Here is a 55,710-nt window from a genome sequence, read left to right as displayed (position 1 = left end):
CGGAGAGACGCTTGACCTCGGTGACCGGGAAATCGATTACGCGGTCGTCGCCGAAGGCTTTGCCGACCACCACGGTCTCCGACGGCGTGCCGCCGCACATCTCCATCACCAGCTTGGTCGCGAGCTCGAGCCCCGGCACCATGAAGGCCGGATCGACGCCGCGCTCGAAGCGGTAGCGCGCATCCGAATTGATGCCGAGCTTGCGGCCGGTCTGGGCGATGTTGATTTCGTTCCACAGCGCCGATTCGATCAGCACGTCGGTGGTGTTCTCGTCGCAGCCGGAAGCTTCGCCACCCATGATGCCGGCGAGCGATTCGACGCCGTGCTCGTCCGCGATCACGCAGATCGCGGGATCGAGATTGTAGGTGCGGCCGTCGAGCGCGAGCAGCGTCTCGCCCTCGCGGGCGCGGCGCACGACGAGGTTGCCCTTCACCTTCTTGGCGTCGAACACGTGCAGTGGCCGCGCGCGATCGAAGGTCATGAAATTGGTGATGTCGACCAGCGCGTTGATCGGGCGCAGCCCGATCGCGGTCAGCCGCTTCTGCAGCCATTCCGGCGATGGCCCGTTCTTGACGCCGCGCACGAGGCGCAGCGCGAAGCCCGGGCACAGCGTGGCGTCTTCGACCGTCACTTTCACGGGGCAGGGGAATTCACCCTTGATCGGCTTGATCGTGGGGTCCTTGAACTTGCCCATGTCGGCGGCGGCAAGGTCGCGCGCGATGCCGTGCACGCCGGTGCAGTCCTGCCGGTTCGGCGTCAGGTTGATCTCGACCACGGGATCGCCGAGCCCGGCCCATTCGGCATAGCCGGCGCCGATCGGGGCGCCCGCGGGCAATTCCATGATGCCATCATGGTCGTTGGAGATCTGCAGCTCGGCCGCCGAACACAGCATGCCGCGGCTCTCGACGCCGCGAATGGTGCCGACACCGAGCGTGATGTCCTTGCCGGGAATGTAGGTGCCGGGCGGCGAGAACACGCTGACGAGTCCTGCCCGCGCATTCGGCGCGCCGCACACGACCTGCACCGGCGCGCCGCCGTCACCGGTGTCGACCATGCAGACGCGCAGGCGATCCGCATTCGGATGCTGCTCAGCCGAGATCACCTTCGCAATGGTGAAGGGCTTGAGTGCCTTCGCCTTGTCCTCGATGTTCTCGACCTCGAGCCCGATCATGGTGAGCTTATCGGCGAGCTTGTCGAGCGGCTCGTCGGTCTCGAGATGATCCTTCAGCCAGGAGAGAGTGAATTTCATGGCTGTTTTTTCTCCGCAGGGACGGTCTGCTCCCTCTCCCGCTTGCGGGGGAGGGCTGGGGTGGGGGCTCTCTCCGCAACGGTAGCTGCGATTGTTTCGAGAACGCCGGCACGATTGGTCATGACATCGAGATTGCTGAAGCGAAGCACTTTGAAGCCCTTGGCTTCGATCAGAGCTGAGCGACGCGCATCGGCGCGCTCGCCTTCGTCCGAGAAGTGTTGGCCGCCGTCGAGCTCGATGACGAGCTTCGCTGAATGGCAAATGAAATCGGCGATATAGTTCTCGATCGGCACTTGGCGGCGAAAGCTGGCGCCATTCAGCTGGTTGCCGCGCAGCTCCGACCAGAGGATTCGCTCTGCATCGGTCGAGTTGCGCCTGAGCGCGCGCGCATTGGCGCGCAGTCTGGGTGACACTTTCCAGTCCGGATGCTTGGGATCAACCATCGGCAGCCCCATTGCGGAGAAACCCTCACCCCAACCCTCCCCCGCAAGCGGGGGAGGGAGTTCGACCTGTCGAGCAGACACAGAATACGTACCCATGAGACAAAGGCTACGCGCAGGCTCCATCCGTTCCCTCCCCCGCTTGCGGGGGAGGGGCAGGGAGAGGGTTCTCTCCACGGAGGGAACGGAGAGAGTCTTCCTGTGACCGAGCGTCGCCATCACGTGCTCAATCCTCCCGCCAGCGTCGGCACCTCCAGCGGCTTGAAGCCGTAATGGGATAGCCAGCGGACGTCGCTGTCGAACAGCTGGCGCAGATCGGCGATGCCGTATTTCAGCATGGCGATGCGGTCGATGCCCATGCCCCAGGCAAAGCCCTGGTACTCGTCGGGATCGATGCCGCAGGCGCGCAGCACGTTCGGATGCACCATGCCGCAGCCGAGAATCTCGAGCCAGTCCTCGCCCTCGCCGAAGCGGATCTCGCCCTTGTCGCGGCGGCACTGGATGTCGACTTCCAGCGACGGCTCGGTGAAGGGAAAGAACGACGGGCGGAAGCGCATGTTGATGTGGTCGACCTCGAAGAATGCCTTGCAGAACTCATGCAGGATCCATTTGAGGTGGCCGAGATGCGAGTGCTTGTCGATGACGAGGCCTTCGACCTGGTGGAATTGCGGCGTGTGGGTCGCGTCCGAATCGATGCGGTAGGTGCGGCCCGGGCAGATCACGCGGATCGGCGGCTTCTGGCTCAGCATGGTGCGTACCTGCACCGGCGAGGTGTGGGTCCGCAGCAGCATGCGCGAGCCATCTTCTTTCGGATGAAAGAAGAAGGTGTCGTGCATCTCGCGCGCGGGATGGCCTTCCGGGAAGTTCAGCTTGGTGAAGTTGTAGTCGTCGGTCTCGATGTCGGGACCTTCGGCGACCGAGAAGCCCATGTCGGCGAAGATCGTGGTCAGCTCGTCCCAAACCTGGCTCAGCGGATGGATGCGGCCGGCTTCAGCCGCCGCATCGCGCGGCGGCAGGGTAACGTCGATGGTCTCGGCAGCAAGCCGGGCATCGAGCGCCGCCGACTTCAAGACGTCGCGCCGCGACGCGAGCGCCTGGGTGACCTCGTCCTTGGCCTGGTTGATCGCGGCGCCCTGCGTCTTGCGCTCGTCCGGCGACATCTTGCCGAGCGTTGCGAGCAGCGCCGAGATCGAGCCCTTTTTGCCGAGGGCTGCGACGCGCACGGCCTCTAACGCCGCCTCGTCGGTGGCGGCGGCGATGTCGGCGGTGATCTGGGCTTGGAGCTGAGCAAGATCGGTCATGGCAATCCCTTTTGGCCAGGATGCTGAGCCGATGATCCTAGCCCGTCCCGCCCGGCACTCTGCCGGGCATCCACGTCGGAGAAGTGTGTTTGCGCAAGAGATGACGGCCGGGGCAGTAAAGCGCGAGACGCGCCGCTACCCGGGCTATCACAAGCTGAATGCTGCGCAGAGCACAGTGGAAGACGGCTTACGCCGCCAGCGCAGCTTTGGCCTTCTCGGCGATCGCCTGGAACGCGGCGGGCTCGCGGATCGCGAGATCCGACAGCACCTTGCGGTCCACGGTGATGCCCGACTTGGCAAGGCCGTCGATAAATCGGCTGTAGGTCAGGCCGAACGGACGCACCGCGGCGTTGAGACGCTGGATCCACAGCGCGCGGAAGGTGCGCTTGCGACGCTTGCGGTCGCGGAAGGCGTACTGCGCGGCCTTCTCCACGGCCGGCTTGGCGGCACGGATGGTGTTCTTGCGGCGGCCGTAGAAACCCTTGGCGGCCTTGTAGACTTTCTTGTGCTTGGCGTGGGCGGTCACACCGCGTTTGACGCGAGACATGACAGAAATCCTTCAGAGATGACTTGGTTTTCGGATCGCCGCGCGAATGCGGCGCGAGATGGCAGTGATCGTGGACGCGATCAGGCGTTCGGCAAGAAGTACTTCTTGACGTTGTCGCCGTCGGTCTTGAACAGCACGCGGGTGCCGCGGAGCTGACGGATCTGCTTCTTCGTCCGCTTGATCATGCCGTGACGCTTGCCGCGCTGGGCGTGCATCACTTTGCCGGTGGCAGTCACCTTGAAGCGCTTTTTAGCGCCCGATTTGGTCTTCAGCTTGGGCATTTGGCTCTCCTATGGCCACAACAGAAATCCGCCCGTGAAGGCGGCTGGCCGTCTAAAATGCTCGTTAGAGCGTTGATTGTGCTCAGGTTTTACGAACAAGCGCGAAACCCGCACGGTACACCGCCACGGCAGCCCTTAATCAGCCGGGCGATGAAGGCTGGGCTTATGACAGAGCGGGAGCCAAATGGCAACGATGAACCGCCGGAACCTGCCCGCCGACTATTTGAAGTTGCCACCCCCAATGTCCACGCCTTCATGTCCGGAGCAGGACCAAAATGGCCCATTTCCCGCAATCGATTTCCACCTTTGCCCGCCCGCGCCGCCTGGCGCTGCTCGCCGTGCTTGCCGCCGCCATGGTGCCGTCGACTGCCGATGCCGGCGCCGGCGGCTATGACGGCATCTGGAACGTCACCTTCGCCACCACGAGGGGCAATTGCAGTTCCGGCTACAGCGTTCCCTTCACCGTCACCGGCAGCCGGGTATCGTCTGCCGGCGGCGGCCGGGTGTCCGGCAAGATCAATCGCGGAGGCACTGTGGCGGTCCAGGTCTCGGTCGGCGCCTCCCACGCCAACGGCGGCGGCCGGCTCGCCGGCATGAACGGCGCCGGTTCGTGGAGGGGCATCATCTCCGGCGACCAGTGCAGCGGCACCTGGCAGGCGACGAGGACGTAGGCGCCAAGCGTTCGATGTGCTCCCTCCCCCGCTTGCGGGGGAGAGTTGGGGAGAGGGTGTTTCCGCAAGCGAGAACCCCCAAGAGGAAGAAGCCCTCACCCACGCCTTCGGCGCGACCTCTCCCCGCAAGCGGGAGAGGTTGCAGCAGCGCTCGCGGCTGGCACCTCGCCCCAAACAAAACGGCCCGCCGGAGATCCGGACGGGCCGTTGAACTCTCGATCCTAACAAGCCGGCGTTAGCGCGGCGCCAGCACCATCACGACCTGGCGGCCTTCGAACCTTGCGTCCTGCTCGACCTTGGCGAGCTCGGCGACGTCGGTCTTGATCTTGTCCAGAAGCTTGGTGCCGATCTCCTGGTGCGCCATTTCGCGACCACGATAGCGCAGCGTGATCTTGACCTTGTCGCCCTCTTCGAAGAACCGCTGCATCGCGCGCATCTTCACGTCGTAATCGTGATCGTCGATCATCGGGCGGAGCTTGATCTCCTTGATCTCGACGGTCTTCTGCCGCTTGCGGGCTTCGGCGGCTTTCTTCTGCGCGGAATACTTGTACTTCCCGTAGTCCATGATCTTGCAGACGGGAGGGCTAGTATTCGGCGAAATCTCGACCAGATCCATGCCCGCGTCCTGGGCCATCCGGATGGCGACGACGGTCTCGACCGTGCCTTTGTTCTCACCGGTCTGATCGATCAGCTGGATCTGCGCATTGCGAATATCATCATTGATGCGGGGCCCGTCTTTGCTGGCAGCGGGCGGAGCTTTATTAGGACGGCGAATGGGTGGTTCTCCAAAGTTGTGAAGGAAGCGGCCATTTTGAAGGAAGATGCGTTTGCCGGCAAGCAAGTCGCTCGTGCGAGACGCGAAAAACCCTCAAATGCGAGGCATTTTGGTCACGCCCGTTGGCACGCAGACGACATAGACACCTTGTTTCTGTTCCGCAAGCGTCCCAAAGGGCCAATGCCGACACCGAATTGAGCTGCGGGGCGCGACCAAACAGCTCAAACCGCACAGCCAGAGTAAACGTTCCATGACCAATGCAATTCCCGATACCGTGCTCGACTTCATTGATGTCGGCGAGGGCCCGTCCGCGCGCAGGATCGCGGTGCGCCGCCGTGGGGGAACGGTCCCCGGGCTGGTCTGGCTCGGTGGATTCAAATCGGACATGCAGGGCGGCAAAGCACTGGCGCTGGATGCGTGGGCCAGAGAGCACGGCCGCGCCGTGGTCCGGTTCGACTATTCCGGTCACGGCGAATCCGGCGGCGAGTTCGCCGATGGAACCATCGGGCGCTGGCTGGAGGAGAGCGTCGCGGTGTTCGAGCGCTTCTGCGACGGTCCGCAAATCCTGATCGGTTCCTCCATGGGCGGCTGGATGGCACTGCTGCTCGCGCGCGAGATCAAGAAGCGCCAAGAGCAACAGCAAGCCAAGGCCTCGCTGGCCGGTCTCGTCCTGATCGCGCCGGCGCCCGACTTCACCGAGGCGCTGATGTGGAAGAATTTCTCGCCCGCGGTGAAGAAGGAGATCGAGACCAAAGGCGTCTGGATGCGGCCGTCGGACTATGGCGACGGCTCGCCCTATCCGATCACGCGAAACCTGATCGAGGAGGGGCGCAATCACCTCGTGCTCGGCAGCGCCATCGATCTCGGCTGCCCCGTTCGCATCCTGCAAGGCGCGAAAGATCCCGATGTGCCGTGGCAGCACGCCTTCGCGCTGACGCATCGTCTGCCGGCCGACGACGTCGTGCTGACCATGATCCAGGACGGCGATCACCGCCTCTCCCGCCCACAGGACATCGCGCGCATTCTTGCAGCGGTCGCGGAGATCGAGTGAAGTTGTCTCTAAACACTCGGTGTCATCGTCCGCGAAAGCGGACGATCCAGTATTCCACCAGCGGTCGTTATTGAGCCGATGGGCCGCGGCGTACTGGATGCCCGCCTTCGCGGGCATGACAGAAATTGGGAGCAACGCCGATGACCACCACCGCCATGCTGCGCGCCTTCTGCGATGCCGTCGAGCAGCGCAACGGCAAGGCTTTCGCCGAACTGTTCACCGAGGACGGCATTTACCACGACGTGTTCTACGGTGCCTTCGCCGGTCGCGCCAAGATCGCCGAAATGATCGACGACTGGTTCTATCGCACGGCGACCGATTTCCGCTGGGACATGCACAATCCCGTATCGGACGGCACCACGCTCTACGCGCGCTACACCTTCAGCTATCGCTCGACCCTGCCGGAAGCGAACGGCGCGCGGGCGATGTTTGAGGGCGTGGCGATCATGACGCTGACGGGCAGCAAGATCGCCAGCTATCACGAGGTCGCCAACACCGCGCCTGCGTTTGTCGACCTGAAATTTGCGCCGGAACGGATTGTGAAGATCGTCGCCAAGCAGGGCGCCGAGCTGAAGGCGCGGCCGGAGATGCAGCGGCATCTTGGTTGAGCGCCGCTCTCTCCACTCGTCATTCCGGTGCGCGCTCCTACCGCTTCGACGGATTCACCATCGGCTTGCGCTGCGCCAGCGCCGCCACCGTCGCGGTGCCGATCGGGCCCTCTTCGTCATAGAGCCAGCATTCGCCGATTGCCACACCGTCGGTGGCGTGGTGATTCACCACCTCGAAGCCGATCCACTTCGTCACCGGCAGGCGGTGCAGATAGATCGTGACGTCGCTGTTGATGTAGCCGAGCCCCTTGTCGCCGGCGTTGGCAAAGGGGCTGGCGAAGTCGGCACCAACAGCGACATGGACGAACGGCGTCATCGGCACGCCCGCAACGAGCTCGCGCACCTCGCTCATCCAGAGCCGGCGCGGTCCGAGCGAGCCCATATGGCCGACGATCGGCCGCGTCGTCCATTTGCCGTTCATGCCGAGCTTGGGATCGGTCGGCTTTGGAATGTCGGCCGGTTTCGGCGCGTCCCAGTTCGGCGGCGACCAGACGTTGCCTTCCGGATTCTGCGTTCGCCGCAACAGCTGGCACGAGGCGCGCGCCATGCTGACGCCGCCGGAGACGAACTCCGCTTCCACCACGCGGATGCGCAGACCGTCGCGCACCAGCCGCGTCGTCACTTCGATCGGCCTGTCGATGGTCGGCAGCCGAAACATGTCGACGGTGAGCCGCGCCGGCACGAATTCGGGGCCGGAATAGCGCTCCTCGATGGCGAAACCGAGCAGGCCGATGATGACGCGCCCGTGCAGCGATTTCGGATCCCACGGGCCGTTGGCGACTTCCGTCGGATGGAATGTGTCGCCGTCGCGGGTGAAGAAAGGCATATTTGTCATGACGCGCGACTGTGCGGGAACAGGTGAGGAAATCAAGAGTGGGTGTCGCATGAGGGTCGGGTGCGCGCCGCTCAAGCCACAACAACCGCTGTCATCGCCCGACTTGATCGGGCGATCCAGTACTCCGAGACGGCAGTGATTGAGTCGAGAAGCCGCGGCGTACTGGATGCCCCGGTCAAGCCGGGCCATGACACCGAGAGTTAGGAGGCGGCGCGCCACTCCTCACGCACGCTATCGTCGGACTCTCCGCTCAACGCAGCGCTCTTCATCGCCGCAAGCTCCTCCTTCGACATCAACTGCGCTAGCGCCCACACCGCAGCTCCGCGCACCAGCGGGCTCGCATCCTGCAGCAATCGCCGCGCCTCCGCAGCCAGCGCCACCTCCCCGGAGTTGCCAATCGCGATCAGCACGTTGCGCACAAAACGATCGCGGCCGATGCGTTTCACGGGCGACTTTGTGAACAGCGCGCGAAACGCCGCATCGTCGAGCCGTGCCAGCTCAGCGAGGCCGGGTGCGCGTAATTCGTCGCGCGCGGCGAGCTTGGTCTCGCGCCCCTCCTGCGCGAACTTGTTCCAGGGGCAGGCGGCGAGGCAATCGTCGCAGCCATAGATGCGATTGCCGATGGCTTTGCGAAATTCGTGCGGGATCGGTCCCTTGTTCTCAATGGTGAGATATGAGATGCAGCGCCGCGCATCGAGCTTATAGGGCGCGGGGAACGCCGCGGTAGGGCAGATGTCGAGACAGGCGCGGCACGAGCCGCAATGATCGATCTCCGCATCGTCGCGCGGCAGCTCCAGCGTGGTGTAGATCGCGCCGAGGAACAGCCAGGAGCCGAACTCGCGCGAGACGAGATTGGTGTGCTTGCCCTGCCAGCCCAGATGTGCGGCTTGCGCCAAGGGTTTCTCCATCACCGCCGCGGTGTCGACGAACACCTTCACGTCGGACGGCGCGGTCGCGACCAGCCAGCGCGCCAGCGCCTTCAGCCGCTTCTTGATGAGGTCGTGATAGTCATCGCCCTGCGCATAGACCGAGATTGCCGCGCGTGTGCTCTGCTTGAGGATCGCAAGCGGATCCTGGTCGGGGCCGTAATTGACGCCGAGCATGATCACCGAGCGCACGTCCTGCCACAGCCCGCGCGGATCGACGCGGCGTTCAGGGCTTGCGGCAAGCCAGTCCATGTCGCCATGACCGCCCGAGGCGATGAATTCGAGGAAATATTTTCCAGCGCTCTCGATCGTGCCCGGTGCGGTGATGCCGATGCAGTCGAAGCCGAGCGCGCGGGCTTCGCGCGTAAGCGCCGTCTTCAGTTCAGCCGGATCGGAGCTCAGAAATCCAGGTCCACGTAAGTCCGCGACGCCGGCACGCCGGCCAGCCATTCGCTGAGGAGCGGACGGAACGACGGGCGGGATTTCACCCGCGCGTACCACGCCTTTGCTGCGTCGTCCTCGCCCCATGGCACGTCGCCCAGATAGTCGATCGCCGAGAGATGCGCCGCGGCGGCGAGATCCGCGTAGGTGAGCCGGTCGCCCGCGAGGAAGTTACGCGTCTGCGCCAGCCAGCCGATATAAGCCAGATGATAGCGCACATTGGCCTTGGCGGCGCGCATCACGTCGGCCGAAGGCGGGCCGCCGCCGTCCTCCTCGCTCATGAACCGCTTGTAGATGCGCTCGGTGACGAGAGGGTGCGAGACCTCCTCGAAGAATTTTTCGTTGAACCAGGCCATCAGCCGGCGCACCTCGACCCGCTCGCCGATCGTTTGCGGCATCAGGCGCTTGGGTCCCATCTCGGCGCCATGGGCCTCATCGACATATTCGGCGATGATCGCCGCGCCCGGTATGGGCGGCTGCTCATCGTCCACCAGAACCGGCGTCGTGCCGGCCGCATTGAGCAGCAGAAACGCCTCGCGCCGCTCCCAGCTGCGCTCTTCGACCAGCTTCAGGTCGAGCCCGTATTCGCCCGCGATCAGGCGGATGAAGCGCGAATGCGGGCAGAACGGATGATGAAACAGCGTAAACATGAAGCCTTTGACTATTTGATGGTGCTTAAGAATCCATCAATGTTTGTGCGGCGCCACACTAGTTCCTCAAAACCGCGAAGCAAGGGCGTGATGTCGCATTTTGCGATTGCGGCATGGGGGCGAATAGGCGAGAAGAGCCCCGCTTTTCCAGCCGAAATGGACCGTAAATATGTCAGATGTAATACGGGCAGTGATCCTCGGCATCATCGAGGGTGTGACCGAGTTCCTTCCCGTGTCCTCGACCGGCCACCTCTTGCTTGCCGAGCGCTTCTTCCACCTCGGCGAAGGAGCCTTCTGGGATTCGTTTACGGTTCTGATCCAGCTGGGTGCGATCCTCGCGATCGTCGGGCTCTACTTCAAGAAGCTCTGGGACGTCGCGATTGGCCTGTTCACGGGCGATGCCTATGCGCGCCGCTTCGTGATCGGCGTGCTGGTGGCGTTCCTGCCGGCCGTGATCGTCGGCCTCGTCGCCGGCAAGTACATCAAGCTCATGCTGTTCAATCCGTGGGTCGTGTGCTTCACGCTGATCGTCGGCGGCGCCATCCTGCTCTGGGTCGACAGGCTCGAGCTCAAGCCGCGCGAGTATGATGCCACCAAGTTTCCGCTGTTGATGTATCTCTATATCGGCATCGCGCAGTGCGTGGCGATGATCCCGGGCGTGTCACGTTCCGGCGCCAGCATCGTGGCCGCCATGCTGCTCGGTGCGGACAAGCGCGCGGCGGCGGAGTTCTCGTTCTTCCTCGCCATCCCCACCATGATCGGCGCGTTCGCCTACGATTTCTATAAGAACCGCTCCGAGATGACGATGGACCACATGAACATCGTCGCGATCGGCTTCGTGGTGTCGTTCATCACAGCGATCATCGTGGTCAAGACGTTTTTGACCTACGTCACTCGGCACGGTTTCATGCTGTTCGCCTGGTGGCGCGTCATCGTCGGCACGCTCGGCCTGATCGCGCTGGCGCTGGGGCACTAAAGCGCCTGGCTGTAGCCCGGATGGAGCGCAAGCGTAATCCGGGGCCGGCGTCGCTTGCTGCACGATCCCGGATTGCGCCATCGGGTGGCGCTTCGCGCCGATGCGCCAGCTCCATCCGGGCTACGCCGCGAGGCTGGAAGAGCGTTTTCAACGCAAAATAAGCTTTTGATCGGTAGTCAGTTTCTAGCGCCGGGCGGAGCCTGGCACAGGAGCTGAACCATGACCCTCGTCAGCGGCTGGGGGCGTTTCCCGGTCGTCGATAGCGATGTGCTGCGGCCGCGCTCGTTCGCGGCGGTCGGCGAGGCCGTCTCGGCCGGCACCGTCGCGCGCGGCAATGGCCGCGCCTATGGCGATGCCGCGATCGGCGCCGCCAGGACCGTCGCGATGACGGGGTTCGACCGGGTCAGGTGGTTCGACCCGGCGACCGGACGCATCCGCCTCGAGGCCGGCGTGCTGCTGTCGGACCTGATCGAGACCTTCGGCCCGCGCGGCTTCCTGCCCTTCGTCGTGCCCGGCACGCGCTTCGTGTCGATCGGCGGCGCGATTGCGGCCGACGTGCATGGCAAGAACCATCATTGTGAGGGCGGCTTCGGCCGCTATGTCGAGAGTATTTTGCTGCGAACCGGACAGGGCGAGGTGATCGAAGCCTCGCGCGAGCAGAACTCCGATGCGTTCTTTGCGACTATCGGCGGCATGGGCCTGACCGGAATCATCCTCGAGGCGACCATGCGGTTGCGGCCGGCCGAAACGGGATGGATCCGCGAGCGGGTGATCTCCGCATCCGACCTCGACGCGGCGATGCGCGCGCTCGATGCGAGCGATTCCGCGACCTATTCGGTGGCCTGGATCGATTGTGTCGCGCGCGGCAAGGATCTCGGCCGCGCGCTGATTTATCTCGGCGAGCACGCCGGCAAAGACGAGCTCGCCGCTGGCGCCGCTGCATTTCCCGTCGGCAAAGAGCCCGGCCTCCGTGTGCCAGTCGATCTGCCCTCGATGACGCTGAACCGCATCAGCATCCGCGCCTTCAATGAGCTGTACTACCGCATGGGCGCGCGGCGCGCCGGCGGCAGCCAGGTGGTCTCGCTCTATCCGTATTTCTTTCCGCTCGACAGCCTCAAAGACTGGAATCGCATCTATGGCAAGCGCGGCTTCCTGCAGCATCAATGCGTGATCCCGGAGCAGGGCGCGCGCGCCGTGCTCGGCGACATCCTCGAGCGCGTCGCAAGGCGCGGTGATGCCTCCTTCCTCGCCGTGCTCAAGAAGCTCGGGCAAGGCGACGGCATCCTGTCGTTTCCGCTGCCCGGCTACACGCTGGCGCTGGATTTCCCGCTGAAGGGCGACATCCTGAATTTCCTCGACGAGATCGATCGCCTGGTCGTCGCTGCCGGCGGCCGGCTGTATCTCGCCAAGGATGCGCGCCAGTCGCGCGCGACGTTCGCGGCCGGCTATCCGGCCTTGTCGCGCTTCAATGCGATCCGCAAATCGCTCGATCCCGCGGGGACCATCCGCTCGAAACTTTCACAACGCCTGTTTGATGAGGTCTAGGCCGTGACGTCACGCAAGTCCGTATTGGTGCTGGGTGGTTCCTCCGATATCGGCCGCGCCGCCGCGCGCGCCTTTGCCAAAGCGGGATACGATGTCGGCCTCGCCGGCCGCGACGTCGCCTTGCTGGAGCCTGATGCCGCCGATCTGCGCGCGCGCTACACCATCGAGGTCGGACTCCATAAATTCGATGTGCTCGACACTGCGTCGTTCGAGAGCTTTGTCGGCGGCCTGTCGGCGTTGCCGGACGTCGTTGTCTCGATCGTCGGCCTGCTCGGCGTGCAGGAGAAGGCCGAGAGCGATCTCGCCCACGCCACCACGATCATGCGCTCCAACTACGAAGGCCCGTCGCTGATCCTCGGCCTGTTCGCCGAAAAGTTTTTAGGCCGCGGCAATGGCACGATCGTCGGCGTGTCGTCCGTTGCCGGCGATCGCGGCCGCGCCTCGAACTATGTCTATGGCTCGGCCAAGGCCGGCTTCTCCGCGTTCCTGTCGGGCCTGCGTGCCCGCGCCAGCCGCGGTGGCGTGCACGTCGTCACCGTCAAGCCCGGCTTCGTCCGCACCAAGATGACGGAAGGCATGAAGCTGATCGGCCCGCTCACGGTCGAAGCGTCGGTGGTCGGCGATGCGATCCTTCAAGCCGTCGAGAGCAAAACCGACGTCGTCTATGTCAGCGGCAAATGGCGCCTCGTGATGCTGATCATCAAGACGCTGCCGGAAGCGGTCTTCAAGAAGCTGAAGTTTTGACGTTGTCGCCGCACCGGCGGTCTGCTCCCTCCCCCGCTTGCGGGGGAGGGTCGGGGAGAGGGTGTCTCCACAGAGAGACTCCCGATGACGAGAAAGCCCTCACCCGCCGCTTCGCGGCGACCTCTCCCGCAAGCGGGAGAGGTGTCAACCTCACGCGCTCTTGCGCTGAAACTGGCCCGCCGCGCGGAAACGCCAGAGATATTGCGGGGCAATGGTGTCGAGCGAATCGGGGGTGATGCCGAGCCCTTCCAGCGTCAGGCCCGCCGCCTTCGCCGCATCCGACACGACATTGTCGAGCTCGAGCATCGTGACCTGGTCCGGCGTCAGCTTCAGCGCGCCCGGCGCAAATTGCAGGAAGTTGGCCTTGAAGCGGGCGAGCCCGAACGGCAGCGGGATCAGCATCCGCTCGCGATTGGTGATTGCGAGGATGGCCTCGATGATCTCGCGCATGGTCAGCACGTCCGGCCCGCCGAGCTCGTAGGTCGCGCCCGGCTTGGCCTTGCCGTCGACGGCATCGGCGATCGCGGTGGCGACGTCGGCGACATAGACCGGCTGTACCTTGGTCTCGCCGCCGATCAGCGGCAGCACCGGCGAAATCCGGGCCAGCGCGGCAAAGCGGTTGGTGAACTGGTCCTCGGGCCCGAACATCAAGGAGGGACGGAAGATCGTCGCCGACGGCACGGCTGCCCTTACCGCCTCCTCCCCGGCCGCCTTGGCCTTGGCATAGCGCGAGGGCGATTTGGCGTCGGCGCCGATGGCGGAGACATGCACCAGGCTGGCGCCGGCGGCCGCCGCCGCCTTGGCGACGGTTTCGGCACCCTTGGCCTGGACGGCGTCAAAGGTTTGCTGGCCGCCCTCGGTGAGGACGCCCACGAGGTTGATCACGACATGCGAATCACGCAGCGCGGCCTCGACCGAGGTCGGGTAGCGTAAGTTCGCCTGCACGGTGTGGACCTGCCCGACCTTGCCGGAGGGCTGGAGGTATCCGGCCAGTTCCGGCCGCCGCACCGCCACCCGGATCCGGTAATCGCGCTTGCACAGGGCGCGGACGACATTCCGGCCCAAAAACCCCGATCCGCCGAAAACCGTGACGAGCGTGTCCAGATTCGATGCCATGGGGTAGGTTCCTGCAGGTGGGGTAACGTGTTGTCAGGCCTTGTATCGGGCCGGTTTGCGATGCGCAATCGGCATCCCGAAGCAGCCTTCACGCATGAATTGACAACGGCGTCACCGAACCGTAGTAACCGCCTCCGTGCCCCAAACGGCATGCCCAGGTGGTGGAATTGGTAGACGCGCTGGCTTCAGGTGCCAGTGGCTTAACGGCCGTGAAGGTTCGAGTCCTTTCCTGGGCACCACCCCCAACCCAAGTGGTTGAAATCGCTCATTTGCAGGGAAATTGAGCCGCTGACCGGTACCCGTCACCGGGGACACAGCGTTTATGGACTCTAAGGAGTCCCGGATCTCCAATTTCATCATCATTGCCTTTCGGAAACCGGGGAGTCCGGCAATTCCGGACGTAAGCGGGGCGGATCGATCGAGAGCGAGGTCGCGGGCGGTCCTCAGACCTTTGCCTTGGCGTCGAAGCGACCGGCTGGGCGGGCGCGGAATCGGCCCTTCATCTTAAAGCCATCCCGCATATTGAGACCGAGAAGAACGATGTTGGTCGCGCCGGCAAGCAGTTCGAGCGCCTGCACCGCGTAGAACGTGGAGTCGAACTCGGCGGCCTTCGCCTTGGAAGCTAGAAACAGGGCGGCGGGAATGAGGACCAAGACGCCGTTGCCGGCGATGAACGGCATCCGTTTGATCTTCGCACCGATCAGGCCAGCGCGCCGCTCCTTGGCGAGGAAGAACCCCGAGCCTCCCGTCACTGCCAGCGCCGGAACCAACAACAGGAAGCCCCATGGGATGGCCGTTTTGACCATGGTCACGCTCGCGTGTGACGCGAGCATCTCCGCGAAAACCGTGGAAAGCCAGAAGGTCGCAACAGTCGTCAGTGCGACCGCGCCCGCTATCGGGTGGATGATCTTGGTCATCGGGTCCTGCCGTTTTCGAAGCGAGCTACGCGACGCAGATGCCGGGCACGGCGACCTTCTGGAACAGGTGCGGAGAGGCGACGGCGGACGAGGGATAGGCCGAGATCTTCGATCTGAACTCAGGGTGCGTGAACGCAGCCCGGAAGTGGGCGGTCGATTCCCAGACGGCATAGTTCAGATAGGTCGGGCTGTCGCCGATCGCGCGGTGAAGCTGGGTGGAGATGAAGCCCGGCTGCCGCTTCATGAAGGCGGCATCGTCCTGCCAGACCTGGAGGAATCTTTGCTCGTCGGCCTTGTCGAGCGTGAAGACATTCACCAGCACGACAGGGCTGGCATCGATGCCGAGCTGACGGTCGATCGGAAAGGCGGGGTCCAGTGGGCGTAGGTGCGACATGAAGCCTCCGGGAGGTTGGTTGCATGATGTCATTATGGTACGATGCTATATGCCAACTTGACATTATAATGTCAATACAGGCCTATGGTGACATATGCTGAAATCCGAACGAACGCCAGCCGGCGATGCCCTGACCAACCTCATGCTCGACTTGTTCCGGCTGAACAGCCTGCTCTTGACCGCAGGCGACCGGTTGGTGGCCCGCCTCGGGCTCACCAGCGCCCGCTGGCAAATTCTCGGCGCCATCGTGCACGCAGAGCGCCCCCAGCCAGTCGCATGGCTTGCCCGCGATCTGGGTGCCAATCGCCAGAACGTGCAGCGGATCGTCAACGACCTTCTCGCGGAAGGGCTTGTGGCGTTCGAGGCCAACCCGCATCACCGGCGAGCGCAACTTGTCGTCCTGACCGATAAGGGACGGCGCACTTTCGACGCTGCCATGGCTTTGCAGGCGCCATGGGCCAACGGCCTTTCGGAAGGGCTCGCAATCAAGGACCTGCAAGCCGTTCACCGTGTCGTCACGGCGCTACGGAAGAAACTGGAGAGCAACGATGAGCCTGAAGAGCGAGGCTAGTCCAGCGGTTCGGACGATGACTTATTGGGATTGCCGAAGTATCGCCGCCACAACGGTGTCTCTGTAGGACGAATCAGCCCGTCCGCCCTCACACCACCCGCTTCCCCGCCCGCTCCGCCACCGCCTTCTGCACAAAATACATCGCGACCAGCGAGACGATCGAGGTCGCGACGACGATGTAGCCTAGGCGATCGAAATGGATCAGCGAGCCGTCCGCCTGCTGCGCGATGATGGCGGCGGCGAGCACCGAGCCGAGCCCGCCGGAGAGCTGCTGCAGCGAGGCGCTGACCGCGCTGAACGAGCCGCGCTGGCTCGGATCGGGGATCGCCGACATCAAGGCCTGCGACGGGATCATGCGCGAGAAGATGCCGACGAACATCAAGACGTTGACGAGGATCGCGGTCGCCAGCGAGACGTGGCCGAGATGGGTATAGATCAGCACCATGATGACCGACACCACGCTGCCGAACACAAAGGTCGGGTATTTGCCGAACGCGTCGCTCGCCCTGCCGACCAGCGGCCCGGTGACGATGCTGAACAGGCCGGAGACGAGATAGATCGTCGGCAGGTGCGTAATGTCGATGCCGAGATTGTGCACGGTGAAGGCGCTGGAGAACGGCATCAGCATGTAGCCGCCGGTCGCCAGCAGCGTCGTGACGGCGAAGGCCAGCGTATAGCGCGTCTGTCCGATCGTCGCGATCAGATGGCGGAACGGGTTTCTGTCCTGCTTCAATTTCAGGTGCGCATCGACCGGCTCCATGACCAGGGCGATGATCGCGATCGCGGCGATCGACACCACGACGATCGCAGCGAAGCAGACATGCCAGTTCCAGTGATTGGCGAGAAACAGCCCGGCCGGAATGCCGAGCACCTGGCTCGCGGCAAACGCGGTCTGGATGAAGCCCATCACGCGGCCGCGCAGGTGCAGCGGAAACAGGTCGGTGACGATGGCGAGCACGACCGAGCCGATCACGCCGCCGAACAATCCGGTCACGATCCTGCCGAGCAGCAGCACATGGTAAGTCTGCGCGGCGGCGCAGAGCATCGTTCCGAGCGTGAAGCCGACATAGAAGAACAAGAGCAGGCGCTTGCGATCGAAGCGATCGGCAAAGCCGGCGGCCAGGATGCCCGAGATCCCCGCGCTGAACGCGTAGGCAGACACCGCGACGCCGAACTGCCCGGCCGTGATGTTGAGCGAGGGCATCAGGATGGCGCCGAGCGGCGACATGATGATGAAATCGAGGATGATCGTGAACTGCGTGAACGCGAGCAGCGCGATCAGGAGCGCCTGATAGCGCGAAAAGCCGCGTTGGCGTTCCCTTGGGTCGTCGACGGGCGCGGCGAGCGTCTGTTCGGTCATGGCACCTGATTCAGGGTGAGGGCGAAGGGGGCGCGAGAAACTGGCAGATAGGGTGGACGGGGACGATGTCCACGGGGCGCAAGGCAAAAGCTCTGCCGGAACAGGACGCGCGCGCGGGTTGTGGGATTTGGGCAACAGGGCCTTCGGCGGGAGACCGTTCGCCCCCTCTCACGCTGAGTTAAGCCGCCCTTAGCGAATGCCCCTTAGGCTCGCGGCCGTCCATTTCCCCTGCTCCCCGGCCTCCCCAGCCTTTGGGCCGGTCATTTGGCGGCAAGTAAGAGCATTTTCGGATGGAGCAGCCTGCCTGGCAGCATGATTCTGGCGCCCCGGCACCGTCGGCGATTGCGGCGGCTGGGCGGACGCTTGTCGTCGATCTGGAAGGCGCGCTGCTGCGTTCCGAACTGCTGATGGAAGCGCTGTTCAGCGCGCCCGGCCGCATGCTGGCCCGCTTCGGCGCAGGCGGACGGGCGGGGATGGCGGCGCTCACGGAAATCCTGGCGCGGGCCGAGATCGACTATGCCCATCTGCCCTATGATTCCGACGTGATGAACCGGGCGCTGGCGGCGCGGGCGCGGGGCGCGAAGATCTATCTCGTCGCCGGGCGTTTCGCCGATCATGCGGCGGGCATTGCCGCGCATCTTGGTTTTGACGGCGTCGTGACGCCGGCCGATCTTGCTGCGGGCAATACGCTGCCGTTCGATCGCGGCGCGGCCGAGCGCATCGACGACCGAGGCGGAAGTCGCGTCAGCCTAAAAACCTGGGCCAAGGCGCTGCGCGTCTATCAATATGCCAAGAACACGCTGGTGTTCGTGCCGGCGCTCACCGCGCATCAGATGAATCTTCCGACGCTCGGCCATGCGCTGCTGGCGTTCATGGCGTTCTCGGCCTGCGCGTCGGGCGCCTATCTGATGAACGACCTCCTGGATCTCGCGGCCGACCGGCAGCATCCGACCAAGCGCCATCGCGCGCTCGCGGCCGGCGATTTGCCGATCTCCTCCGCGCTAACAGCGATTCCTGCGCTGTGGCTGTTCGCGCTCGTCGCCGGCCTCTGCATCTCGCCCCTCTTCCTCGGCGTGCTCGGCGCCTACCTCGTCACCACGATCGCCTATTCGCTCGCGCTCAAGCGCAAGATGCTGGTCGACGTGGTGACGCTGGCGGGCCTCTACAGCTTGCGCATCATCGCCGGCGCCGTCGGCGTCGGCGTGGTGCTGTCGGAATGGCTGTTGATCTTCTCGCTGTTCGTGTTCACCTCGCTGGCGCTGATCAAGCGCTTCAGCGAGCTCAGCATGCGCGAGAGCGCGGGCCTCGCCGATCCCTCCAACCGCGACTACAGGATCACCGATCTGCATGTCATCGCCGCGATGGCGGCGGCGAGCGCGATGAACGCGGTGACCGTGTTCTCGCTCTACGTCTCCTCTTCCGCGGTGACGCCGCTCTACAGTCGCCCCTGGATGCTGTGGCTGCTCAACCCGCTGCTGCTCTACTGGTTCGGCCGCGCCCTGATGATGGCGCATCGCCGCGAGATGCCTGACGATCCGATTCTGTACGCTTTCCGCGACGGTCCCAGCCGCATCACGGTGGCGGCGATGATCTGCATCATGCTGGCGGCGATCTGACCGGGCCCGTAAGGTCACGGCCGGCGCTTGCGCGGCGTGCTGCGAGTGGATACATCGCGGGTAATCCCGATTAGCCTATTCTGCCGACAGACCGATTCGAGGTTTTGAAACGCCATGACCGTACGCCTGCATCGCGGCGACCTGCCCGACCTGTCCCGCTACACCGGAGCGGTGGCGATCGACACCGAGACCATGGGGCTGAACCCGCACCGCGACCGGCTCTGCGTGGTGCAGCTCTCGCCCGGCGACGGCAGTGCCGACGTGGTGCAGATCCCCAAGGGCCACACCGATGCGCCGAATCTGAAGGCGCTGCTGGCCAATCCCGCCATCACCAAGATCTTCCACTTTGCGCGGTTCGACATCGCGGTGCTGTACCAGACCTTCGGGATCATGACCGGGCCGATCTACTGCACCAAGATCGCCTCCCGCCTGACCCGCACCTATACCGACCGCCACGGCCTGAAAGACCTCGTGCGCGAGGTGCTCAACATCGACCTCTCCAAGCAGCAGCAGTCCAGCGACTGGGGCTCCGACAGCCTGACCGAGCCGCAGCTCGCCTATGCCGCCTCCGACGTGCTGCATCTGCACGGCTTGCGCGAGCGGCTCGATGCCATGCTGGTGCGGGAAGGCCGCACCCAGCTGGCGCAGGCCTGTTTCGACTTCCTGCCGACCCGCGCCCTGCTCGACCTGCAGGGCTGGGCGGAAGAGGACATTTTCGCGCATTCCTGACGCCTCCTGTGGTCGCCAGGTTCAGGGCTGCCGCCCCGTTTCGGACACTTTCGTAACGGCCTGTCGCCGGCTGCATATTTCGGCGGCGCCGGGTACAATGGGGCGCCTTCGACTGGACAAGGTTAGCGACACGCTGGAGCAGCGGTGAACTCGGCACAGAATCCTACCTACGACGCCGCGCTTGCGGCGAAGTTCGCCAGCGCGGCGCGCCACAGCCGCCTGGTGCGGATTCTGCGTGTCGCGGTGCCGGGCGCGGTGCTGTTGTCCATGGCCGCCATCGTCGGTGTGTCGGTGTTCAATCCGTTCCGCATGCTGATGCCGAAACTGCCGCTCGATTCCGGAAACATGGTGGTGTCGGGCACCAAGATCACGATGGAATCGCCGCATCTCGCCGGCTTCACCCCGGACCAGCGGCCCTACGAGCTCTGGGCCAAGACCGCGACGCAGGACATCACCGACCCCGATCATGTCGATCTTTCCGATCTGCGCGCGAAGGTGCTCATGGAGGATCAATCCACCCTGTTCCTCGACGCTCGCACCGGCCGTTTCGACAACAAGCAGCAGCAGCTCGATCTGCACAAGGACATCTTGCTGCGTACCTCCACCGGCTACGAGGCGCGGCTGAACTCCGCCTTCGTCGACATGAACAAGGGCACGGTCACTTCCGACGAACGCGTCGACGTCAAGCTGACCAACGGCACGCTGACGGCGGACCGGCTGCGAATCACGGAGGGCGGCGATCTCATCCGCTTCGAGGGCAACGTGGTGATGCACCTCGACAAGCTGGACGACAGCGCCGCCGCGCAGCCTGCGCCGGTCGAGCCAGCGCCGCCGGCAAAGACACGCACGCCCCAGAACAAATCTGCCAATTCAAGATGATTTCCATGATCAGGTTTTTTCCGCGCAACGACAACAAGCGCAGTGTCATCATCCGTGCGGCTGTGCTGGGCCTCGGTCTCTTAATCGCAGCCAATGCGGCGCGTGCACAGAGCTCGGCGAACGCGCCGAACAACGCGCTGCAGGGCTTCTCGCAAAATCGCGATCAGCCGATTCAGATCGAAGCGGCCTCGCTCGAGATGCGCGACAAGAAGAAGGAGGCGACCTTCTCCGGCAATGTGAAGGTCATCCAGGGCGACACCACCATGACCTCGAAGACGCTGGTGGTGTTTTACGAGTCGAGCGGCGGCGATAAGCCGGCGACACCGCAGCAGCCCGCGGCGAAGGGCGCGAAGTCGACCACGCCGATGCAGTCGGCGACGCCGGGGCCGGGCGGCAGCTCCGCGATCAAGCGGCTGGAGGCGCACGGCAATGTCGTGGTCACCCAGAAGGACCAGGTGGTGACAGGCGAGTCTGCCATCTTCGACACCAAGACCAATCTCATCACCATGTTCGGCGGCGGCGCGGGCCAGGTGGTGATGACGCAGTGCAAGAACGTGATGCGTGGCGATCGGCTGAAGGTCGACATGACGACCGGCGTGTCGCGGGTGGAATCTGATAGCGGCCGGGTTCAGGTCTTGCTGCCGCAGGGTGGCGGCAGTGATTGCGGCCAGGGCGCCAAACCCGGCACGGCGCCGCCTTTGCAGTTACCGGGCGCAAGTAAACAAAAGTAAATTCAATCACTTGTCTCGGATGCTCCGGATCCGAGGTTGAAGCTTGCCCGGCAAGACTGTATCTAGCGCGAAGGGCTTTCGAAGCGAGGTTCGCCGCTTTTCGGGCGTGTTTCACTGGGCATGAGACATCCCTTCACCCATGCTGCACCGGCGGATCACAAGGCCGGGGTGGCAGATCGCGGGATCACGCGCGGATCATCGTGCAGGATTGTCGTGCAGGATCGTCGTGAAAGGCTAGAAGGCGGGGATGGTCGATCTCTTCAGCATGTTCCGTCGGCGCCCCGCCAAACGCGGCCGGCCAGGGTTTGCGCGTCAAGACATCACCGCACTCGGTGACAACGTCGGCGGTCTCGTGACCAGCCCGGTACGGGACGCGCCGCCGCTCGCCCGTGACCAGGCGATGCGGGCGGCCGACCAGTTCCAGGGTGACTACCAGGCCGACTATCAAGCCGAGCCGCCGCGGCCGCAGGCGGTTCACCCCGTCAGGGCCGCCACCAGGTCCAATGGCACAGGCGGGCCGCAGCTGCTGCGGCGGCCCGGCTTCCTGGCTGTGCATAGCGTGGAAAAGGCCTTCGGCAGCCGTCAGGTCGTGCGCGGTGTCAGCATCTATGTGCGCCGTGGCGAAGCGGTCGGCCTGCTCGGTCCGAACGGCGCCGGCAAGACCACCGTGTTCTACATGATCACCGGCCTGATCAAGGCCGATCGCGGTGCCATCGAGCTCGACGGCCACGACGTCACGAAACTCCCGATGTATCAGCGCGCGCGGCTCGGCATCGGCTATCTGCCGCAGGAGGCCTCGATCTTCCGCGGCCTCACCGTCGAGCAGAACATCCGCGCCGTGCTCGAAGTGGTTGAGCCCTCGCGCAAGAAGCGCGAGCAGCAGCTCGATTCACTGCTCGACGAGTTCAACATCACGCGCCTCAGGAAATCACCGTCGATCGCGCTATCAGGCGGTGAGCGCCGCCGCGTCGAGATCGCGCGCGCGCTGGCGACGCGGCCGAACTACATGCTGCTCGACGAGCCCTTCGCCGGCATCGATCCGATCGCGGTCGGCGACATCCAGGACCTCGTCCGCCATCTCACCAATCGCGGCATCGGCGTCTTGATCACCGACCACAATGTGCGCGAGACGCTCGGCCTCACCGATCGCGCCTACATCGTCTATGCCGGTGAAATCCTGACCGAGGGTACTCCGGATGAAATCGTCGCCGATCCGGACGTGCGCCGGCTTTACCTTGGCGAGGAATTCCGCCTCTAGCCCGTTTTTGCGTTCGTCAAGACGTGTACATCGGGGCCGGACTAGGATAAGCAAAAATCGGACCAATTTTTAGGAACGGTTCTTGCTTCATGGCGCTCACGCAGAGATTAGAGTTCCGGCAATCGCAGTCGCTGGTCATGACGCCGCAGCTGATGCAGGCGATCAAGCTGCTGCAATTGTCCAATCTCGATCTCACGACCTTCGTGGAGGAGGAACTCGAGCGTAACCCCCTGCTGGAGCGGGCCAATGACGAGGCCGGCGGCGGCGAAGTTCCTTCCGAGGCCGGCCAGTTCAGCGATGGCGACGAGGCCGGCGGCCAAGGCGATGGTAACGGCGACAGTTTTGGCGACGACGGCTTTGGTGGCAGCGCGGAGGCCTTCGAGCCCGGCCAGGAAGAATGGATGAGCAAGGATCTCGGCACCCGCGCCGAGATCGAGCAGACCCTGGACACCGGCCTCGACAACGTCTTCTCCGAGGAGCCGGCCGAGGCGGCTGCGCGCAATGCCCAGGACGCCGCGCCGAGCGTCTACACCGAGTGGGGCGGCGGCGCCTCCGGGGATGAAGACTACAATCTCGAGGCCTTCGTCGCCGCCGAGATGACGCTCGCCGACCATCTCGCCGAGCAGCTCTCGGTCGCCTTCACCGCGCCGGCGCAGCGCATGATCGGCCAGTACCTGATCGACCTCGTCGATGAGGCCGGCTATCTGCCGCCGGATCTCGGCCAGGCCGCCGAGCGTCTCGGCGCATCGCAACAGGACGTCGAGGACGTCCTTGCCGTGCTGCAAAAATTCGATCCGCCCGGCGTCTGTGCGCGCAATTTGAGCGAATGCCTGGCGATCCAGCTGCGCGAGCTCGACCGCTACGATCCGGCCATGCAGGCGCTGGTCGAGCATCTCGATCTCCTCGCCAAGCGCGACATCGCGTCCTTGCGCAAGCTCTGCGGCGTCGACGACGAGGACATCGCCGACATGATCGGCGAGATCCGCCGCCTCAATCCCAAGCCCGGCATGAAGTTCGGCTCGGCGCGGCTCCAGACCATGGTGCCCGATGTCTATGTCCGCCCGGGTCCCGACGGCGGCTGGCACGTCGAGCTCAACAGCGACACCCTGCCGCGCGTGCTGGTCAACCAGACCTACTATTCCGAGCTGTCGAAGAAGATCGGCAAGGACGGCGACAAGTCCTACTTCACCGATGCGCTTCAGAACGCGACCTGGCTGGTGCGCGCGCTCGACCAGCGCGCCCGCACCATCCTGAAAGTTGCAACCGAGATCGTGCGCCAGCAGGACGGCTTCTTCACCCATGGCGTGGCACACTTGCGGCCGCTCAATCTCAAGGCCGTCGCTGACGCCATCCAGATGCATGAATCCACGGTGTCGCGCGTCACCGCCAACAAATACATGGCGACCAATCGCGGCACGTTCGAGCTGAAATATTTCTTCACGGCCTCGATCGCCTCGGCCGACGGCGGCGAGGCGCATTCCGCCGAAGCCGTTCGCCACCACATCAAGCAGCTGATCGATGCGGAAGAGCCCACGGCGATCCTGTCGGATGACACCATCGTGGAACGCTTGCGCGCCTCGGGCATTGATATTGCCCGCCGCACGGTCGCGAAGTACCGCGAAGCCATGCGTATACCCTCCTCGGTGCAACGTCGCCGCGACAAGCAGAGCGCTCTTGGTAACGTCCTCTCCACCGCAATGTCCGATCGTTCCCGCAACACCGAGCCGGCCTGATTGCGCCGGGGCGAAATCGCGCTACTCTCACCTCCCCATTGAGACCGATCCAAGCATGCGCATGAACCGGAAAAGTGCACAGCGGTTTTCCCTCCCGACAAATGCGGAACGCGTTTGCGGGAAGATCATGCGCAGGGAACAACTTCAGCTGCGGTGACCCGTCATCGCAGCTGAGGCGCAAACCAAGCGAGGCATCACATGACTCTCCGGATTTCGGGCAAGAGCATCAGCGTCGGCGACGCCCTGCGCGGCCGCGTTGCCGACCGCACCGACGAGGTGCTGCGCAAATATTTCGACGGCAACTATTCCGGCCACATCACGCTGAGCAAGGACGGCTTCGGCTTCCGCACCGATTGCGCGCTGCACCTCGATTCGGGAATCACCCTGGAAGCCGATTCGAACGCGCCCGATGCCTATGCCAGCGCCGACCAGGCGCTGCTGATGATCGAGAAGCGGCTGCGCCGCTACAAGAACCGCCTCAAGGACCGTTCCGCCCGCAAGGCCCATGCCGCCACCGAGGCGATGGCTGCGCTCAATGCCACGAGCTATGTGCTCGAGGCGCCCGAGGGCGAGGACGAGGTCTCCGGCTACAGCCCCGTGATCATCGCGGAGCAAACCACCTCGCTCAAGTCGCTGTCGGTCAGCGAGGCCGTCATGGAACTCGATCTGAGCGGGGCGCCTTGCCTGGTCTTCCAGCACGGTTCCTCGGGCCGGGTGAACATCATATACCGTCGGGCAGACGGCAATGTGGGCTGGATCGACCCTCCGGGCGGCAAAACAGACCGCAAGGTGGACGGTTAATGGTTCCGGCCCCTCCGCAAGCCTTAACAATGACCGTGGGCAAAGCCGCACGCGGGAGTTGGCACCGGGATTGCGTTGGAGTAGAAGCGCCCCACATCAGGACCGGGGCTAAGTCCTCCTCCTGCTTCATGTTATTGACGCCGGCTCAGCTTGGTCTTCCAAGATGGCCAAATCGGAACTGACGGTTTAATTCACCTCGGAAAGCTTCCATGCCGATTACCGATCTGGTCGCACCCGAGGCGATTCTCCCGGCATTGAAAGTCAACAGCAAGAAGCAAGCCTTGCAGGAACTCGCGGCCAAGGCCGCCGAGTTGACCGGGCAGAACGAGCGCTCCGTCTTCGAAGTGCTGCTTCAGCGCGAGAAGCTCGGCACCACCGCAGTCGGCTACGGCGTCGCCATTCCCCACGGCAAGCTGCCCAAGCTGGACAAGATCTTCGGCCTGTTCGCGCGCCTCGATCGCCCGATCGATTTCGAATCGATGGATGGCCAGCCGGTCGATCTCGTCTTCCTGCTGCTCGCCCCCGAAGGCGCCGGCGCCGACCACCTCAAAGCCCTCGCCCGCATCGCCCGCCTGCTGCGCGACCAGGACATCGCCAAAAAACTCCGCGCCTCGCGCGACGCGCAGGCGATCTACTCCGTGCTGGCCTTGCCGCCCGCGACGGCGGCCTGATCTCTCGTCATTGCCGACTGTGAGAGAGTGAGCCTCGCAAGTCGCTCTCATGCCCCGGACGCAGCGCAGCGCTTCCCTCGCGATGCGAAGCATCGTCGAGTGCGGTGCGCTGCAGAGCCGAGGCCCATGTCTCCACATTGTGCGTGTTGCTTTCTGGGTCCCGACTCTGCGCCGCAACGCTTCGCGCTGCACTGCGTCCGGGACACGAGAGTTGGGCACCCTGTAGCCTCACACTTCGTCATTGCGAGCGAAGCGAAGCAATCCAGAATCTCTCCGCGGAGGGATTCTGGATTGCTTCGTCGCAAGTGCTCCTCGCAATGACAATGCGGAAACACTATCGCTGCAAAAAGCAAAACGGGCATGCCTTCTTGCGAAGGCATGCCCGCTTGAAACTCTATTCGTGCGAACGCGCTGCGCTCAGTGCACGCTCACCGCTTGCAGCTCGTTGCTCCAGGCGTTGGCGATCGCGGCTTCCCGGCTGTCGGTCAGCATGATCGGCGTGCCGTCGGCGGCGTGGAGCGCGAAGAGCTTGAGGCCCGGCGCAATCTTGGGCGCCTCGGGGAACAGGTCCGGCACGTCCTCGGAGCGGATCTGCTTCACATAGGCGATATGACCTTCGCCGAGGGTTGCCAGCGTCTCCGGAGAGACATTCTTGGCTTCATATTCGAACGCAACGTGACCTTCACTCATGGTCTCGACTCCTCTGGAACACTAAGCGGTCGAGTCCGCTACTCGTTCCATTATTCGTGCTCATTGATAGCGATTGTCTTAACGATCCTCTCCGGTTCAGGCCGGGCCAGATCGATCGACAACAGCCCGTTCTTCAGATCCGCGCCCAGCACCTGCATCCCCTCCGCCAGCACGAAGGTGCGCTGGAAGTGGCGCGCGGCGATGCCGCGATGGATGTATTGCCGGGTCTTGTCGTCCTGCTGCCGCCCGCGGATCACGAGCTGGTTTTCCTCAATGGTTACATCGAGTTGGTCGCGGGTGAATCCGGCGACCGCCAGCGTGATGCGCAAACGCTCGGGCTGGCCATCCGCGCGGTCGCACCTCTCGATATTGTAGGGAGGATAGCCGTCGGCGCCTTTGACGACCCGATCGAGCACGCGCTCGATCTCGTCGAAGCCCAGCAGAAAGGGACTGGAGAGCGTTGGAACACGAGACATAGTTTACAAAGTCCTCGCAGAAGCGACTTTGGTGTTTCAGGGCCCGGAAGCGGCACCCCTTGGTCAGCAATATGGGCATATCCCCGAGGCGGTTCAAGCAGGTAGCCGGGGAGGCTGTGGATGCCCTGTTTCCGCGCGTGACCAGCACGGCGAATTTGCGGACGATTTATCCCAACGAAAACAAGCCCCTTCTACTGTGCATGGGGTTGTTTTCGCACTTTTTGGTTGGCCGGCCCCTGGAACCGGTCAGGCCTCGATCCGCTTGCGCCCGTCGCCGCTGAACAGGTGCAGCTTCGACCGCACCGCCGCGACGCGGATGTGCTGGCCGATCGCTGGCGCTTCGGTTCCGGGAATGCGGACGATGACCTCGCCCGGCGGCAGCTCGCCGGGAGTGGCGGCGACGCGCTGCTCCTCCTGCTGGCGCGAACCGTAGACGAAGGTTTCGGCGCCGACGCGTTCGATCGCTTCCACCGTCAGCGGCAGCGCGACGCCGCCGGCGGGCGTCTGGTCGGTGATGACGAAATCCTCCGGGCGGATGCCGAGGATGCCGACCTCGCCTGCACCATTGAGCTGCGATCTGATCTCGTCAGGGCGCGTCGACATCAAATTCATCGGTGGTGCCCCGATGAAGGAGGCGACGAAGGTGGTGGCCGGCTTCTCGTAGATCGCGAGGGGATTGCCGACCTGCTCGACCTGGCCGCCATTCATCACCACCAGGATGTCGGCGAGCGTCATCGCCTCGAGCTGGTCATGGGTGACGTAGATCGACGTGGTGTTGAGGCGGCGCTGCAATTTGCGGATCTCGACCCGCATCGCGATGCGCAGTTTTGCGTCGAGATTGGAGAGCGGCTCGTCGAACAGGAACACTTTTGGCTGGCGCACGATGGCGCGGCCCATGGCGACGCGCTGGCGCTGGCCGCCGGAGAGCTGGCGCGGCTTGCGCTCCAGCATGGCGGAGAGTTCGAGCACACGCGCGGCTTCCTCGACGCGGGTCTTGATCTCGGCTTCCGCCATGCCGCGATTGCGCAGGCCGTAAGCCATGTTGTTGTAGACGCTCATATGCGGATAGAGCGCGTAGTTCTGAAACACCATCGCGATGTCGCGATCGGCCGGCTCGATCTGGTTGACGACGCGGCCGCCGATGTCGATCTCGCCGCCGGTGACGGTCTCCAGCCCCGCGACCATGCGCAGCAATGTGGACTTGCCGCAGCCGCTTGGTCCGACCAGCACGCAGAACTGGCCGTCGCCGACATCGACGTCGACGCCCTTGATGGCTTCGAAGCCGCCGGGATAGGTCTTGCGGACGCTGCGCAGGGTGACGTTAGCCATGAAAACTCATTTCCAAGAACCTACTTTTCCGTCTCGACCAGGCCGCGCACGAACAGCTTCTGCATGGCGACGACGACGAACACCGGCGGCAGCATGGCCAACACGGCGGTTGCCATCACGATCGGCCATTCGGTGAGTGCGTCGGTGGTGGTGATCATCTTGCGGATGCCGATCTGGATCGTCTGCATGTCGTCGCGGGTGGTGATCAGCAGCGGCCAGAGATATTGATTCCAACCGAGGATGAACAGGATCACGAACAGCGCCGCCATGTTGGTGCGCGACAGCGGCAGCAGCGTGTCCCAGAAGAAGCGGAAGGGACCGGCGCCGTCGATGCGTGACGCCTCCAGCAGTTCGTCCGGCACCGTCATGAAGAACTGTCGGAACAGCAGCGTCGCGGTGGCGGATGCGATCAGCGGCAGCGACAGGCCGGCATAGCTGTCGAGCATGTGCAGATCGGCGACGATCTTGTAGGTCGGATAGATGCGCACCTCGACCGGTAGCATCAGGGTGATGAAGATGAGCCAGAAGATCGGCATCCGGAACGGAAAGCGGAAATACACGATCGCATAGGCCGAGATGATCGAGATCGCGATCTTGCCGACCGCGATCAGCAGCGCCGTTATCAGCGAGTTCAGCATCATGTTGCCGACCGGCTCGCGGGTCGATCCGCTCGTGCCGACGAAGATGGTCTGATAGTAGGTCTGGAAGAAATGGCCGCCGGGCAGCAGCGACATCTGCCCGTTCGCGATCAGCGCGTTGTCCTGGGTCGAGGCGACGATCGCGATGTAGACGGGAAACGCGACGATCGCGATCCCGATCCAGAGGATGATGTGCGCGACGTAGCGCCGAAAGCCTTCTTCCTCGACCATCAGTAGGTCACCTTGCGTTCGACGAAGCGGAACTGGATCCCCGTCAGCACGATCACCATGATCATCAGGATCACCGATTGCGCCGCCGAGCTACCGAGATTGCCGCCGAGCAGGCCGTCGGAATAGACCTTGTAGACCAGCGTTTCCGTCGACTTGCCGGGACCACCGCGGGTCATGGTATCGATGATGCCGAAGGTATCGAAGAAGGCGTAGACGATGTTGACGACCAGCAGGAAGAAGATGGTCGGCGACAGCAGCGGGAAGGTCACGGTCCAGAACCTGCGCATCGGGCGCGCGCCGTCGATCGCGGCCGCCTCGAGCACGCTTCGGGGGATGCTCTGCAGGCCGGCGAGGAAGAACAGGAAGTTGTAGGAGATCTGCTTCCAGGCGGCGGCGAGGATGATCAGCGTTGCGGCCTGGTCGCCGTCGAGCAGCGGATTCCAGTCGACGCCGAGGGCGCGCAAGTACCGCGAGAGCACGCCCAGCGAGGGGTGCAGCATGAAGATCCAGAGCACGCCGACGACCGGCGGCGCCACCGCATAGGGCCAGATCAAGAGCGTGCGGTACAGCATCGAGCCGCGCAGCGGCTTGTCCGCCATCACCGCGAGCAGCAGTGCAAACGACAGCGACGAGACTGCGATGGCGAACGAGAAGAAGAAGGTCCGCACGATCGCCTCGAAATAGGCGCGGTCCTTCAGAAGCTCGAGATAATTGTCGAACCAGACGAAGCTGGTCGAAAGACCGAAGGCGTCCTGGAGCAGGAAGGACTGGATCACCGCCTGCCAGGCCGGCCAGTAGAAGAAAATCAGGACGATCGCGAGCTGCGGCGCAACCAGCGCGTAGGGCAATAGCTTCGATTGGAAAATGGCTTGCTTTTGCATGATGCCCGCAGGAGCGGCAGGCCGGGTTACCAGCCTGCCGCTGATCGCCTCACTTGACGGCGGTCTTTTCGAACTGGCGCAGCATCGTGTTGCCGCGCTCGACGGCGGCATCCAGCGCCTGCTTGGCGGTCTTCTTGCCGGCGAGCGCCTGCTCGATCTCTTCCGACCAGACGTCACGGAGCTGAACCATGTTGCCGAGGCGCAGGCCGCGGGAGTTCGCGGTCGGCTCCTTGTTGGTCAGCTCGAGCAGCGGGGTCTCGAGATAGGGCTGATCCTTGTAGAAGCCTTCGGCCTTGGCCTTCTCATAGGCCGCCTTGGTGATCGGCAGATAGCCCGAGGCCTTGTGGATGTAGACTTGGCGATCGGTGTCGGAGAGGAAGCTCAGGAATTTCGCGACACCCTTATAATCGTCGGCCGACTTGCCACCCATGACCCAGAGCGAGGCACCGCCGATGATCGAGTTCTGCGGCGCGCCCTTCACGTCGGGATAATAGGGCATCGGGACGGCGGTGAAGTTGAACTTGGCCTGCGCCTTGACGTTGCCGAAGAATGCCGAGGAGGTCAGATAGAGCGGGCATTCGCCTGACGTGAAGCGGCCCTCGCCGGTGTTGGTGCGGCCGGCATAGTCGTAGGTCTTGTCCTTCTGGAGCTCGACCAGCTTCTCGAGGTGCTTGACCTGGACCGGGCTGTTGAATTCGAGCACGGTGTCGAAGCCGTCGAGGCCGTTGGCCTTGGTCGACAGCGGCACGTTGTGCCAGGCGGAGAGCTGCTCGAGATTGACCCAGGTGACCCAGGAGTTGGAGAAGCCGCAGGTCGGATGGCCGTTGTCATGCAGCTTCTTGGCGGCGTCGAACACCTGAGGCCAGGTCTTCGGGATCTCGACATTGGCCTTCTTCAGCTCGTCGAGGTTGACCCACATCACCGTCGACGACGAGTTGAAGGGGAAGGACAGCATCTCGCCCTTCGAGGTCGAGTAGTAGCCGGTGATCGCGGGCAGATAGGCCTTCGGATCGAATTTCTCGCCGGTCTCGGCCATCAGCTTGTACACCGGCTTCACGGCGCCGGTCGCGGCCATCATGGTCGCGGTGCCGACCTCGAACACCTGCATGATGTGCGGGGCGTTGCCGGCGCGGAAGGCGGCGATGCCGGCGTTCATCGTGTCGGCGTAATTGCCTTTGTAGGTCGGGATCACCTTGTAATCGCTCTGCGATGCGTTGAAGTCGTTCGCGAGCTTGACGATGACGTCGTTGTTGGCGCCGGTCATCGCGTGCCACCACTGGATTTCAGTCACGGCCAGGGCCGGCGAGGCCGACACGCCAATCGTGATTGCAACAGCCGCAGCCGCACCAAAATGTCGAAGAGCCATCAAGAAAACCTCCCTTGCCCGTCAATAAAGAAGCGCTTGCGCTAGCAGCGCCATATGACGTTCACATGACTGTGTAAGCGGCCGAAACGAAAGCGGCAAGCGCTGGAAAAGGGAAGCCGGAAAATAGGCGAAGACGTGCGTGTGACCGCGCCGCAGCATTTGGTTGGCGGCGAGCGGATCGATCAGCAGAGCTGGTAGCTCGTGGGCAATGCGTGCGGCCGCAAACTCGAAAACCTCTCCCGCTTGCGGGAGAGGTCGCGCCGAAGGCGCGGGTGAGGGCTCTCTCCGCTTGGGGATTGTCCCGTTTTGGAGACACCCTCTCCCCAACCCTCCCCCGCAAGCGGGGGAGGGAGCGGACCGGCGCCACCGCTCAATCTCTCTTATCTCAGCGCTTGCGCTCGGGCCCGCAGACCACGCCTTTTTCGACCATCGCGTCGATCTCCGCCTTGGAGTAGCCGAACTCGCCCAGCACCTCCGCGGAGTGCTGGCTGAATTTCGGCGGCAGGCGGCGCAGGCTGGGCTTGCTGCGGTCGAGCCGGATCGGCGAGGCCACGCCCTTGTACCAGTCCTTCTCGATGATATCTCCGCGCGCGATTGTGTGCGGGTTGGTCAGCGCCTGGTCGATTTTCTGCACCGGGCCCGCCGGCAGGCCGGCCGCGAGCAGGCGATTGCAGAGCGGCTCGGCCTCGTGCTGGCTGAACACGGCCGCAAGCTCGGCGCGCAGCGCCTCGCGGTTGGCGATGCGGTCCTTGTTGCGGGCAAAGCGCGGATCGGTGCCGAGCTCGGGCTTGCCGATCTCCTTGGCGAGCTTGCGGAAGGTGCCGTCATTGCCGACCCCGATGAAGATGTTGTCGGTTTTCGTCGGGAAGATCGCGTAGGGCACGAGGTTGGGATGCTCGTTGCCGGTGAGCGAGGGCGGCTTGCCGTGCATGAAATAGTTCGCGGTGTGCGGATGCATGATGGCAAGACCGGTCTCGTACAGCGTCGTCTCCAGGAACTGGCCCTGGCCCGAACGTTGCCGCTCCGACAGCGCCATCAGGATGCCGATCGCCGCATAGAGACCGGTGGTGATGTCGACCAGTGGCACGCCGATCCGCATCGGCCCGCTCTCGGGCGAGCCGGTCGCCGCAATCATGCCGGTCATGGCCTGGATGATGGCGTCATAGCCGGGATTGCCGCCGCGCGGGCCGTCGGCGCCGAAGCCGCAGATCCGGCAATGCACGAGGCGCGGGAATTTTGCGCGCAGCACCTCGTTGTCGATGCCCCATTTCTCCAGCGTGCCCGGCTTGAAATTCTCGATCAGGACGTCGGCCGTCTCCAGCATCTTCAGCAGCACGGCGCGGCCGCCCTCGGAGGCGAGGTCGAGGCCGATCGAGCGCTTGTTGCGGTTGATGCCGACGAAATAGGCCGCGTCCTCCTCGTGGAAGGGAGGGCCCCATTCGCGCACCTCGTCGCCCGCGGGCGGCTCGACCTTGATGACGTCGGCGCCGTGGTCGGCGAGGATTTGGGTGCAATAGGGACCGCCGAGCACGCGCGTGAGATCGATGACGCGCAATCCGCTCATGGCACCTGTGGCGGCTTCAGAACTCATGCCTTCGCTTCCCCTGTGTCGACGTTTGATCACAGGCCTAGCGAGGTTCGTGCACGCCAGCAATGGCCCCGCGCGTAGGGCCGTATGCGCCGCAGCGCCTCAATCCCGCGAAGTGGGAAATCACGGAAGCGGCCGGCCCGAGGGGGATCTCGGGCCAGCCAATCCGCACTTCCGGTCAGACGACCGTCAGGCGAACGTCGACATTGCCGCGCGTGGCGTTGGAGTATGGGCACACCTGGTGCGCCTTCTCGACCAGCGCCTCGGCCTCGGCGCGGGCCAGGCCGGGCAGCGAGACGGCCAGATCGATGTCGAGACCGAAGCCGCCCTCGGAGCGCGGGCCGATGCCGACGGTCGAGGTGACGGAGGCGTCGGCGGGAACCTTGGGGCCGCCCTGCGAAGCCACGAACTTCATCGCGCCGATGAAGCAGGCGGCATAGCCGGCCGCGAACAGCTGCTCGGGATTGTTGCCGGCGCCGCCGCCGCCGCCGAGCTCCTTCGGCGTGGTCAGCCTGACGTCGAGCGCGCCGTCGAGGGTCGCAGCATGGCCGTCGCGGCCGCCGGTCGCCTTGGCACTGGTCTTGTAGAGGACGTTCACGGACATTTTCATCTCCCTGGGGGTTCGGGTGGGCGCGATCTGTATCGCAGACAATTAGATTGTGCACAATCTAAATTGCGACGCCTCACATTTAATTGTTCGCAATTGAATATGCGGCCGCCCGGCCCCACAATGCGGGGCAAATCCCGTGAGAGTCCCCATGGCCCGGAAACTATCGGCAGCGGACGCGCCGCTGCGGCTCGACAATCAGATCTGCTTCGCGGTCTATTCGGCCGCGCATGCCTTCAACCGCGTCTACAAGCCGCTGCTCGACCGGCTCGGCCTGACCTATCCGCAATATCTGGTGATGCTGGTGCTGTGGGAGCGCGACGACGTGCCGGTGAAGGACATCGGCGAGAAGCTGTTCCTGGATTCGGGCACGTTGACACCGCTGCTCAAGCGGCTCGAGGCCGCCCATCTCGTCAAACGCACCCGCTCGAGCGAGGACGAGCGTCAGGTGCTGATTGCCCTGACGCCGCAGGGCCAGGCGCTGAAGGACAAGGCGCGCAGCGTGCCGCAATCGATTCTGGCGGCGTCGGACTGCTCGGTGCCGGAACTGGTCGCGATGAAGGACGAGATCGTCGCGCTGCGAGATCGGCTGAATGCGGTGATCGGGGAGTAGGGAAGCTCGTCAGAGCCTAGGAAAGCCGCTTCTTCGTGAAGGCGCGGCCGGAATGAGACTTTAGGTACTTTTCAAACGCCAGAGCTTTGTACTTGTCAGGAAAGGCGCAGTACCAGATCAATTTTCAAGGCTTATATTTAGCGGTGTGGCTAGACTTGCCGGCATTGTGTTCCGGAATTCGCCGCTTCAAATCTTCCGTGGCGCCGATGTATTCCTGATCAGGAAAGTCAACGCTTCGGAGAATGTAGACGTACCACATTGACGGCTATCGCTTGGGTAGTCGTTAAGTGGGCGTCGCACCAGTCCGTCTTCGCCCTTCGGGCTACGCCGGACACCACGCTTCACCCTTCGGGCTCTGCGCGGCTGCGCCACGCGAAGCCCGAAGGGCGAAGCGTGGTGGAGCCAGGCGGGATCGAACCGCCGACCTCTTGCATGCCATGCAAGCGCTCTCCCAGCTGAGCTATGGCCCCTTAACCTTAGACGGGGTGAATCTGGTGGATCACCCCAACCGGCGAGCCCTGGTGACTCGCGCGGTGCACCCTTTTTCACAGATCAGGGCTGATCTCAAGTCTCTTCATCACCTCCGACATCACCAATGATGTCGGTCACGTCCTCATCGCCCTCTTCCTCGTCGGCAATGAAGGTCGAATCATCGTCATCGTCGTCGTCGATGGTCTCGTCGACCTCGATATCGTCCTCGGACTCGGGCACGACAGCCTTGACCTTGCCGGTGTTCTCCTCGGCATCGGCCTCCTCGAGCGACACCAATTCCTCGGCCTCCGCCGGCTCCGGCGCGGTGTCCTGGGCCATACTGCGGGCTTCAGTGCCGCGGGACGCACGTGCGGGAGCGATGGGGGCGATCGGCACCACCTCGCCGGTATAGGGCGAGATCACCGGATTCTTATTGAGGTCATAGAATTTCTTGCCCGTGGTCGGGCAAATACGTTTGGTTCCGAGTTCGGACTTGGCCACGGCAGGAATCCTGGGAATGTCTGAAAAGCGGTGCTTCACTTGGCTAGTTGGCGGCCCGCTGTCAATAGCGCATTACGGAAGAACGACATGCCCGTGACGGGGCGCGGACCATGTGGTACCTGCGGCCCAGCCTTCAAGGCATCCAAGGACACAATCTTGACCCATTCCGACCAACCGAGGCCGCTCCAGTCTCGCGCCAGCGGCCCCCTGACCGGGAAAGTACGGGTGCCCGGGGACAAGTCGATCTCCCACCGTGCCCTGATCCTCGGCGCGCTCGCGGTCGGCGAGACCCGCATTTCGGGACTGCTTGAGGGCGAAGACGTCCTTAACACCGCCAAATCAATGCAGGCGCTGGGCGCCAGGGTCGAACGCACCGGCGATTTCGCCTGGACGGTGAACGGCGTCGGCGTCGGCGGCTTCGCCCCGCCCAAGGCGGCGCTGGATTTCGGCAACTCCGGCACCGGCTGCCGCCTGGTCATGGGCGCCGTTGCGGGGTGCCCGATCTCGGCAGTGTTCGACGGCGATGCCTCGCTGCGCAGCCGCCCGATGCGCCGGATCCTCGACCCGCTCGAACAGATGGGCGCGAAGGTCGTGTCGGGCGGCGAGGGCGGCCGTCTGCCGCTGACCCTCCAGGGCGCGCGCGATCCGCTTCCGATCACCTACAAGACCCCGGTCGCCTCGGCCCAGATCAAATCGGCCGTGCTGCTGGCGGGCCTGGCTGCGCCTGGCACCACCACGGTGATTGAGACCGAGGCGAGCCGCGATCATACCGAGCTGATGCTGAAGCATTTCGGAGCCGACATCACATCAGTGCAGGAAGGCCAGCACGGCCGCCGCATCACGCTGGTCGGCCAGCCTGAGCTGCACGGTGCCACCGTTGTCGTGCCCGCGGATCCCTCGTCGGCGGCCTTCCCGGTCGTCGCGGCGTTGATCGCCGAGGGCTCCGACGTCATCCTGTCGGATGTCATGACCAATCCGCTGCGCACCGGGCTGTTCACCACGCTCCGCGAAATGGGCGCCTCGATCGAGGAAAACGACGTCCGTCGCGATGCCGGCGAGCCGATGGCGCAATTGCGCGTGCGCGCGTCAAAACTGCGCGGTGTCGAGGTGCCGCCGGAGCGCGCGCCGTCGATGATCGACGAATATCTGGTGCTGGCGGTCGCAGCCGCCTTCGCCGAAGGCACGACGATCATGCGCGGCCTGCAAGAGCTGCGCGTCAAGGAATCCGATCGGCTGGAAGCCACGGCTGCCATGCTCCGCGTCAACGGCGTGAAGGTCGAGGTCTCCGGCGACGATCTGATCGTCGAGGGCCACGGTCACGTGCCCGGCGGCGGCGTTGTTGCCACCCATATGGATCATCGCATCGCGATGTCCGCGCTGGTGATGGGTTGCGCGTCCGACCAGCCGGTGAGCGTCGACGACACCGCCTTCATCGCCACCAGCTTTCCGGACTTCATCCCGATGATGCGTTCGCTAGGGGCCGAGCTTTCATGATCATCGCCATCGACGGGCCCGCAGCCTCGGGCAAGGGGACGCTCGGCAAGCGCCTCGCCCACCATTACGGTTATCGTCATCTCGATACCGGCGTAATCTATCGCGCGGTGGCTTACGAGCTGATGCAGTCCGGTCACGATCTCCGCGATGAAGCCGCGGCGGTCGCGGCGGCGCTGGAGCTCGACCCCGAAAGGTTCGGCAATCCCGCCCTGAAGACCCAGAAGGTCGGCGAGGGGGCCTCCATCGTTTCGGCGATCCCTGGGGTTCGCGAGGCCCTGGTCAATTTCCAGCGGCAATTCGCCGCTGATCCGCCCGGGGCCGTGCTCGATGGCCGGGACATTGGAACCGTGATCTGCCCCCATGCCGACGTGAAGATTTTCGTCGTCGCCGATCCCAAGGTCCGCGCCCATCGCCGGACCATGGAGGCGAGGGCGCGGGGGGAGGAGGCGGACGAGGCGGCCGTGCTCGCCGACATCGTCCAGCGCGACGAGCGCGACAAGAACCGGCTGATTGCGCCTTTAAAACCAGCCCCGGATGCTCACTTGCTTGATAACTCCCAACTGGATATAGAAGGCGGCGTCCGGGCCGCCATCGACATTATCGAGGCTGTCCGAGCGGGCCGGTCGCGGGGTTAAGCCGCAGCCGTCATTGGAGGAAGCGCCCGCTCCCGCTCTTTGAGGTCGATAACCTTCGGTCCCTGTTGGGGACCGGCGCGATCCAGGCTCCGGACAACGATTCCACGTATCGAACGCGCGGGCCTCAGCCGGCCCGCTTCCGCAGTTCCGGCGCCGAGCCGGAGCAGCGAGCGGTCGCTCGAAGGTCTTGCGGACCTTCCGACACTGCGTGTGCGATGCGCCCATGAACCCAACGGCCGGCAAGACATCCGCAACTGGAGAACAAATGGCTTCGACTTCTGCTGATACCTATAGCCCCTCGCGCGACGATTTCGCCGCGATGCTCGACGAGTCCTTCGCAGGTGGCAACCTGCAGGAAAGCTCCGTCGTCAAGGGCAAGGTGGTTGCAATTGAAAAGGACATGGCCGTCATCGACGTCGGCCTGAAGACCGAGGGCCGCGTGGCCCTGCGCGAATTTTCCGGCCCCGGCCGTGACAGCGACCTCAAGGTCGGCGACGAGGTGGAAGTGTTCCTCGATCGCATCGAGAACGCCCTCGGCGAAGCCGTGTTGTCGCGCGACAAGGCGCGCCGCGAAGAGAGCTGGGGCAAGCTCGAGAAGGCGTTCCAGAACAACGAGAAGGTCAACGGCGTCATCTTCAACCAGGTCAAGGGCGGCTTCACCGTCGATCTCGACGGTGCCGTGGCCTTCCTGCCGCGCTCGCAGGTCGACATCCGTCCGATCCGCGACGTTGCGCCGCTGATGAACAACTCGCAGCCGTTCCAGATCCTCAAGATGGACCGCCGTCGCGGCAACATCGTGGTGTCCCGCCGCACCGTGCTGGAAGAGACCCGCGCCGAGCAGCGTCAGGAGCTGGTGCAGAACCTCGAAGAGGGTCAGGTCATCGACGGCGTGGTCAAGAACATCACCGATTACGGTGCGTTCGTTGACCTCGGCGGCATCGACGGCCTGCTCCACGTCACCGACATCGCCTGGCGCCGCGTCAACCACCCGACCGAGGTGCTCTCGATCGGCCAGACCGTGAAGGTCAAGATCATCAAGATCAACCACGAGACGCATCGCATCTCGCTGGGCATGAAGCAGCTCTTGGACGATCCGTGGCAGGGCATCGAAGCCAAGTACCCGCTGGGTGCCCGCTTCACCGGCCGCGTCACCAACATCACCGACTACGGCGCGTTCGTCGAGCTCGAGCCGGGCATCGAAGGCCTGATCCACGTCTCCGAGATGTCGTGGACCAAGAAGAACATGCACCCCGGCAAGATCGTCTCGACCTCGCAGGAAGTCGATGTGCAGGTGCTGGAAGTCGATTCCGTCAAGCGCCGCATCTCGCTCGGCCTCAAGCAGACCATGCGCAACCCCTGGGAGGTCTTCGTCGAAGGTCACCCGACCGGTTCGGTGGTCGAGGGCGAGGTCAAGAACAAGACCGAGTTCGGTCTGTTCCTGGGTCTCGAAGGCGACGTCGACGGCATGGTCCACCTCTCCGACCTCGACTGGAAGCTTCCGGGCGAGCAGGTGATCGACAACTACAAGAAGGGCGACATGGTGAAGGCCGTGGTGCTCGATGTGGACGTCGAGAAGGAGCGCATCTCGCTCGGCATCAAGCAGCTCGAAGGCGACCCCTTCGCCGAGCCGGGCGATGTCAAGAAGGGCGCGGTCGTGACCTGCGAAGTGCTCGAAGTGAAGGAGAGCGGCATCGAGGTGAAGATCGCCGGTACCGACTTCTCGACCTTCATCAAGCGCTCCGAGCTCGCCCGTGACCGCAACGACCAGCGTGCCGAACGCTTCGCCGTCGGCGAGAAGGTCGATGCCCGCGTGATCCAGTTCGACAAGAAGGCCCGCAAGGTCCAGGTGTCGATCAAGGCGCTCGAAGTCGCCGAAGAGAAGGAAGCCATCGCGCAGTACGGCTCCTCCGATTCGGGTGCGACGCTCGGCGACATCTTGGGCACCGCGCTCAAGAACCGCGACAACAAGTAAGCGAAACGCAGGTTTCGCTGACATCAAAGCCCCGGCGCGAGCCGGGGCTTTTTTGTTGCGCTTGTAGCCGGATGGAGCGCAAGCGTGATCCGGGGTCGTTGCCTCACGGACGGACTGTCCCGGATTTCGCTGCGCTCCATCCGGGCTACGCACCTACCGCGGTCACAGCCTTGTTTTCTTCAAATTGCGCCGCAATTGATGTATCCAGATAAGCCGTTGGTCACGCTGTGACGGCACAACGGGCCTAGCCATTCATTTGGAGATATTCCGATGTCGCTCGATTCTGACATCATCGTCGATCGCCGCAGGATCCGCCGCAAGCTGACGTTCTGGCGCGTGATCGCAGCGTTGATCGCGATCGCGGCGATCGCGAGCTTCGCGCTGATCGCGACGCCAGGTGCGCGCGGTACGTTCGTATCTGCCGGGTCGATCGCGCGTGTCCACATCGACGGCCTGATCCGCAGCGATTCCGATCGCACCCAGGCGCTGGAGCGGCTGGAGAATTCGCAGGCCGCGGCTGTCATCGTTCACATCAACTCGCCGGGCGGCACCACCGCCGGCTCCGAGCAGCTCTACGATTCGCTCACCCGGCTAAAGGCGAAGAAGCCGCTCGTCGTCGTGGTCGAAGGCCTTGCAGCCTCCGGCGGCTACATCACCGCGATTGCGAGCGACCACATCATCGCCCAGCAGAGCTCGCTGGTCGGCTCGATCGGCGTGCTGTTCCAGTATCCGAACGTCACCGAGCTTTTGAAGACCATCGGCGTCAAGGTCGAGGAGGTGAAGTCGTCGCCGCTGAAGGCCGCGCCCAATGGTTTCGAGCCCACCAGCCCCGAGGCGCGCGCCGCGCTCGATGCGCTGGTGAAGGACTCCTACGCCTGGTTCAGGGGATTGGTGAAGGAGCGGCGTGGCATGGATGACACGCAGCTCGAGAAAGTTGCCGATGGCCGCGTCTTCACCGGCCGCCAGGCGATCGATCTCAAGCTGATCGATCAGATCGGCGACGAGAAGACGGCGGTGACCTGGCTGGTCGAGCAGAAGGGCGTCAAGAAAGGGCTCAGCGTGCGCGATTACAAGCTCCAGCCGCGCTTTGGCGATCTGCCGTTTCTCAAGACGGCCGCCGCCGTGACGCTGGAAGCACTGGGTTTAGGCTCGATTGCGCATCAAATCGGGCAAACCGGCGTCGCACAGGCGGTCGATCGGTTCGGAATGGATGGAATGCTGGCCCTGTGGCAGCCGGCCGCCTCAAACTGACGGGAACTGGGCGAGTCCGAGAGCTTTTTCCCGCGGGGCGGGTGCCGGGCCAGCCTGCTTTTTCGGCATTTGTCACGCATTTTCACGACGCTCAACCTTGATTTAGCGTCTTGACAGATCACGGTATTTTCACGGAAATGGTCATCCGCACGCTTCCGGGTCCTATCTCTCGATGATCAAATCCGAACTTGTTCAGCGTATCGCCGAGCACAACCCGCATCTGTACCAGCGGGATGTCGAGAACATTGTGAATGCGATTCTCGAAGAGATCGTAGCGGCCCTCGCACGCGGTGACCGCGTCGAGCTGCGCGGCTTCGGTGCCTTCTCGGTCAAGCATCGCCCGGCACGCGCCGGGCGTAATCCGCGCACCGGCGCTCATGTGCCGGTCGACCAGAAGAGCGTTCCGTTCTTCAAGACCGGCAAGGAAATGCGCGAGCGGTTGAACCGCGACCATCCGGATCCCGGCGCGGCAGACTGAGGCCGGCGTCAGGTTTCCCTGCGGTCGCGGCGATGCGGCCGCAAGCTTGATTCAAGGCGAGCGAAGCGAGATGCGAAAGTTCCTGACCGCGCTGATCGTGATTCCGCTGGGCCTGCTCCTGGTGGTCTTCGCCGTCGCCAACCGGCATTTCGTCACCGTCTCCTTCGATCCCTTCCTGTCGTCCGACCCGTCGCTGTCGGTCACCTTGCCGCTGTTCCTGCTTTTGATCCTGGTCGCCGCCTTGGGCGTGCTGGCAGGTGGCTGCGCCGTCTGGCTCGGCCAGCGGCACTGGCGGCGCGCGGCGCGCCGGAATGATGCGGATGCACGGGCTGCCAGGGGCGAACTGGCCGATCTGCGGGCCCAAATGGCTGCAGCAAAGCCCGAGTCCCAGCGCCTCCCCGTCGCCTCGGGGGTCGGCCTTTACGGGCCCATCGGGCGAGACAAGCAGCGCGCGACGTTGTAGAAGCGGCCGCAACCGAAAGCCCTGTTTTCCGGCCGCAGGCCCGCGGCCACCATTCGCTTTGAGACCATGTCCCTGCTCGTCAAGATCTGCGGCCTGTCTACGCCCGAGACGCTCGAGGTGGCGCTCGAGGCGGGTGCCGACATGGTGGGGTTCGTGTTCTTTCCGCCGTCGCCGCGGCACCTGTCGTTGGACGCGGGCCGCGAGCTCGGCCGCCAGGTGAAGCGGCGCGCGCTCAAGGTCGCGCTGACCGTCGATGCCGACGACGCCACGCTCGACAACATCATGGACGCGCTGTCACCCGACATTCTCCAGCTCCACGGCAAGGAGAGCGTGGCGCGGCTGCGCGACATCAAGCAGCGGTTCGGCCGTCCGGTGATGAAGGCGGTGCCGGTCGCCACATCTGCCGATCTCGCCGTGCTGCCCGGCTACGCCGCAATCGCCGACCGCATCCTGTTCGATGCGCGCGCACCGAAAGATGCAACCCGCCCCGGCGGTCTCGGCGCGCCCTTCGATTGGCACCTGCTCGAAAATCTCGATCTGATCCTGCCCTACATGGTCTCGGGCGGGCTTCACGCCGACAACGTCGCGGAGGCTCTCCGCGTCACCGGCGCCGGCGGCGTCGACGTCTCCTCCGGGATCGAGAGCGCCCCCGGCGTCAAGGATCCCGAGATGATCAAGGCCTTCATTCGCGCCGCGCGCGCCAGCCAAGATACAAGCCAAGAGTTGAGTGTCCGATGAACGTCGCCAAACCCAATTCCTATCGCAGCGGCCCCGACGAGCGCGGCCATTTCGGCATTTTCGGCGGCCGCTTCGTCGCCGAAACCTTGATGCCGCTGATCCTTGATCTGGAGAAGGCCTATACCGAAGCCAAGGCCGATCCGGCGTTCCAGGCCGAGATGAACGGCTACCTCAAGAACTATGTCGGCCGGCCCTCGCCGCTGTATTTCGCCGAGCGCCTCACCGAGCATCTTGGCGGTGCGAAAATCTACCTGAAGCGCGAAGAGCTCAACCACACCGGGTCGCACAAGGTGAACAATGTGCTCGGCCAGATCATGCTGGCGCGGCGCATGGGCAAGAAGCGCATCATCGCCGAGACCGGCGCCGGCCAGCACGGTGTCGCCACCGCGACGCTGTGCGCGCGCTTCGGCCTGGAATGCGTGGTCTATATGGGCGCCGTCGACGTCGAGCGGCAGCAGCCCAACGTCATCCGCATGGAGATGCTGGGCGCCAAGGTATTCCCGGTGCAGTCGGGCACGCGCACGCTGAAGGACGCCATGAACGAGGCGCTGCGCGACTGGGTCACCAACGTGCACAACACGTTCTACTGCATCGGCACGGTGGCGGGCCCGCATCCCTATCCGACGCTGGTGCGTGACTTCCAGTCGATCATCGGCAACGAGACCAAGGCGCAGATGCAGGAGGTCGAGGGCCGGCTGCCGGATTCGCTGGTCGCCTGCATTGGCGGCGGCTCCAACGCGATGGGCCTGTTCCATCCGTTCCTCGACGACCCCTCGGTCGAGATCTTCGGCGTCGAGGCCGCGGGCCATGGCCTCACGCAGCTGCACGCCGCCTCGATCGCGGGCGGCCGTCCCGGCGTGCTCCATGGCAACCGCACCTATCTCTTGATGGATGAAGACGGCCAGATCCAGGACGCGCATTCGATCTCGGCCGGTCTCGACTATCCCGGCATCGGCCCCGAGCATTCCTGGCTGCACGAGATCGGCCGCGTGAACTATCTCTCCGCGACTGATGACGAAGCACTCGCCGCGTTCCAGCTGCTGTCGCGGCTCGAAGGCATCATTCCCGCGCTCGAGCCCGCCCATGCCATCGCCAAGGTGATGGAGCTCGCGCCGAAGCGGCCTCGGGATCACCTGATGGTCGTCAACCTCTCCGGCCGCGGCGACAAGGACGTCCCGCAGGTCGGCGACATCCTTAGGGGCAAGAACAAGTGACCACGCGTATCGACACCCGTTTTGCCGAGCTGAAGAAGCAGGGCCGCTCGGCCTTCGTGACCTTCCTGATGGCCGGCGACCCCGATCCGGCGACGTCGCTCGAGATCATCAAGGCGCTGCCGAAGTCTGGCGCCGACGTGATCGAGATCGGCATGCCCTTCACCGACCCCATGGCCGATGGTCCGTCGATCCAGGCCGCCGGGCTCCGCGCGCTCAAGGCCGGCATGACGCTGAAGAAGACGCTCGACCTCGTGCGCGGCTTCCGCAAGGACGACAACGCGACGCCGATCGTGCTGATGGGCTATTACAACCCGATCTACATCTATGGCGTCGATAAATTCCTGGCCGATGCCAAGAGTGCCGGCGTCGATGGTCTGATCATCGTCGACCTGCCGCCGGAGGAAGACGACGAGCTCTGCCTGCCCGCGATGAAGGCCGGGCTCAACTTCATCCGTCTGGCGACGCCGACGACCGATGACAAGCGTCTGCCGGTCGTGCTCGCCAACACCTCGGGCTTCGTCTACTACGTCTCGATTACCGGCATCACCGGTGCGGCGGCCGCGGACTCCTCGGCGGTAAGCGAAGCAGTTGCCCGCATCAAGCGGCACACAAAACTGCCGGTCTGCGTCGGCTTCGGCATCCGCACGCCGGAGGCTGCGCGCGCCATTGCCTCGCATGCCAATGGTGCCGTGGTCGGCACCGCGCTGGTCGATGCGCTCAAGAACAGCCTCGATGTGGACGGGCGGGCAACTGGCAAAACGGTCGAGGCCGTCGCCGAACTGACGGCGGCCCTGGCCCAGGGCGTCAAGGGTGCGCAACAGGCGGCGGAATAGGCCATAATTCCGCTTTTCGGGCGGGCGACACGGCGGCTTGCCGGGCGGCGGCCCGGCCGCCATATATCCCTTCAGGCGATCCGCGAGGCGGGTTCGCACATCGGAGCAAACCATGAACTGGCTTACCAATGTGGTCCGGCCGAAGATCCGCAACATGCTGCGGCGGGAGACGCCGGAGAACCTGTGGATCAAGTGCCCGGATTCCGGACAGCTCGTGTTCTACAAGGACGTCGAAGCCAACCAGTTCGTCATCCCCGGCTCGAACTACCACATGCGCATGGGTGCGGTGGCCCGGTTGAAGTCGATCTTCGACAACGAGACCTGGTTTGACGTCGCACTGCCCGAGGTCACGCCCGACCCGCTCAAGTTTCGCGATGAGAAGAAATACGTCGACCGCATCAAGGACGCGCGCGCCCGTACCAACCTGAACGACGCGATCAAGGTCGGCTACGGCAAGCTCGAAGGCTCCGCCGTCGTCGTTGCCGTGCAGGATTTCGATTTCATGGGCGGCTCGCTCGGCATGGCCGCGGGCGAGGCCATCGTGCGCGGGCTCGAGCTTGCGGTCGAGAAGAATGCGCCGTTCATCGTGTTCGCCGCATCCGGCGGCGCGCGCATGCAGGAAGGCATCCTGTCGCTGATGCAAATGCCGCGCACCACCGTTGCGGTGCAGATGCTCCGCGAGGCAAAACTGCCCTATATCGTCGTGCTGACCAATCCGACCACCGGCGGCGTCACTGCATCCTATGCGATGCTCGGTGACGTGCAGATCGCCGAGCCCGGCGCCCTGATCGGCTTTGCCGGCGCGCGCGTGATCGAGCAGACCATCCGCGAAAAACTCCCCGAGGGGTTCCAGCGCGCCGAGTATCTGAAGGAGCACGGCATGGTCGACATGGTCGTGCATCGCCACGAATTGCGTCCGACCCTGGCGCGGCTCTGCCGCCTGCTGACCAAGGCGCCGGCGCTGGAAAGCGCATCGAAGCCGGTGCAGCCGGTCGCGAGCCCGGCGCAGATCGTATCGGCCGCCGAAACGGCGCCGGCCGCGCCCCACGCGTGAACGCGTCCTCTGACAGCGCAAAGCCGCCGCTCGGCGAATTGATCGGGCGGCTGTCGGCCCTGCATCAGAAACGCATCGATCTCGGGCTCGAGCGGATGCACCGCCTGCTCGCGCGGCTCGGCCATCCCGAAAGCAAGCTGCCGCCGGTGATCCATATCGCCGGCACCAACGGCAAGGGTTCGACGCTCGCTTATCTGCGCGCGACGCTAGAGGCCGCAGGCTTGCGCGTGCACGCCTACACCTCGCCCTATCTCGTCCGCATCAACGAATGCTTCCGGCTGGGCCGCGTCGGTGGCGGCGTGCTCGTCAGTGACGATGAATTGCGCGCCGCTCTCGAAGAGGTCGAGCGCGTCAATGCCGGCGAGGCTGCGACTCTGTTCGAGCTGAAGACCGCCGCGGCCTTGCATCTGTTCGCACGGAATCCGGCCGACGTGGTGTTGCTCGAAGTCGGCCTCGGCGGCCGGCTCGATTCGACCAACGTGATCGATGTGCCGGCGGCCTGCGTGATCACGCCTGTCAGCATGGATCACATGGACTTCCTTGGGTCGACCCTGGCATCGATCGCCGGCGAGAAGGCCGCGATCATCAAGCGCGGCGTACCCGTGATTTGCGCCGAGCAATCGCCGGAGGCGATGAACGCGATCGAGGCGCAGGCCAGGCGCATGCGCGCACCGCTGTTTGCGGCGAACGAAAGCTGGCACGTCAATGTCGAGCGCGGACGTCTGGTCTATTCCGACGATCGCGGTTTGATGGACCTGGCGGCGCCGCGCCTGTTCGGCCGCCACCAGTTCCACAATGCCGGCCTTGCAATTGCGACGCTGCGCGCCGTCCCGGCCTTCAAGGTCAACCAGGCAGCGTTCGAGGCCGGCATCGTCGGCGCGGAATGGCCGGCACGAATGCAGCGCATCACATCGGGCGAGCTGCTCTCTTGGGGACCGCAGGGCTCGGAAATCTGGCTCGACGGCGGACACAATGCCGAGGGCGGCCGTGTCGCGGCGGCTGCGCTCGGCGATCTCGAAGAGCGGGTGTCGCGGCCGCTGGTCGTCATCGCGGGCATGATGGCCAACAAGGATGCTCAGGGCTTTCTCGCCAATTTCGCCGGTCTCACCCGTCACATCATCGCGGTGCCGATCCCCGATACCGAGAACGCGATGCCGGTCGACCGCCTCGCGGACGCCGCGCGCAGCCTCGGCATGCGCGTCGAGCCCGCGCCCGGCATCGAAGCTGCGCTGCGCGCCTTGGCGAAGCTCGCCTACGAGGTGCCGCCGCGCATCCTGATCACCGGCTCGCTGTATCTGGCCGGCCACGTGCTCGCGATCAACGGCACGCCGCCTGCATGAGTTTGCGTAGCCCGGATGGAGCGCAGCGCAATCCGGGATCGTGCCACAAGCGATGAAGGCCCCGGATTTCGCTTCGCTCCATCCGGGCTACGGTGATGAACAATGCGTTTTGCCGCGATTGCCGACGTCCACGGAAACTATCTCGCGCTCGAAGCCGTGCTCTCCGACATCCGCGCGCAAGGCATTGCCGACATCGTCAATCTCGGCGACATGCTGAGCGGACCGCTCGATGTGCGCCGGGCGATCGAGATCCTGATGACGCTCGACGCCGTGCACGTGCTCGGCAATCACGACCGCTATCTGCTCGACCGCGCTCCGGAACAGATGGGCTCATGGGATCGTCCCGCCCATGCACAGCTCAATGCCGCGCAGCTCGACTGGCTGCGCGCGCAGCCGATGACACGGGTGTTCCGAGAGCAGGTCTTCCTGTGCCATGCGACGCCCAATAGCGATGAAGTCTATTGGCTCGACACCGTGCATCCCGACGGCACGGTGGCGCTGTCGCCGCTGGACCGCATCGAGCAATTCGCACAAGGCATCACGCAGTCGCTGATCCTCTGCGCCCACACTCACCTCGCCCGCGCCGTGCGCCTGCGCGACGGCCGGCTGATCGTCAATCCCGGCAGCGTCGGCAGCCCTGGTTACCGCGACAAGCATCCATTCCCGCACGTCGTCGAAGCCGGCACGCCGCACGCGCGTTATGCGATTCTCAAACGCGCTGATGACGCCTGGCAGGTGACGTTCCGGCACGTCGTGTATGATCATGAAGCGATGGCGGAGTTGGCGCGGCGAAACGGGCAGCCTGAACTGGCGAACGCGCTGGCGACGGGATGGATCGGGTAGTTGTGATCTTGTAGCCCGGATGGAGCGCAGCGTAATCCGGGGCCGTCGTCGCTTGTGGCACAATTCCCGGATTACGCTGCGCTCCATCCGGGCTACGGCTAGCTCACTTCAACAACTTCATCGGATCGACCGCTTTCTGCTTCAGCTGCTCGAAGGTGCATTGCCGCGGCGCCTTGTCGGGCCGCCAGCGCAGGATCGAGGTGCCGTGGCGAAAGCGCTCGCCGCTGAAATGGTCATAGCTGACCTCGATCACCAGCTTCGGCTTGAGCGGACACCATTTCGCGGACCGCTCGGTCGACCAGCGGCTCGGCCCGCCCGGCGCGTTGCCGGTGAAGCCGGGCTCGCCAATCAATGCTTCGAGCCGATCGGTCAGATCAGGCTTCTGTTCGGCCTTGATCGCCGAGGTGAAGCCGACATGGTGCAGCAAGCCATCATCGCCATAGAGCCCGAGCAGCAGCGAGCCGACCACGTCGCGGCCGGTGATCTTGTTGGTGGCGTAGCGGAAGCCGCCGACCACGCAATCGGCGCTGCGGAATTTCTTGATCTTCTGCATGCCGTCGCGCGTGCCGGCTTGGTAGGGGAGGTCGATACGCTTGGCGATGACGCCGTCCGAACCGCCGCCGGATTGCGCCAGCCATTTTTTGGCGGTGGCGTAGCTCGTTGTCGACGGTGAAAGACGGAAGATGCTGCCCTTGAGGTTGGCGTTCGCGAACGCTTCGAGCGCCGACCGTCGTTCGATCAACGACTTTCCGGCGAGGTGCTTGTCTTTCGCAGTGGCGAGCAGATCGAAGACGAGGTAGAGCGCCGGCGTGTCCTGCGAGAGCTTCTTCACGCGGCTTGCCGCGGGATGAATGCGTTGCAGGAGCGCGTCGAAGGAAAAGCCTTTGCCGTGCGGCACGACGATCTCGCCGTCGAGCGTGAAACGATCCGCCCTCAGCTTCAACGCGGCGGCAACGATCTCGGGGAAATAGCGCGTGAGGTCCTCGCCGGACTTCGAGCGCAGATCGACGTCGCTGCCGTTGCGCGACAGCAGGCAGCGAAAGCCGTCCCATTTCGGCTCGTACTGCCATTCCTTGCCGCGCGGGATTTCGTCGACCGACCGCGCCTCCATCGCGACGAGAGAGGTCGATCTTCGGGCGCGCTTTGCGGGAGGGGCTGGCAAGGGATGCGGGTCCTACGCTGAACACGCCCCACCAACGCAAAACGGCCGGCTTTCGCCGGCCGTTCTCGAAAATAATCCTGCGCGAGAAGGATCAGACCGCGGAGGTGATCCACTGCTGGAGCTTGGCCTTCGGCGCTGCGCCGACCTGGCGGGAGGCCATCTCGCCGCCCTTGAAGATCATCAGGGTCGGGATCGACATCACGCCGTACTTCGAGGCGGTCTTCGGGCTCTCGTCGACGTTGAGCTTCACGATCTTGACCTTGTCGCCCATCGCGCCGGCGATCTCGTCGAGGGCGGGCGCGATCATGCGGCAGGGGCCGCACCATTCGGCCCAGAAATCGACGACCACGGGGCCGTTCGCCTTGAGCACTTCGGCTTCGAAATCGGCGTCGGAAACCTTGCTAACGGCCATTGGAGTACCTCACTCGGTTGAAAGAATCGGCGCGACCTGGAATCGCGCCCGGGATCATGGGGTCAACCTATGAACGGCTCCTTGCCGGGTCAAGGACGCTCACACCGAGATGAAGGGATGCCAGCGCCGCGTCCAGCGCGGGGGCCGAAATCTCCATATATTCAAGGGCCTCGGTCCAGAGCAGGACAGCCCTGATAGGCTTGTGGGGATAAAGCCTCGATAGCACCGCCCGGTACAGCGCGAGCTGCCGGACATAGGCGGCGGGGGCCTCGGCCACGCTTCTGGGTGCCGCCTGGTTGGTCTTGAAATCGACGATCAGGACCTCCTCGGGGCGAACGACCAGCCGGTCGATCTGCCCCGACACCAGCGCCGGGGTGCCGCCGGGCCGCTCCAATTTGCCGACGATGGCGACCTCGGCCCGGCTGCCGGCGGCAAAGACCGGGGCGAAGCGCGGCTCAGCGATCAAGGCGAGCACCTTGTCGGCCAGCGCGGCGCGGTCGGCCTCGGGCCAGTCCGAGGCATTGCGTGCCATGAAGTCGCGTGCGGCCTCGCGCCGGCGCTCGGCGGCGATGTCGGGCAGGGATTGCAGCAGCCGGTGCACCAGCGTGCCGCGTTGCAGCGCCAGCGCGCGGGACTGCACCGATTCGCCGGTGCGTACGCGGCGGCCCTCTTCGGCCGACTGGCCCGAGGGGCGCACGGGATCCTCGTCGATAATCTCGCGCGGGGCCGTCGCTCGCAGCCAGTCCGGCAAAGCGATTGTCTGGTCCGCCGACGTCGCCGGCGTGCCCAGCGCTGCGACGTCTTCCGGCCGGGCGAATCGCGTCACCTTGCCAAGCGGCGTCTCGATGATCTGCTTGTCCAGGCCCGAGCCGGCGAGGCCGGTGTCGACCAGGTCGTACCAGCTCAGCTTGCGGACGGTCCTCATATTGCCGGGCATGCATCCGCCGACGATCAGGCGGTCGGCGGCGCGCGTCATCGCGACATAGAGCAGGCGGCGATATTCGTCCTCGGTGTCCTCGAGCATGGCCTTGCGCGCCTCGGCGACCGGCTTGGGATCGTCGGCCTTGCGGCCGGCCCAGACCACCACCTCGCCGCCATTGCCGCGCGGCACGTGGATCAGCCGCAGCCGCTGCGAATCCGCGGGCGAGGATGTCGTGTCCACCATGAATACGACGGAAGCCTCCAGACCCTTGGCGCCGTGCACGGTCATCACCCGCACCTCGTCGCGCGAGATCTCCATGTCGCGCTTCACCTCGGTGTCGGCCGAACGCAGCCAGGCCATGAAGCCTTGCAGCGAGGCCGGCGCCTTGCGCTCATAGTTCAGCGCCAGCTCCAGGAACTCGTCGAGCGCGTCGTTGGCCTCAAAGCCGAGACGGCGCAGGATGCGTGCGCGGCCGCCGTCGCCGCCGAGCAGCCAGGCGTAGAATGCGAACGGCGTCTCCTCGCGCGCGCGGATCTCGCAGGCTTCCAGGCGCCGCAATGCCGTAGCGAACTTCTCGCTTCCTGCCGCATGCTCGCCGAGCGCACGGCGCAGCGATCCCTTGCGGTCCCAGGCAAGCGTGAACAGGTCGTCGTCATCGAGCCCGAACAGCGGGCTCTTCAGCGCCACCGCGAGCGCGAGATCGTCCTGCGGCAGCAGCAGCGCGTCCGCAAGGTTCATCAGGTCGATGATGGCGATGTGTTCGGTGAGCTTGAGCCGGTCGGCGCCGGCGACCGGGACGCCAGCGTGCTTCAGCGCCTGGATCACGGCGTCAAAGGCATTACCGCGCCGCCGCACCAGGATCAGCATGTCGCCATAGCGCAGCGGCCGCCGTTCGCCTTCGTGCCCCGTCAGCGTGCCGCTCTCGACCAGGTGCTTGATCTCGGCTTGGATGCGGCGCGCGAGCTTGACCTCGGGGCTGGTGACGGCGACGCCGTCGAACGGCGCGCGCCAGCCCTCGATCTCTTGCCTGTCGTCGGCCTCCGCGAGATCCCACAGTTCGACGACGCTCGGACCGGCATCGCTGAGCGAATTGTGTAGAGGGTGGCCAATGTCGATCGAATGGATGCTCTTGTAGATCTGGGGATCGCGGAAGACGTGGTCGACCGAATGCAGGATCGCGGCGCCCGAGCGGAACGAATAGGTGAAGGCGACCGGATCGAACTTCAGTCCGGCCGCGGTGAACTTGCGGTCTAGCTCCCGCTTGCGCGCGTCGAATTCGTGCGGATCAGCCCCCTGGAACGAGAAGATTGATTGCTTCTCGTCACCGACCGCGAAGACCGTGCGGTTCAACCCCTCGCGCGCGCCTTCGCCTGCGGTGAATTCGGAGATGATGTGCGCGACGATGTCCCATTGCCGCGGGCTGGTGTCCTGGGCCTCGTCGATCAAAACGTGATCGACGCCGCGGTCGAGCTTGTAATGCACCCAGCCCGAGGAGACGCGGTCCAGCATCGCCAGCGTCTTGTCGATGAGGTCGTCATAGTCGAGCAGACCGCGCTCCTGCTTCTCGCGGCGGTAGTTTTGGGCGGCAGCGGTCGCGATGTGGAGCAGGGCCGCGGTGCGGTCGCGAACCGTCACAGCGCGACGCCTTTCGATCAGAGCGTCGAGCCGCTGCGCCTCGTGTTCGAATAGGTGAGCGACTGACGGATGGTCTTTGCAAAACTGTTTGGTTAGCAACGTCTTGCGTGGTTGCTTCTTTTCATCGGTGAGAAAGACCCCGAGATAAGCATCGACTTGCGCGCCGCCTGAGAACGCTTTTGCCGAACGTAAGCAATCGGCCTGATCCCGCTCAGTCTTGTTGCCGCCATCGAGTGCGAGAACAACTTCGTCCCAGCGTGACCGCGACAGGAACGGACCGTCGAGAATCTCCGTCTCAACGTCCTCGATGCGGTCGCCGGCGTCGACGCCGAGCACCGCAGCCATCTGCGCCGCAGCGGCTTCGGCATTGCCGGCCTCGTCGGTCCAGGCCATGAAATGATCGCGGCTGAGACACGCCTCGCGCACGACCTCCTTGAAGGTGACGTCGGCGGCGCTGGCCATCGCCGTCAGCAGCGCGCGGCCTGTGATGCTCTCCGGATCACGTGCGGCGTCGAGCAGCACCTTCAGATTGGCGCGCTCCATCATGTCGGTCTGGTCGCGCTCGTCGATCACGGCAAAGCGCGCCGGCACGTTGGCCTCGAACGGGAATTGCTGGAGCAGGCGGGTGCAGAGCGCGTGGATGGTCTGCACCTTCAAGCCGCCCGGCGTTTCCAGCGCACAAGCAAACAGCTTTCGCGCCTCGCGCCGCAGTTTTGGGCTGGGGTAGGGAATGCCGACGGCGCGAATGGCGGCGTCGAGCCCGGCATCGTCCAGCGTCACCCAATGACCGAGCGTGGTGAACACGCGCTCGGCCATGTTGGCGGCGGCGGCCTTGGTGAAGGTGATGCAGAGGATCTTTTCCGGCGGCACGCCCGACAGCAGCAGCCGGATGACACGCTGCACCAGCACATGCGTCTTGCCCGAGCCGGCATTGGCCGACACGAAAGCGGAGGCGGTCGGATCGGATGCGCGCGCCTGCCGCGCACGCACCTCGTCGGGGATGGGGCGCGGCGCCTTCACCATTCCTCGATCCCCAATCCACCGGCCGCAGACCATTCCTTGATCCGGGCAAGATCGTCATAGGTGCCGTAGCGGTTCGCCCACATCGGCAGGTTCAGCGAGGTGTACGGCTGGTTCTCGTCCTCGAAGGCGCGGATCAGCGCCTCCAATTTGGCTCTTGCGTCGGCGGCGGCAGTGTCCGGCGGAATTGGCTCGTCACCTTTGTTTACCTTGAGCTGGAGGATGCGCTCTTCCCCGGCCGGATTGTTGCCGCTCAGGCGGACATAGACGAGCTGGCTGACCGACGCACCGGCGTCGATGTCGGGAAAGCCGCCTTCGCGCAGGATCGCGGCTTCCAGCGTCAGCTGCGGTGACAGCCCCATGCGGACCTGCTTGTCGCTTGGCGGCTGCCCGGTTTTGTAGTCCAGGATGGCATAGAAGCCGCCCTTGCGGCGCTCGATGCGGTCCGCGCGCGCGGAGAGGCGGAAGCTACGCGTGGTGTCGAGCGTGATCGAGATCTCGCCGTGGGTCTCTGCCGTGATGGCCTCGATCGCATCGCGCCGCGCCGTCTCCCATTCACCGAACCAGCGCGCGATGCGCTGGAAGCGCGGCCACCACAGCGCCCGCGCCTCGGGGCGCTCCAGCAACGGCACAAAATACTTCTCGCCGATCTCGCGCAGCACGCGGGCGGGATCGTCGGGCAGGCGTGCCGCATAGGTTTCCGTGAACTCGCCGAGCGCATCGTGGATCGCCGAGCCGCGATCGGCGGCCGAGAGCGGCATGTCGACCGGATCGAGCGCATCCAGCCGCAAAATGTGCTTTGCGTAGATCGTGTAGGGATCGCGCAGCCAGTCCTCGATCGCGGTGACGGACATCTTGAGCGGCCGCGTCGCGCGCGGCGGCCGCGGCTCCGGCTGCTTGATCGGCCTGACCTCGTTGGGCTGGTCCAGCGCGCCCGCGAACTGCACGTATTTTTCGCCGGCGCGAACTGCCGCCTTCCAGAGCTCGTCGCCCGCCACCGCCTCTAACCGGTGCAGGAAGCGCGACGCCACCGCCGGCGCGCCGCCGGCCTTGGCGGAATGGGTGAGGATCACCTCGTCGCCGCCGAGCAATTGCGCGAAGTCGTGCGCGGACAGGCCGATGCGGCGCTCGGGCAGATCGAGACCGAGCTCGTGCCGCATTGGTCGGCTGAGCCAGGGATCGATGCGTGGGGCCGGTGGCCAGACGCCCTCGATCAGGCCGCCAATGATGATGCGGTCGGCCTGCATCAGGCGCGATTCCAGGGGGCCGTAGATTTGCAGCCGCGCGCCCGGCCTGTCGCGCCGCCGCACGGCGCGATCGCCGAACGCGGTCTCGAAGACATCGGGATAGTCAGGCAACGGCACCATCAGCCCGCTGGTCGTGCCGCCGCGCAGCAGATCGTCAAAGGCGCTGGCGAGGCCGAGGCCTTCGCGCTCCTCGAAGGCGAGCGGAATGCCCTGCTCGTCGCGCGACAGCTCGATCATGATCTCGCGATGCCGGTGCGCGAGCTCGGCGAAGTCATACGGTTTTGACGAGGCCAGGCTCTCGATCGGCGCCAATGCTTTTTGCAAGGCATCGATCAGCGCCTGGATGCGATCGAGATCCTCGGCCTTGAGACGTGCGCGCGGCTCGGCCTTGTGGAGCGCGGAGACCTCGCTGCGCCATAGCTTCGCCAGCTCGTCGCGAAAGCGGTTGAATTCGCGCAAAAGGCCGGCCGTGCCGGCGGGTGGGCGCGTGCCGCGCAGGACCGCGAGCTCGAGTCCCTCGATCGCTGCCTTCCACGCACTGGGCGCGCGGCCGAGCCGGCACAGCGGATGCTTCAGCATCGCCAAGAGCGTCGGCGGCTCCAGGCCCTTGGTCGCGGCCTCTGCCGCCAGACGGGCAAAGACGCCGGCGGATGTTTCCATCAACACGTCGCCGCCGGAATCGTCGAAGGCGAGATCCCATCGCGTCAGCGCAGCCATCACCCGCCGCGCCAGCGCGCGATCGGGCGTCACCAGTGCCGCCGATTTGTCGAGATGCCGCGCCTCGCGCATCGCGATCGCGATAGCGAGCGCCTCCATTTCAGGGTTGGGGGCTTCCACGACCGTCAGGTTCTTCATGCCGCCGGCGATCTTTGCCGCGACATCCGGCTGCTTCAGCCGGTCATGCCAAATTTCCGTCTTGGCCGACGGCCGCATCGATTCGGATGCGAGCAGATCGCGGCCGCCTTCTGCCGGCGGCTGGAGAATCTCGACGTCGCTGCGCTTGATGCCAAAACGCTGCAACAGCGCGTGCATGGCATATTGCGGATGGTTCGAGGCCGGATGCTCCGCGAATTGGCCGAGCGCATCGCGCACGCCGCCGATGGTGCGCCAGGCGTCATCGTCGAGATCGGTATCGAGGCCCGGCAGCACCACGGCGCCATGTGGCAGCGATGCGACCGCATGGAGGAATTTTGCGGTGGCCGGCATCGAGCCGGTTGAACCGGCCGCGATCACCGGCCCGCTCGGATGCGCGGTCAGCCGCCTGGCTTCCGCCGCGATCAGGAGATCGCGCCGCGCTGCCGGCTCGATCCGTTTGATCTCGGCGAGATGGCTGGGCCAGGCAATGCGCGCGATGCGCAAGAATTCGAGCGAGTGCTGCCAGTAGCGGTCGAGGTTATCAGGCACGAGACCATCGAGCGCGCTCCAGTCGACGCCTCGCGTCACCATGTCATCGATCAGGCGCGCGAGGTCGCCCGCCAGCGCCAGTGTCGAAGCTGGGCCGCCAACCACCAGCGGCGCCAGCACCGGGCCCTTGGCCCAGGCCGCCACGAGCTGCGCCAGCGTCAGCCGCCGCTCGAGCTCGCCGAGCCGCGGCGGAATGTCGAGTGGCGTCGCGCCGGAGAACTGTTCGCCCTCGTCGGCGAAGGCGAGCTCGTCCTCGTCGATGTCACCGAGCGCGACGATGCGCGGCAGCACGACCGCATCCACCTTCATCTCGTCGAGGAAGATCTCGCGCACCACGCGCATCGCGCGCCGGGTCGGCAGATACAGCGTGGCATCGGCCAGCCGCG

Annotated in this window: 54 protein-coding genes, 2 tRNA genes and 1 pseudogene (2 of these 57 cut by a window edge); 29 read left to right on the top strand and 28 right to left on the bottom strand. The window is 64.6% G+C overall.

The annotated features are described in order from the left end of the window. The 5 genes from pheT to rpmI all read right to left on the bottom strand — a co-directional run. Positions 1 to 1,249, bottom strand: partial view of a phenylalanine--tRNA ligase subunit beta gene (pheT, locus tag BLV07_RS08340; RefSeq protein ID WP_091882435.1) — the 5' portion only. Its footprint begins 1,160 nt before the window's first position; 1,249 of the gene's 2,409 nt are visible here — the first part of the coding sequence; its start codon is at positions 1,247 to 1,249; its stop codon lies beyond the left edge, outside the window. Continuing rightward, complete coding sequence (locus BLV07_RS08335; protein ID WP_244551020.1) at positions 1,246 to 1,692, bottom strand: endonuclease domain-containing protein; 447 nt, start codon at positions 1,690 to 1,692, stop codon at positions 1,246 to 1,248. The genes pheT and BLV07_RS08335 overlap by 4 nt, the downstream gene beginning before the upstream one ends. A gap of 215 nt (positions 1,693 to 1,907) precedes the next feature. Next, positions 1,908 to 2,990 (bottom strand): phenylalanine--tRNA ligase subunit alpha, encoded by a 1,083-nt coding sequence (gene pheS / locus BLV07_RS08330; RefSeq protein WP_091882432.1) that lies wholly within the window; start codon positions 2,988 to 2,990, stop codon positions 1,908 to 1,910. Positions 2,991 to 3,177: 187 nt separating this feature from the next. After that, a complete protein-coding gene (gene rplT, locus BLV07_RS08325) occupies positions 3,178 to 3,537 on the bottom strand; it encodes a 50S ribosomal protein L20 (RefSeq protein WP_027528250.1) in 360 nt (119 codons plus the stop codon). 80 nt (positions 3,538 to 3,617) lie between these two features. Then, positions 3,618 to 3,818, bottom strand: a complete 201-nt coding sequence (gene rpmI / locus BLV07_RS08320) for a 50S ribosomal protein L35 (protein WP_008539890.1) — start codon at positions 3,816 to 3,818, stop codon at positions 3,618 to 3,620. A gap of 275 nt (positions 3,819 to 4,093) precedes the next feature. Between rpmI and BLV07_RS08315 the strand changes: the two genes are divergently transcribed. Next, positions 4,094 to 4,489, top strand: coding sequence for a hypothetical protein (locus BLV07_RS08315; protein ID WP_091882429.1), 396 nt, complete (start codon positions 4,094 to 4,096; stop codon positions 4,487 to 4,489). Positions 4,490 to 4,724: 235 nt separating this feature from the next. Here the strand turns inward: BLV07_RS08315 and infC are convergent, their stop codons facing one another. Continuing rightward, complete coding sequence (gene infC / locus BLV07_RS08305) at positions 4,725 to 5,264, bottom strand: translation initiation factor IF-3 (protein WP_091883021.1); 540 nt, start codon at positions 5,262 to 5,264, stop codon at positions 4,725 to 4,727. A gap of 250 nt (positions 5,265 to 5,514) precedes the next feature. On the opposite strand from infC, the gene BLV07_RS08300 reads away from it, so the two are divergent. Together BLV07_RS08300 and BLV07_RS08295 are read left to right on the top strand one after the other, a co-directional pair. Beyond that, positions 5,515 to 6,315 (top strand): alpha/beta hydrolase, encoded by an 801-nt coding sequence (locus BLV07_RS08300; protein WP_091882425.1) that lies wholly within the window; start codon positions 5,515 to 5,517, stop codon positions 6,313 to 6,315. Positions 6,316 to 6,455: 140 nt separating this feature from the next. After that, on the top strand, positions 6,456 to 6,923 hold the full coding sequence (locus tag BLV07_RS08295) for a nuclear transport factor 2 family protein (protein WP_176945410.1): 468 nt from the start codon (positions 6,456 to 6,458) through the stop codon (positions 6,921 to 6,923). A gap of 37 nt (positions 6,924 to 6,960) precedes the next feature. Here the strand turns inward: BLV07_RS08295 and BLV07_RS08290 are convergent, their stop codons facing one another. The 3 genes from BLV07_RS08290 to BLV07_RS08280 form a co-directional block, all read right to left on the bottom strand. Beyond that, complete coding sequence (locus BLV07_RS08290; protein ID WP_091882419.1) at positions 6,961 to 7,758, bottom strand: acyl-CoA thioesterase domain-containing protein; 798 nt, start codon at positions 7,756 to 7,758, stop codon at positions 6,961 to 6,963. Positions 7,759 to 7,958: 200 nt separating this feature from the next. Next, positions 7,959 to 9,134, bottom strand: a complete 1,176-nt coding sequence (queG, locus tag BLV07_RS08285) for a tRNA epoxyqueuosine(34) reductase QueG (RefSeq protein ID WP_091882416.1) — start codon at positions 9,132 to 9,134, stop codon at positions 7,959 to 7,961. Continuing rightward, entirely contained in the window at positions 9,083 to 9,775 is a 693-nt protein-coding gene (locus BLV07_RS08280) for a glutathione S-transferase family protein (RefSeq protein WP_091882413.1), read from the bottom strand. Before BLV07_RS08280 ends, queG begins: the two co-directional genes overlap by 52 nt. Positions 9,776 to 9,944: 169 nt before the next feature. On the opposite strand from BLV07_RS08280, the gene BLV07_RS08275 reads away from it, so the two are divergent. From BLV07_RS08275 to BLV07_RS08265, 3 genes are all read left to right on the top strand, one after another. Beyond that, positions 9,945 to 10,751: an undecaprenyl-diphosphate phosphatase gene (locus BLV07_RS08275; protein WP_091882410.1), complete on the top strand. Its 807-nt coding sequence runs from the start codon at positions 9,945 to 9,947 to the stop codon at positions 10,749 to 10,751. Positions 10,752 to 10,970: 219 nt separating this feature from the next. Further along, on the top strand, positions 10,971 to 12,296 hold the full coding sequence (locus tag BLV07_RS08270; RefSeq protein ID WP_091882407.1) for an FAD-binding oxidoreductase: 1,326 nt from the start codon (positions 10,971 to 10,973) through the stop codon (positions 12,294 to 12,296). Positions 12,297 to 12,299: 3 nt separating this feature from the next. Next, on the top strand, positions 12,300 to 13,040 hold the full coding sequence (locus BLV07_RS08265; RefSeq protein WP_091882403.1) for an SDR family oxidoreductase: 741 nt from the start codon (positions 12,300 to 12,302) through the stop codon (positions 13,038 to 13,040). Between the two features lie 150 nt (positions 13,041 to 13,190). On the opposite strand, the gene BLV07_RS08255 is transcribed toward BLV07_RS08265, so the two are convergent. Continuing rightward, the gene (locus BLV07_RS08255; RefSeq protein ID WP_091882400.1) at positions 13,191 to 14,156 is read right to left on the bottom strand and encodes a complex I NDUFA9 subunit family protein; all 966 of its coding nucleotides are present in this window, start codon (positions 14,154 to 14,156) and stop codon (positions 13,191 to 13,193) included. A 152-nt stretch (positions 14,157 to 14,308) separates the two neighbouring features. Here BLV07_RS08255 and BLV07_RS08250 point away from each other — a divergent pair. Beyond that, positions 14,309 to 14,395 (top strand) — tRNA-Leu (locus BLV07_RS08250). 204 nt (positions 14,396 to 14,599) lie between these two features. Here BLV07_RS08250 and BLV07_RS08245 read toward each other — a convergent pair. Together BLV07_RS08245 and BLV07_RS08240 are read right to left on the bottom strand one after the other, a co-directional pair. Further along, a complete protein-coding gene (locus BLV07_RS08245) occupies positions 14,600 to 15,073 on the bottom strand; it encodes a hypothetical protein (RefSeq protein ID WP_091882397.1) in 474 nt (157 codons plus the stop codon). Positions 15,074 to 15,098: 25 nt separating this feature from the next. After that, complete coding sequence (locus tag BLV07_RS08240) at positions 15,099 to 15,467, bottom strand: antibiotic biosynthesis monooxygenase family protein (RefSeq protein ID WP_091882393.1); 369 nt, start codon at positions 15,465 to 15,467, stop codon at positions 15,099 to 15,101. A gap of 94 nt (positions 15,468 to 15,561) precedes the next feature. On the opposite strand from BLV07_RS08240, the gene BLV07_RS08235 reads away from it, so the two are divergent. After that, a complete protein-coding gene (locus tag BLV07_RS08235) occupies positions 15,562 to 16,038 on the top strand; it encodes a MarR family winged helix-turn-helix transcriptional regulator (protein WP_091882390.1) in 477 nt (158 codons plus the stop codon). Positions 16,039 to 16,126: 88 nt separating this feature from the next. Here the strand turns inward: BLV07_RS08235 and BLV07_RS08230 are convergent, their stop codons facing one another. Continuing rightward, on the bottom strand, positions 16,127 to 17,398 hold the full coding sequence (locus BLV07_RS08230) for an MFS transporter (protein ID WP_091882387.1): 1,272 nt from the start codon (positions 17,396 to 17,398) through the stop codon (positions 16,127 to 16,129). 290 nt (positions 17,399 to 17,688) lie between these two features. Here BLV07_RS08230 and BLV07_RS08225 point away from each other — a divergent pair, with 290 nt between their 5' ends. The 8 genes from BLV07_RS08225 to ptsN all read left to right on the top strand — a co-directional run bounded on the left by BLV07_RS08225 (position 17,689) and on the right by ptsN (position 25,816). Beyond that, complete coding sequence (locus BLV07_RS08225; protein ID WP_091882384.1) at positions 17,689 to 19,014, top strand: UbiA family prenyltransferase; 1,326 nt, start codon at positions 17,689 to 17,691, stop codon at positions 19,012 to 19,014. Positions 19,015 to 19,128: 114 nt separating this feature from the next. Next, positions 19,129 to 19,743 (top strand): ribonuclease D, encoded by a 615-nt coding sequence (locus BLV07_RS08220; protein ID WP_091882381.1) that lies wholly within the window; start codon positions 19,129 to 19,131, stop codon positions 19,741 to 19,743. Positions 19,744 to 19,887: 144 nt separating this feature from the next. Next, complete coding sequence (gene lptC, locus BLV07_RS08215) at positions 19,888 to 20,622, top strand: LPS export ABC transporter periplasmic protein LptC (protein ID WP_091882379.1); 735 nt, start codon at positions 19,888 to 19,890, stop codon at positions 20,620 to 20,622. A 5-nt stretch (positions 20,623 to 20,627) separates the two neighbouring features. Then, the gene (locus BLV07_RS08210; RefSeq protein WP_176945409.1) at positions 20,628 to 21,353 is read left to right on the top strand and encodes an LptA/OstA family protein; all 726 of its coding nucleotides are present in this window, start codon (positions 20,628 to 20,630) and stop codon (positions 21,351 to 21,353) included. 247 nt (positions 21,354 to 21,600) lie between these two features. Beyond that, positions 21,601 to 22,611, top strand: coding sequence for an LPS export ABC transporter ATP-binding protein (gene lptB / locus BLV07_RS08205; RefSeq protein ID WP_091882374.1), 1,011 nt, complete (start codon positions 21,601 to 21,603; stop codon positions 22,609 to 22,611). Between the two features lie 89 nt (positions 22,612 to 22,700). After that, on the top strand, positions 22,701 to 24,344 hold the full coding sequence (rpoN, locus tag BLV07_RS08200; protein WP_091882371.1) for an RNA polymerase factor sigma-54: 1,644 nt from the start codon (positions 22,701 to 22,703) through the stop codon (positions 24,342 to 24,344). A 198-nt stretch (positions 24,345 to 24,542) separates the two neighbouring features. Further along, positions 24,543 to 25,145: a ribosome hibernation-promoting factor, HPF/YfiA family gene (gene hpf, locus BLV07_RS08195; protein ID WP_091882369.1), complete on the top strand. Its 603-nt coding sequence runs from the start codon at positions 24,543 to 24,545 to the stop codon at positions 25,143 to 25,145. Between the two features lie 209 nt (positions 25,146 to 25,354). Further along, complete coding sequence (gene ptsN, locus BLV07_RS08190) at positions 25,355 to 25,816, top strand: PTS IIA-like nitrogen regulatory protein PtsN (protein ID WP_091882367.1); 462 nt, start codon at positions 25,355 to 25,357, stop codon at positions 25,814 to 25,816. Between the two features lie 417 nt (positions 25,817 to 26,233). On the opposite strand, the gene BLV07_RS08180 is transcribed toward ptsN, so the two are convergent. The 8 genes from BLV07_RS08180 to BLV07_RS08140 all read right to left on the bottom strand — a co-directional run bounded on the left by BLV07_RS08180 (position 26,234) and on the right by BLV07_RS08140 (position 33,619). Continuing rightward, positions 26,234 to 26,506: a BQ00720 family protein gene (locus BLV07_RS08180; RefSeq protein ID WP_035704148.1), complete on the bottom strand. Its 273-nt coding sequence runs from the start codon at positions 26,504 to 26,506 to the stop codon at positions 26,234 to 26,236. A 50-nt stretch (positions 26,507 to 26,556) separates the two neighbouring features. Beyond that, a complete protein-coding gene (locus BLV07_RS08175; protein WP_091882361.1) occupies positions 26,557 to 26,982 on the bottom strand; it encodes an Hsp20 family protein in 426 nt (141 codons plus the stop codon). A 246-nt stretch (positions 26,983 to 27,228) separates the two neighbouring features. Next, a complete protein-coding gene (locus BLV07_RS08170) occupies positions 27,229 to 28,311 on the bottom strand; it encodes a sn-glycerol-3-phosphate import ATP-binding protein UgpC (RefSeq protein ID WP_091882358.1) in 1,083 nt (360 codons plus the stop codon). A gap of 20 nt (positions 28,312 to 28,331) precedes the next feature. Beyond that, positions 28,332 to 29,180 carry a sn-glycerol-3-phosphate ABC transporter permease UgpE gene (gene ugpE, locus BLV07_RS08165; RefSeq protein ID WP_091882354.1) on the bottom strand — a complete coding sequence of 283 codons (849 nt, stop codon included), beginning with the start codon at positions 29,178 to 29,180 and terminating at the stop codon, positions 28,332 to 28,334. Further along, positions 29,180 to 30,061, bottom strand: a complete 882-nt coding sequence (ugpA, locus tag BLV07_RS08160; protein WP_091882351.1) for a sn-glycerol-3-phosphate ABC transporter permease UgpA — start codon at positions 30,059 to 30,061, stop codon at positions 29,180 to 29,182. Before ugpA ends, ugpE begins: the two co-directional genes overlap by 1 nt. 49 nt (positions 30,062 to 30,110) lie before the next feature. Beyond that, the gene (ugpB, locus tag BLV07_RS08155) at positions 30,111 to 31,427 is read right to left on the bottom strand and encodes a sn-glycerol-3-phosphate ABC transporter substrate-binding protein UgpB (RefSeq protein ID WP_091882348.1); all 1,317 of its coding nucleotides are present in this window, start codon (positions 31,425 to 31,427) and stop codon (positions 30,111 to 30,113) included. A 385-nt stretch (positions 31,428 to 31,812) separates the two neighbouring features. Then, positions 31,813 to 33,018, bottom strand: coding sequence for a CaiB/BaiF CoA transferase family protein (locus BLV07_RS08145; RefSeq protein WP_091882343.1), 1,206 nt, complete (start codon positions 33,016 to 33,018; stop codon positions 31,813 to 31,815). Positions 33,019 to 33,193: 175 nt separating this feature from the next. Beyond that, positions 33,194 to 33,619 (bottom strand): organic hydroperoxide resistance protein, encoded by a 426-nt coding sequence (locus BLV07_RS08140; protein ID WP_091883018.1) that lies wholly within the window; start codon positions 33,617 to 33,619, stop codon positions 33,194 to 33,196. 154 nt (positions 33,620 to 33,773) lie between these two features. Between BLV07_RS08140 and BLV07_RS08135 the strand changes: the two genes are divergently transcribed. Beyond that, entirely contained in the window at positions 33,774 to 34,235 is a 462-nt protein-coding gene (locus tag BLV07_RS08135) for a MarR family winged helix-turn-helix transcriptional regulator (RefSeq protein ID WP_091882340.1), read from the top strand. 16 nt (positions 34,236 to 34,251) lie between these two features. On the opposite strand, the pseudogene BLV07_RS08130 reads toward BLV07_RS08135, so the two are convergent. The 3 genes and pseudogenes from BLV07_RS08130 to BLV07_RS08120 form a co-directional block, all read right to left on the bottom strand. After that, positions 34,252 to 34,494 (bottom strand): annotated as a pseudogene (locus tag BLV07_RS08130) (GIY-YIG nuclease family protein). 135 nt (positions 34,495 to 34,629) lie between these two features. Continuing rightward, a tRNA-Ala gene (locus BLV07_RS08125) sits at positions 34,630 to 34,705 on the bottom strand. A 94-nt stretch (positions 34,706 to 34,799) separates the two neighbouring features. Next, positions 34,800 to 35,207 carry a TIGR02300 family protein gene (locus tag BLV07_RS08120; RefSeq protein ID WP_091882337.1) on the bottom strand — a complete coding sequence of 136 codons (408 nt, stop codon included), beginning with the start codon at positions 35,205 to 35,207 and terminating at the stop codon, positions 34,800 to 34,802. A 156-nt stretch (positions 35,208 to 35,363) separates the two neighbouring features. Here BLV07_RS08120 and aroA point away from each other — a divergent pair, with 156 nt between their 5' ends. The 12 genes from aroA (at position 35,364) to BLV07_RS08060 (ending at position 47,522) form a co-directional block, all read left to right on the top strand. After that, positions 35,364 to 36,701 carry a 3-phosphoshikimate 1-carboxyvinyltransferase gene (gene aroA / locus BLV07_RS08115; protein ID WP_176945408.1) on the top strand — a complete coding sequence of 446 codons (1,338 nt, stop codon included), beginning with the start codon at positions 35,364 to 35,366 and terminating at the stop codon, positions 36,699 to 36,701. Next, positions 36,698 to 37,336, top strand: a complete 639-nt coding sequence (gene cmk, locus BLV07_RS08110) for a (d)CMP kinase (RefSeq protein WP_091882330.1) — start codon at positions 36,698 to 36,700, stop codon at positions 37,334 to 37,336. Before aroA ends, cmk begins: the two co-directional genes overlap by 4 nt. A 265-nt stretch (positions 37,337 to 37,601) precedes the next feature. Next, positions 37,602 to 39,308, top strand: a complete 1,707-nt coding sequence (gene rpsA, locus BLV07_RS08105) for a 30S ribosomal protein S1 (protein ID WP_164934835.1) — start codon at positions 37,602 to 37,604, stop codon at positions 39,306 to 39,308. 270 nt (positions 39,309 to 39,578) lie between these two features. After that, entirely contained in the window at positions 39,579 to 40,559 is a 981-nt protein-coding gene (gene sppA, locus BLV07_RS08100) for a signal peptide peptidase SppA (protein WP_091882322.1), read from the top strand. Positions 40,560 to 40,731: 172 nt separating this feature from the next. Further along, the gene (locus tag BLV07_RS08095) at positions 40,732 to 41,037 is read left to right on the top strand and encodes an integration host factor subunit beta (RefSeq protein WP_008539997.1); all 306 of its coding nucleotides are present in this window, start codon (positions 40,732 to 40,734) and stop codon (positions 41,035 to 41,037) included. A 70-nt stretch (positions 41,038 to 41,107) separates the two neighbouring features. After that, entirely contained in the window at positions 41,108 to 41,500 is a 393-nt protein-coding gene (locus BLV07_RS08090) for a LapA family protein (protein ID WP_091883014.1), read from the top strand. A 66-nt stretch (positions 41,501 to 41,566) separates the two neighbouring features. Continuing rightward, positions 41,567 to 42,238: a phosphoribosylanthranilate isomerase gene (locus BLV07_RS08085; protein WP_091882319.1), complete on the top strand. Its 672-nt coding sequence runs from the start codon at positions 41,567 to 41,569 to the stop codon at positions 42,236 to 42,238. Continuing rightward, positions 42,235 to 43,452, top strand: coding sequence for a tryptophan synthase subunit beta (gene trpB / locus BLV07_RS08080; protein WP_091882316.1), 1,218 nt, complete (start codon positions 42,235 to 42,237; stop codon positions 43,450 to 43,452). Before BLV07_RS08085 ends, trpB begins: the two co-directional genes overlap by 4 nt. After that, on the top strand, positions 43,449 to 44,285 hold the full coding sequence (trpA, locus tag BLV07_RS08075) for a tryptophan synthase subunit alpha (RefSeq protein ID WP_091882313.1): 837 nt from the start codon (positions 43,449 to 43,451) through the stop codon (positions 44,283 to 44,285). Before trpB ends, trpA begins: the two co-directional genes overlap by 4 nt. Before the next feature lie 112 nt (positions 44,286 to 44,397). Then, a complete protein-coding gene (accD, locus tag BLV07_RS08070) occupies positions 44,398 to 45,339 on the top strand; it encodes an acetyl-CoA carboxylase, carboxyltransferase subunit beta (RefSeq protein WP_091882310.1) in 942 nt (313 codons plus the stop codon). Continuing rightward, entirely contained in the window at positions 45,336 to 46,679 is a 1,344-nt protein-coding gene (locus tag BLV07_RS08065; RefSeq protein WP_091882307.1) for a bifunctional folylpolyglutamate synthase/dihydrofolate synthase, read from the top strand. The genes accD and BLV07_RS08065 overlap by 4 nt, the downstream gene beginning before the upstream one ends. A gap of 102 nt (positions 46,680 to 46,781) precedes the next feature. Further along, entirely contained in the window at positions 46,782 to 47,522 is a 741-nt protein-coding gene (locus tag BLV07_RS08060) for a metallophosphoesterase family protein (RefSeq protein WP_091882303.1), read from the top strand. Between the two features lie 103 nt (positions 47,523 to 47,625). On the opposite strand, the gene BLV07_RS08055 is transcribed toward BLV07_RS08060, so the two are convergent. From BLV07_RS08055 to addB, 4 genes are all read right to left on the bottom strand, one after another. Then, positions 47,626 to 48,633, bottom strand: a complete 1,008-nt coding sequence (locus BLV07_RS08055; protein WP_091882300.1) for an ATP-dependent DNA ligase — start codon at positions 48,631 to 48,633, stop codon at positions 47,626 to 47,628. Between the two features lie 142 nt (positions 48,634 to 48,775). Further along, entirely contained in the window at positions 48,776 to 49,096 is a 321-nt protein-coding gene (gene trxA, locus BLV07_RS08050; protein ID WP_008540017.1) for a thioredoxin, read from the bottom strand. Between the two features lie 67 nt (positions 49,097 to 49,163). Further along, the gene (gene addA, locus BLV07_RS08045; protein WP_176945407.1) at positions 49,164 to 52,676 is read right to left on the bottom strand and encodes a double-strand break repair helicase AddA; all 3,513 of its coding nucleotides are present in this window, start codon (positions 52,674 to 52,676) and stop codon (positions 49,164 to 49,166) included. After that, a protein-coding gene (gene addB, locus BLV07_RS08040; RefSeq protein WP_091882294.1) for a double-strand break repair protein AddB crosses the window boundary here: on the bottom strand, positions 52,670 to 55,710 show its 3' portion. The gene runs 106 nt beyond the window's last position; 3,041 of the gene's 3,147 nt are visible here — the last part of the coding sequence; the start codon falls outside the window, past its right edge — the gene reads right to left on this strand; it ends in the stop codon at positions 52,670 to 52,672. The genes addA and addB overlap by 7 nt, the downstream gene beginning before the upstream one ends.

This window comes from Bradyrhizobium sp. Rc2d (genome assembly GCF_900099855.1).
Taxonomy (GTDB): domain Bacteria; phylum Pseudomonadota; class Alphaproteobacteria; order Rhizobiales; family Xanthobacteraceae; genus Bradyrhizobium.
This window is presented reverse-complemented; position numbering and strand designations above follow the sequence as displayed.

What these genes read in the sequence shown, in the direction of transcription:
- BLV07_RS08335 (WP_244551020.1), bottom strand. Translation starts at nt 1,692, where the DNA reads ATGGTTGATCCCAAGCATCCGGACTGGAAAGTGTCACCCAGACTGCGC.
- pheS (WP_091882432.1), bottom strand. Translation starts at nt 2,990, where the DNA reads ATGACCGATCTTGCTCAGCTCCAAGCCCAGATCACCGCCGACATCGCC.
- rplT (WP_027528250.1), bottom strand. Translation starts at nt 3,537, where the DNA reads ATGTCTCGCGTCAAACGCGGTGTGACCGCCCACGCCAAGCACAAGAAA.
- rpmI (WP_008539890.1), bottom strand. Translation starts at nt 3,818, where the DNA reads ATGCCCAAGCTGAAGACCAAATCGGGCGCTAAAAAGCGCTTCAAGGTG.
- BLV07_RS08315 (WP_091882429.1), top strand. Translation starts at nt 4,094, where the DNA reads ATGGCCCATTTCCCGCAATCGATTTCCACCTTTGCCCGCCCGCGCCGC.
- BLV07_RS08300 (WP_091882425.1), top strand. Translation starts at nt 5,515, where the DNA reads ATGACCAATGCAATTCCCGATACCGTGCTCGACTTCATTGATGTCGGC.
- BLV07_RS08295 (WP_176945410.1), top strand. Translation starts at nt 6,456, where the DNA reads ATGACCACCACCGCCATGCTGCGCGCCTTCTGCGATGCCGTCGAGCAG.
- BLV07_RS08290 (WP_091882419.1), bottom strand. Translation starts at nt 7,758, where the DNA reads ATGACAAATATGCCTTTCTTCACCCGCGACGGCGACACATTCCATCCG.
- queG (WP_091882416.1), bottom strand. Translation starts at nt 9,134, where the DNA reads ATGGCTGGCCGGCGTGCCGGCGTCGCGGACTTACGTGGACCTGGATTT.
- BLV07_RS08280 (WP_091882413.1), bottom strand. Translation starts at nt 9,775, where the DNA reads ATGTTTACGCTGTTTCATCATCCGTTCTGCCCGCATTCGCGCTTCATC.
- BLV07_RS08275 (WP_091882410.1), top strand. Translation starts at nt 9,945, where the DNA reads ATGTCAGATGTAATACGGGCAGTGATCCTCGGCATCATCGAGGGTGTG.
- BLV07_RS08270 (WP_091882407.1), top strand. Translation starts at nt 10,971, where the DNA reads ATGACCCTCGTCAGCGGCTGGGGGCGTTTCCCGGTCGTCGATAGCGAT.
- BLV07_RS08255 (WP_091882400.1), bottom strand. Translation starts at nt 14,156, where the DNA reads ATGGCATCGAATCTGGACACGCTCGTCACGGTTTTCGGCGGATCGGGG.
- BLV07_RS08245 (WP_091882397.1), bottom strand. Translation starts at nt 15,073, where the DNA reads ATGACCAAGATCATCCACCCGATAGCGGGCGCGGTCGCACTGACGACT.
- BLV07_RS08240 (WP_091882393.1), bottom strand. Translation starts at nt 15,467, where the DNA reads ATGTCGCACCTACGCCCACTGGACCCCGCCTTTCCGATCGACCGTCAG.
- BLV07_RS08235 (WP_091882390.1), top strand. Translation starts at nt 15,562, where the DNA reads ATGCTGAAATCCGAACGAACGCCAGCCGGCGATGCCCTGACCAACCTC.
- BLV07_RS08230 (WP_091882387.1), bottom strand. Translation starts at nt 17,398, where the DNA reads ATGACCGAACAGACGCTCGCCGCGCCCGTCGACGACCCAAGGGAACGC.
- BLV07_RS08225 (WP_091882384.1), top strand. Translation starts at nt 17,689, where the DNA reads ATGGAGCAGCCTGCCTGGCAGCATGATTCTGGCGCCCCGGCACCGTCG.
- BLV07_RS08220 (WP_091882381.1), top strand. Translation starts at nt 19,129, where the DNA reads ATGACCGTACGCCTGCATCGCGGCGACCTGCCCGACCTGTCCCGCTAC.
- BLV07_RS08210 (WP_176945409.1), top strand. Translation starts at nt 20,628, where the DNA reads ATGATCAGGTTTTTTCCGCGCAACGACAACAAGCGCAGTGTCATCATC.
- lptB (WP_091882374.1), top strand. Translation starts at nt 21,601, where the DNA reads ATGGTCGATCTCTTCAGCATGTTCCGTCGGCGCCCCGCCAAACGCGGC.
- rpoN (WP_091882371.1), top strand. Translation starts at nt 22,701, where the DNA reads ATGGCGCTCACGCAGAGATTAGAGTTCCGGCAATCGCAGTCGCTGGTC.
- hpf (WP_091882369.1), top strand. Translation starts at nt 24,543, where the DNA reads ATGACTCTCCGGATTTCGGGCAAGAGCATCAGCGTCGGCGACGCCCTG.
- ptsN (WP_091882367.1), top strand. Translation starts at nt 25,355, where the DNA reads ATGCCGATTACCGATCTGGTCGCACCCGAGGCGATTCTCCCGGCATTG.
- BLV07_RS08180 (WP_035704148.1), bottom strand. Translation starts at nt 26,506, where the DNA reads ATGAGTGAAGGTCACGTTGCGTTCGAATATGAAGCCAAGAATGTCTCT.
- BLV07_RS08175 (WP_091882361.1), bottom strand. Translation starts at nt 26,982, where the DNA reads ATGTCTCGTGTTCCAACGCTCTCCAGTCCCTTTCTGCTGGGCTTCGAC.
- BLV07_RS08170 (WP_091882358.1), bottom strand. Translation starts at nt 28,311, where the DNA reads ATGGCTAACGTCACCCTGCGCAGCGTCCGCAAGACCTATCCCGGCGGC.
- ugpE (WP_091882354.1), bottom strand. Translation starts at nt 29,180, where the DNA reads ATGGTCGAGGAAGAAGGCTTTCGGCGCTACGTCGCGCACATCATCCTC.
- ugpA (WP_091882351.1), bottom strand. Translation starts at nt 30,061, where the DNA reads ATGCAAAAGCAAGCCATTTTCCAATCGAAGCTATTGCCCTACGCGCTG.
- ugpB (WP_091882348.1), bottom strand. Translation starts at nt 31,427, where the DNA reads ATGGCTCTTCGACATTTTGGTGCGGCTGCGGCTGTTGCAATCACGATT.
- BLV07_RS08145 (WP_091882343.1), bottom strand. Translation starts at nt 33,018, where the DNA reads ATGAGTTCTGAAGCCGCCACAGGTGCCATGAGCGGATTGCGCGTCATC.
- BLV07_RS08140 (WP_091883018.1), bottom strand. Translation starts at nt 33,619, where the DNA reads ATGTCCGTGAACGTCCTCTACAAGACCAGTGCCAAGGCGACCGGCGGC.
- BLV07_RS08135 (WP_091882340.1), top strand. Translation starts at nt 33,774, where the DNA reads ATGGCCCGGAAACTATCGGCAGCGGACGCGCCGCTGCGGCTCGACAAT.
- cmk (WP_091882330.1), top strand. Translation starts at nt 36,698, where the DNA reads ATGATCATCGCCATCGACGGGCCCGCAGCCTCGGGCAAGGGGACGCTC.
- rpsA (WP_164934835.1), top strand. Translation starts at nt 37,602, where the DNA reads ATGGCTTCGACTTCTGCTGATACCTATAGCCCCTCGCGCGACGATTTC.
- sppA (WP_091882322.1), top strand. Translation starts at nt 39,579, where the DNA reads ATGTCGCTCGATTCTGACATCATCGTCGATCGCCGCAGGATCCGCCGC.
- BLV07_RS08095 (WP_008539997.1), top strand. Translation starts at nt 40,732, where the DNA reads ATGATCAAATCCGAACTTGTTCAGCGTATCGCCGAGCACAACCCGCAT.
- BLV07_RS08090 (WP_091883014.1), top strand. Translation starts at nt 41,108, where the DNA reads ATGCGAAAGTTCCTGACCGCGCTGATCGTGATTCCGCTGGGCCTGCTC.
- BLV07_RS08085 (WP_091882319.1), top strand. Translation starts at nt 41,567, where the DNA reads ATGTCCCTGCTCGTCAAGATCTGCGGCCTGTCTACGCCCGAGACGCTC.
- trpB (WP_091882316.1), top strand. Translation starts at nt 42,235, where the DNA reads ATGAACGTCGCCAAACCCAATTCCTATCGCAGCGGCCCCGACGAGCGC.
- accD (WP_091882310.1), top strand. Translation starts at nt 44,398, where the DNA reads ATGAACTGGCTTACCAATGTGGTCCGGCCGAAGATCCGCAACATGCTG.
- BLV07_RS08060 (WP_091882303.1), top strand. Translation starts at nt 46,782, where the DNA reads ATGCGTTTTGCCGCGATTGCCGACGTCCACGGAAACTATCTCGCGCTC.
- BLV07_RS08055 (WP_091882300.1), bottom strand. Translation starts at nt 48,633, where the DNA reads ATGGAGGCGCGGTCGGTCGACGAAATCCCGCGCGGCAAGGAATGGCAG.
- trxA (WP_008540017.1), bottom strand. Translation starts at nt 49,096, where the DNA reads ATGGCCGTTAGCAAGGTTTCCGACGCCGATTTCGAAGCCGAAGTGCTC.
- addA (WP_176945407.1), bottom strand. Translation starts at nt 52,676, where the DNA reads ATGGTGAAGGCGCCGCGCCCCATCCCCGACGAGGTGCGTGCGCGGCAG.